The 57671-nt window shown below is 65.7% G+C and carries 47 protein-coding genes, 4 tRNA genes and 1 pseudogene (2 of these 52 cut by a window edge); 40 read left to right on the top strand and 12 right to left on the bottom strand.

Annotation, left to right across the window (positions count from 1 at the left end):
* The 5 genes from trmB to fucO form a co-directional block, all read left to right on the top strand.
* Positions 1 to 197, top strand: the final stretch of a protein-coding gene (gene trmB, locus D2E22_RS08220; protein WP_126032605.1) for a tRNA (guanosine(46)-N7)-methyltransferase TrmB. The gene continues 637 nt to the left of window position 1, outside the view; only the last 197 of its 834 coding nucleotides appear in the window; its start codon lies off the left edge, out of view; it ends in the stop codon at positions 195 to 197.
* Between the two features lie 123 nt (positions 198 to 320).
* Positions 321 to 395 (top strand) — tRNA-Glu (locus tag D2E22_RS08215).
* A 209-nt stretch (positions 396 to 604) separates the two neighbouring features.
* The gene (locus tag D2E22_RS08210) at positions 605 to 853 is read left to right on the top strand and encodes a zinc-ribbon domain-containing protein (protein WP_164518479.1); all 249 of its coding nucleotides are present in this window, start codon (positions 605 to 607) and stop codon (positions 851 to 853) included.
* Between the two features lie 117 nt (positions 854 to 970).
* Positions 971 to 1555 carry a BUD32 family EKC/KEOPS complex subunit gene (locus D2E22_RS08205; protein ID WP_126032603.1) on the top strand — a complete coding sequence of 195 codons (585 nt, stop codon included), beginning with the start codon at positions 971 to 973 and terminating at the stop codon, positions 1553 to 1555.
* Between the two features lie 255 nt (positions 1556 to 1810).
* Positions 1811 to 2962 carry a lactaldehyde reductase gene (gene fucO, locus D2E22_RS08200; protein WP_126032602.1) on the top strand — a complete coding sequence of 384 codons (1152 nt, stop codon included), beginning with the start codon at positions 1811 to 1813 and terminating at the stop codon, positions 2960 to 2962.
* Positions 2963 to 3014: 52 nt separating this feature from the next.
* Here fucO and D2E22_RS08195 read toward each other — a convergent pair whose 3' ends face one another.
* Positions 3015 to 4034, bottom strand: coding sequence for a LacI family DNA-binding transcriptional regulator (locus D2E22_RS08195; protein WP_420897252.1), 1020 nt, complete (start codon positions 4032 to 4034; stop codon positions 3015 to 3017).
* 205 nt (positions 4035 to 4239) lie between these two features.
* Between D2E22_RS08195 and D2E22_RS08190 the strand changes: the two genes are divergently transcribed.
* From D2E22_RS08190 to D2E22_RS08170, 5 genes are all read left to right on the top strand, one after another.
* Positions 4240 to 5523: an enolase C-terminal domain-like protein gene (locus D2E22_RS08190; RefSeq protein ID WP_126032601.1), complete on the top strand. Its 1284-nt coding sequence runs from the start codon at positions 4240 to 4242 to the stop codon at positions 5521 to 5523.
* A 156-nt stretch (positions 5524 to 5679) separates the two neighbouring features.
* Entirely contained in the window at positions 5680 to 6471 is a 792-nt protein-coding gene (locus tag D2E22_RS08185; RefSeq protein ID WP_126032600.1) for an SDR family oxidoreductase, read from the top strand.
* Between the two features lie 17 nt (positions 6472 to 6488).
* Positions 6489 to 7784, top strand: a complete 1296-nt coding sequence (locus tag D2E22_RS08180) for an MFS transporter (RefSeq protein WP_126032599.1) — start codon at positions 6489 to 6491, stop codon at positions 7782 to 7784.
* Positions 7781 to 8563, top strand: a complete 783-nt coding sequence (locus D2E22_RS08175) for an amidohydrolase family protein (RefSeq protein WP_126032598.1) — start codon at positions 7781 to 7783, stop codon at positions 8561 to 8563. The genes D2E22_RS08180 and D2E22_RS08175 overlap by 4 nt, the downstream gene beginning before the upstream one ends.
* Positions 8564 to 8666: 103 nt before the next feature.
* Positions 8667 to 9563 carry a dihydrodipicolinate synthase family protein gene (locus D2E22_RS08170; protein WP_126032597.1) on the top strand — a complete coding sequence of 299 codons (897 nt, stop codon included), beginning with the start codon at positions 8667 to 8669 and terminating at the stop codon, positions 9561 to 9563.
* Between the two features lie 3 nt (positions 9564 to 9566).
* Here D2E22_RS08170 and D2E22_RS08165 read toward each other — a convergent pair whose 3' ends face one another.
* Entirely contained in the window at positions 9567 to 10253 is a 687-nt protein-coding gene (locus tag D2E22_RS08165; protein ID WP_164518478.1) for a nitroreductase family protein, read from the bottom strand.
* 577 nt (positions 10254 to 10830) lie between these two features.
* On the opposite strand from D2E22_RS08165, the gene D2E22_RS08160 reads away from it, so the two are divergent.
* From D2E22_RS08160 to D2E22_RS08135, 7 genes are all read left to right on the top strand, one after another.
* Positions 10831 to 12333: an ATP-dependent nuclease gene (locus D2E22_RS08160; protein ID WP_164518477.1), complete on the top strand. Its 1503-nt coding sequence runs from the start codon at positions 10831 to 10833 to the stop codon at positions 12331 to 12333.
* A 184-nt stretch (positions 12334 to 12517) separates the two neighbouring features.
* The gene (locus D2E22_RS08155; RefSeq protein WP_164518476.1) at positions 12518 to 14140 is read left to right on the top strand and encodes an ADP-ribosylglycohydrolase family protein; all 1623 of its coding nucleotides are present in this window, start codon (positions 12518 to 12520) and stop codon (positions 14138 to 14140) included.
* Positions 14124 to 14420, top strand: coding sequence for a hypothetical protein (locus D2E22_RS10575; RefSeq protein WP_164518475.1), 297 nt, complete (start codon positions 14124 to 14126; stop codon positions 14418 to 14420). The genes D2E22_RS08155 and D2E22_RS10575 overlap by 17 nt, the downstream gene beginning before the upstream one ends.
* Complete coding sequence (locus tag D2E22_RS10570) at positions 14302 to 14763, top strand: hypothetical protein (protein ID WP_164518474.1); 462 nt, start codon at positions 14302 to 14304, stop codon at positions 14761 to 14763. Before D2E22_RS10575 ends, D2E22_RS10570 begins: the two co-directional genes overlap by 119 nt.
* Positions 14764 to 14885: 122 nt before the next feature.
* A complete protein-coding gene (locus D2E22_RS08145; protein WP_126032592.1) occupies positions 14886 to 15242 on the top strand; it encodes a hypothetical protein in 357 nt (118 codons plus the stop codon).
* Between the two features lie 239 nt (positions 15243 to 15481).
* The gene (locus tag D2E22_RS08140) at positions 15482 to 16357 is read left to right on the top strand and encodes a cutinase family protein (RefSeq protein WP_126032591.1); all 876 of its coding nucleotides are present in this window, start codon (positions 15482 to 15484) and stop codon (positions 16355 to 16357) included.
* Positions 16358 to 16541: 184 nt separating this feature from the next.
* The gene (locus tag D2E22_RS08135; protein WP_126032590.1) at positions 16542 to 18254 is read left to right on the top strand and encodes a DUF2130 domain-containing protein; all 1713 of its coding nucleotides are present in this window, start codon (positions 16542 to 16544) and stop codon (positions 18252 to 18254) included.
* A 190-nt stretch (positions 18255 to 18444) separates the two neighbouring features.
* On the opposite strand, the gene D2E22_RS10565 is transcribed toward D2E22_RS08135, so the two are convergent.
* Positions 18445 to 18849, bottom strand: coding sequence for a hypothetical protein (locus D2E22_RS10565; protein ID WP_164518473.1), 405 nt, complete (start codon positions 18847 to 18849; stop codon positions 18445 to 18447).
* A 181-nt stretch (positions 18850 to 19030) separates the two neighbouring features.
* On the opposite strand from D2E22_RS10565, the gene D2E22_RS10560 reads away from it, so the two are divergent.
* From D2E22_RS10560 to D2E22_RS08115, 4 genes are all read left to right on the top strand, one after another.
* Positions 19031 to 19720 carry a DUF4190 domain-containing protein gene (locus tag D2E22_RS10560; RefSeq protein ID WP_164518472.1) on the top strand — a complete coding sequence of 230 codons (690 nt, stop codon included), beginning with the start codon at positions 19031 to 19033 and terminating at the stop codon, positions 19718 to 19720.
* A 122-nt stretch (positions 19721 to 19842) separates the two neighbouring features.
* A tRNA-Asp gene (locus D2E22_RS08125) sits at positions 19843 to 19916 on the top strand.
* A 35-nt stretch (positions 19917 to 19951) separates the two neighbouring features.
* Positions 19952 to 20025, top strand: a tRNA-Asp gene (locus D2E22_RS08120).
* A 35-nt stretch (positions 20026 to 20060) separates the two neighbouring features.
* A tRNA-Phe gene (locus D2E22_RS08115) sits at positions 20061 to 20136 on the top strand.
* A gap of 217 nt (positions 20137 to 20353) precedes the next feature.
* Here D2E22_RS08115 and D2E22_RS08110 read toward each other — a convergent pair.
* Together D2E22_RS08110 and D2E22_RS08105 are read right to left on the bottom strand one after the other, a co-directional pair.
* Positions 20354 to 22879 carry a glycoside hydrolase family 94 protein gene (locus D2E22_RS08110; protein WP_126032588.1) on the bottom strand — a complete coding sequence of 842 codons (2526 nt, stop codon included), beginning with the start codon at positions 22877 to 22879 and terminating at the stop codon, positions 20354 to 20356.
* A gap of 481 nt (positions 22880 to 23360) precedes the next feature.
* Positions 23361 to 24281 (bottom strand): annotated as a pseudogene (locus D2E22_RS08105) (glycosyltransferase family 2 protein); the annotation flags it as partial.
* Positions 24282 to 24404: 123 nt separating this feature from the next.
* On the opposite strand from D2E22_RS08105, the gene D2E22_RS08100 reads away from it, so the two are divergent.
* The 10 genes from D2E22_RS08100 (at position 24405) to D2E22_RS08055 (ending at position 36773) form a co-directional block, all read left to right on the top strand.
* Entirely contained in the window at positions 24405 to 25982 is a 1578-nt protein-coding gene (locus D2E22_RS08100; protein WP_126032621.1) for an AI-2E family transporter, read from the top strand.
* Positions 25982 to 27280, top strand: coding sequence for a glycosyltransferase family 2 protein (locus D2E22_RS08095; protein WP_126032620.1), 1299 nt, complete (start codon positions 25982 to 25984; stop codon positions 27278 to 27280). Before D2E22_RS08100 ends, D2E22_RS08095 begins: the two co-directional genes overlap by 1 nt.
* Before the next feature lie 77 nt (positions 27281 to 27357).
* Positions 27358 to 28212, top strand: a complete 855-nt coding sequence (locus tag D2E22_RS08090) for an ABC transporter ATP-binding protein (RefSeq protein WP_126032587.1) — start codon at positions 27358 to 27360, stop codon at positions 28210 to 28212.
* Positions 28209 to 29906: an ABC transporter permease gene (locus D2E22_RS08085; RefSeq protein ID WP_126032586.1), complete on the top strand. Its 1698-nt coding sequence runs from the start codon at positions 28209 to 28211 to the stop codon at positions 29904 to 29906. Before D2E22_RS08090 ends, D2E22_RS08085 begins: the two co-directional genes overlap by 4 nt.
* Positions 29907 to 30019: 113 nt before the next feature.
* Positions 30020 to 31471 carry a D-alanyl-D-alanine carboxypeptidase/D-alanyl-D-alanine-endopeptidase gene (locus tag D2E22_RS08080; protein WP_126032619.1) on the top strand — a complete coding sequence of 484 codons (1452 nt, stop codon included), beginning with the start codon at positions 30020 to 30022 and terminating at the stop codon, positions 31469 to 31471.
* Position 31472: 1 nt separating this feature from the next.
* Positions 31473 to 32591 carry a tRNA lysidine(34) synthetase TilS gene (gene tilS / locus D2E22_RS08075; RefSeq protein ID WP_126032585.1) on the top strand — a complete coding sequence of 373 codons (1119 nt, stop codon included), beginning with the start codon at positions 31473 to 31475 and terminating at the stop codon, positions 32589 to 32591.
* The gene (gene hpt, locus D2E22_RS08070; protein ID WP_126032584.1) at positions 32566 to 33129 is read left to right on the top strand and encodes a hypoxanthine phosphoribosyltransferase; all 564 of its coding nucleotides are present in this window, start codon (positions 32566 to 32568) and stop codon (positions 33127 to 33129) included. Before tilS ends, hpt begins: the two co-directional genes overlap by 26 nt.
* Positions 33126 to 35210 carry an ATP-dependent zinc metalloprotease FtsH gene (gene ftsH, locus D2E22_RS08065; protein WP_126032583.1) on the top strand — a complete coding sequence of 695 codons (2085 nt, stop codon included), beginning with the start codon at positions 33126 to 33128 and terminating at the stop codon, positions 35208 to 35210. Before hpt ends, ftsH begins: the two co-directional genes overlap by 4 nt.
* A gap of 109 nt (positions 35211 to 35319) precedes the next feature.
* Positions 35320 to 36195 (top strand): hypothetical protein, encoded by an 876-nt coding sequence (locus D2E22_RS08060; RefSeq protein ID WP_126032582.1) that lies wholly within the window; start codon positions 35320 to 35322, stop codon positions 36193 to 36195.
* On the top strand, positions 36192 to 36773 hold the full coding sequence (locus tag D2E22_RS08055) for a DUF3180 domain-containing protein (protein ID WP_126032581.1): 582 nt from the start codon (positions 36192 to 36194) through the stop codon (positions 36771 to 36773). Before D2E22_RS08060 ends, D2E22_RS08055 begins: the two co-directional genes overlap by 4 nt.
* Before the next feature lie 35 nt (positions 36774 to 36808).
* On the opposite strand, the gene D2E22_RS08050 is transcribed toward D2E22_RS08055, so the two are convergent.
* From D2E22_RS08050 to D2E22_RS08035, 4 genes are all read right to left on the bottom strand, one after another.
* Positions 36809 to 37720, bottom strand: a complete 912-nt coding sequence (locus D2E22_RS08050; protein ID WP_126032580.1) for an acyl-CoA thioesterase — start codon at positions 37718 to 37720, stop codon at positions 36809 to 36811.
* A 305-nt stretch (positions 37721 to 38025) separates the two neighbouring features.
* Positions 38026 to 39702: an energy-dependent translational throttle protein EttA gene (gene ettA / locus D2E22_RS08045; RefSeq protein ID WP_095613277.1), complete on the bottom strand. Its 1677-nt coding sequence runs from the start codon at positions 39700 to 39702 to the stop codon at positions 38026 to 38028.
* Between the two features lie 140 nt (positions 39703 to 39842).
* Positions 39843 to 40271: a peptide deformylase gene (locus D2E22_RS08040; RefSeq protein ID WP_126032579.1), complete on the bottom strand. Its 429-nt coding sequence runs from the start codon at positions 40269 to 40271 to the stop codon at positions 39843 to 39845.
* A 134-nt stretch (positions 40272 to 40405) separates the two neighbouring features.
* On the bottom strand, positions 40406 to 41023 hold the full coding sequence (locus D2E22_RS08035) for a hypothetical protein (RefSeq protein ID WP_126032578.1): 618 nt from the start codon (positions 41021 to 41023) through the stop codon (positions 40406 to 40408).
* A gap of 1289 nt (positions 41024 to 42312) precedes the next feature.
* Here D2E22_RS08035 and D2E22_RS08025 point away from each other — a divergent pair.
* Positions 42313 to 43374, top strand: coding sequence for an IS3 family transposase (locus D2E22_RS08025; RefSeq protein ID WP_164518471.1), 1062 nt, complete (start codon positions 42313 to 42315; stop codon positions 43372 to 43374).
* A 988-nt stretch (positions 43375 to 44362) separates the two neighbouring features.
* On the top strand, positions 44363 to 45139 hold the full coding sequence (locus D2E22_RS08020; RefSeq protein ID WP_126032576.1) for a hypothetical protein: 777 nt from the start codon (positions 44363 to 44365) through the stop codon (positions 45137 to 45139).
* A 102-nt stretch (positions 45140 to 45241) separates the two neighbouring features.
* On the opposite strand, the gene D2E22_RS08015 is transcribed toward D2E22_RS08020, so the two are convergent.
* The gene (locus D2E22_RS08015) at positions 45242 to 46552 is read right to left on the bottom strand and encodes an O-acetylhomoserine aminocarboxypropyltransferase/cysteine synthase family protein (protein ID WP_126032575.1); all 1311 of its coding nucleotides are present in this window, start codon (positions 46550 to 46552) and stop codon (positions 45242 to 45244) included.
* A 141-nt stretch (positions 46553 to 46693) separates the two neighbouring features.
* Here D2E22_RS08015 and D2E22_RS08010 point away from each other — a divergent pair, with 141 nt between their 5' ends.
* The 3 genes from D2E22_RS08010 (at position 46694) to D2E22_RS08000 (ending at position 51040) form a co-directional block, all read left to right on the top strand.
* Positions 46694 to 47254, top strand: coding sequence for an NAD(P)H-dependent oxidoreductase (locus D2E22_RS08010; RefSeq protein ID WP_241218333.1), 561 nt, complete (start codon positions 46694 to 46696; stop codon positions 47252 to 47254).
* Between the two features lie 348 nt (positions 47255 to 47602).
* The gene (gene xylA, locus D2E22_RS08005) at positions 47603 to 48952 is read left to right on the top strand and encodes a xylose isomerase (protein ID WP_126032617.1); all 1350 of its coding nucleotides are present in this window, start codon (positions 47603 to 47605) and stop codon (positions 48950 to 48952) included.
* Between the two features lie 405 nt (positions 48953 to 49357).
* Positions 49358 to 51040: a glycoside hydrolase family 43 protein gene (locus D2E22_RS08000; protein WP_126032574.1), complete on the top strand. Its 1683-nt coding sequence runs from the start codon at positions 49358 to 49360 to the stop codon at positions 51038 to 51040.
* 9 nt (positions 51041 to 51049) lie between these two features.
* Here D2E22_RS08000 and D2E22_RS07995 read toward each other — a convergent pair whose 3' ends face one another.
* Entirely contained in the window at positions 51050 to 52054 is a 1005-nt protein-coding gene (locus D2E22_RS07995) for a LacI family DNA-binding transcriptional regulator (RefSeq protein ID WP_126032616.1), read from the bottom strand.
* Between the two features lie 311 nt (positions 52055 to 52365).
* On the opposite strand from D2E22_RS07995, the gene D2E22_RS07990 reads away from it, so the two are divergent.
* The 4 genes from D2E22_RS07990 (at position 52366) to D2E22_RS07975 (ending at position 57403) form a co-directional block, all read left to right on the top strand.
* On the top strand, positions 52366 to 53649 hold the full coding sequence (locus tag D2E22_RS07990; RefSeq protein WP_126032573.1) for an ABC transporter substrate-binding protein: 1284 nt from the start codon (positions 52366 to 52368) through the stop codon (positions 53647 to 53649).
* Between the two features lie 98 nt (positions 53650 to 53747).
* Positions 53748 to 54788 carry a carbohydrate ABC transporter permease gene (locus tag D2E22_RS07985; protein ID WP_420897253.1) on the top strand — a complete coding sequence of 347 codons (1041 nt, stop codon included), beginning with the start codon at positions 53748 to 53750 and terminating at the stop codon, positions 54786 to 54788.
* 2 nt (positions 54789 to 54790) lie between these two features.
* Complete coding sequence (locus tag D2E22_RS07980; RefSeq protein WP_126032615.1) at positions 54791 to 55693, top strand: carbohydrate ABC transporter permease; 903 nt, start codon at positions 54791 to 54793, stop codon at positions 55691 to 55693.
* A 78-nt stretch (positions 55694 to 55771) separates the two neighbouring features.
* Positions 55772 to 57403, top strand: coding sequence for a glycoside hydrolase family 43 protein (locus tag D2E22_RS07975; protein WP_126032571.1), 1632 nt, complete (start codon positions 55772 to 55774; stop codon positions 57401 to 57403).
* A gap of 211 nt (positions 57404 to 57614) precedes the next feature.
* On the opposite strand, the gene D2E22_RS07970 is transcribed toward D2E22_RS07975, so the two are convergent.
* On the bottom strand, positions 57615 to 57671 hold the 3' end of the coding sequence (locus D2E22_RS07970) for a xylulokinase (RefSeq protein WP_126032570.1). It continues 1473 nt past the right edge of the window; only the last 57 of its 1530 coding nucleotides appear in the window; its start codon lies off the right edge, out of view; its stop codon occupies positions 57615 to 57617.

Raw genomic sequence — 57671 nt, 5'->3', positions numbered from 1 at the left:
TCGAGAACGTCGGCGGTCTGACGGTGAGCCTGCCGACCGCGCATGTCGGCAAGGGCAATGCGGGGCAGGCGTCGTCGCTGCCGCACGCCGACTTCGTCGAGTCGCCGCGTTTCGAAGGGCGTGTGCTGACGAACTTCGAGCGCAAGGGGCTCGACGCCGGCCGCGTCATCCACGACTTCACATACCGCAGGGTCTGAGCGGGCGTGCGGCGGCCGTTTTCCCGGCCGCCGCACGACGGTGTTTCGGGACTTCCCCCGAATGCGACACGCCGATGCTTGCGTGATATGCCGATTCGTGTAATATCAATTGAGTTGTCGAAAGCCCCCTTCGTCTAACGGTTAGGACACCAGACTTTCAATCTGACAACGAGAGTTCGACTCTCTCAGGGGGTACCATTAAGAAGCCTTGGAATCGCAACGATTCCAAGGCTTCTTCGCGTTCCGGCAACAACCGGGTGAGGACCGGCCGGCAAGGAGCCGTGCGGCCGTCGTGCCGGATACGCTCCGGGCGTGCCGGAGCGGGGAGTCCCCGTGTGCCTAAGATGGGCAAAGGCCAGGGGATCTGCATACAGGTCCCGAGTCGTCGGGAACGAAAGGTGGATGCGATGCGGCGTTGTGCACGGTGCGGCAGCGAACTCAATGAACGGGCGACGGTGTGCCCGGTGTGCGGCACGCCCGTCGACGAGGAGCGTGCACATCTTCGACGCATGGTCGTCATCATGCTCGTCGCGGCCGTCGTCGTCGTGGCGTTGCTGGTGTTCAGATCGAGGCAGCTGAGCGCCGGTGCCTCCGACATCGCCGCGGCCATGCGCGCCGTCGGGGGCGTCGTCGCGATGTGGGCGCCGCTGCGCTAGACGAGGGCGTCGCCGGAGTTCGCCGGGAGCGATGGCCTCCGCGACCTTTTCGATGGAAAACCGGTGAAAAACGGCATGAAACCGGCTCCCAGCGCGGTCGCATGATACGCTTTTCCCATGGGAAAGTGCAAAATGCTGACCGTCAACGGGACCCCGTATGACGTGCTCCGGTTGCTTGGCAAAGGCAATGGCGGCTATTCGTTCCTCGTTCGTTCGCAGACGCATCCGCCGGTGCAGTATGTGCTCAAGCAGATCCATTACGGTCCGTACGACTACTACCAGTACGCCGACAAGATGCAGGCCGAGATCCGCGACTACCGCAAGCTGCGCGAACTGGGCGTCAAGCTGCCGGCGATGCTCGACGTCGACCTCGACCACGACCGCATCCTCAAGGAGTACGTCGACGGGCCCACGATCTACGAGCTCGTCCTCACCGACAAGATGCAGGATGATTACCTCGACCAGATCCGGGGGCTCGCCAAGCGCCTGGCCGCACGGCACATCAACATCAACTACTTCCCGACGAACTTCGTCGTCGAGGACGGCGTCGTGCATTACGTCGACTTCGAATGCAGACCCTACAAGGACACGCGGGACTTCGAGAACTGGGGCGTCAAGTACTGGTCGAAGACGCCGGAGTTCCTCACTTACGTCGCCGAGCATATGCCGCAGGCCGTCAATTCGGTGCAGGACCGGCAGTAGAGGAGCCGCACGGACGCGATGCGAGCCGCCGCATAGGAGTTGCGGATCGCATCGGTGTGTCGTGCCGAATGATTGACGAAATATGCACGATGACTTACGCAAAATTCTAGTCGTTGTGCCGGTTTGCGACGCCCGCGATGCCGTCGCTCGTCAGTGCGTGCGGGCTTTCGCGGTTTGCAGCGGGGCCCCGCGCCCACTAGACTGGACGCCAGTCGTTCCAGTGAAGCGACGACTCGTTTGCAAAGGAGCAAGACCATGGTCTACCGCATGATTTTCAACCAGACCGCCTACTTCGGACGTGGCGCCATCGACGAGATTCCGAAGGAGGCGAAGTCGCGTGGCTTCCATAAGGCGTTCATCGTCACCGATCCCGTCCTCGTCTCCAACGGCACCGCCAAGAAGGTGACCGATGTGCTCGACAAGGCCGATATTCCGTACGAAATTTTCGATGACGTCCAGCCTAATCCGCCGGTCGAGAACATCCAGCACGGCGTCGAGGAGTTCAGGAAGTCGGGGGCCGACTTCCTCATCGGCCTCGGCGGAGGAAGCCCGCAGGACACCTGCAAGGGCATCGGCATCGTCGCCGCCAACCCCGAGTTCTCCGACGTGCTGTCGCTCGAGGGCGTCGCCGACACGAAGCACCCGAGCGTGCCGATCTTCGGCGTGCCCACGACGGCCGGCACCGCGTCCGAGACGACGATCAACTACGTCGTCACCGACACGGCGAACAAACGCAAGTTCGTCGCCGTCGATCCGCACGACATCCCGGTCGCGGCCTTCGTCGACCCCGACCTGACCGACGGCATGCCGCGCGGCCTGAAGGTCGCCACCGGTCTGGATGCGCTCACCCATGCCATCGAGAGCGTCATCACGCCGGGTGCATGGAGCCTTTCGGACGCGCTGTCGATGCAGACAATCCGCATGATCGCGAACAATCTGGCGAAAAGCGTTGAAGGCGACCGGGACGCCGGCGAGCAGATGGCCTACGCCTCGTACATCACCGGCATGTCCTATTCGAACGTCGGCCTCGGCCTCGTGCACGGCATGGCGCACCCTCTCGGCGGCCGCCTCGGCGTCGCGCACGGCGTCGCCAACGGCATCCTGCTCGCCCCGGTCATGGCGTACAACAAGGACTATTCAGGCGAGAAGTACCGCGACATCGCCGACGCCTTCGGCGTCGAGGACGCCTACACGGGCGACCTCGACCATGTGCGCGACGAAGCCGTCGAAGCAGTCGCCGCGTTGACGCGGGAGCTGGGCAACCCGACGACGATCAGCGAGGTCGGCGCCACCGAGGAGGACGTCCCGGAGCTCGCCGCCGACGCTTTCGCCGACGTGTGCACGCCCGGCAACCCGCGCAAGGCCACCGAGGAGGACATCCTCGAGCTCTACCGCAGCCTGATGTGATCATCCGCATGTGATCGCGGCCTGTACAAGCACGGTGCCGCCGCGCCGGACCTCACGGTTCGCGCGGCGGCACCGTGCTTTCGCGCGCCACGACATGCGTCGGGAAGATGACGTGCTGCTCGCACGGCACGCTATCGCGCGCGTCGACAATCATGCGCACGGCGCACTGCGCAATCCGGTCGAAAGGTTGGTGCACGCTCGTGAGCGACGGCTTGAGATACTCGGCGGGGAAGATGTCGTCGAAGCCCATAATCGACAGCTCATCGGGCAGCTGCAGCCCGCTTTGGCGCGCCGCGCGGTATGTGTTCACGGCCGACAGATCGTTGCAGCAGAAGATCGCGGTCGGCCGGTCATCGAGGTCGATGAGTTCGCGTGCAGCCTCGTAGCTGCGTTCTGCGGGGAAGTAGTCGCCGTCGCGTACATAGCGCGCTGGCAGGTCGACGCCGGCCTGCAGCAGCGCCGATGTGAAGCCGTTGAAGCGGGCGAGCGCCGTCTGCAGGACCATCGGGCCGCGGATGACGCCGATGCGCGTATGCCCTAGCCCCAGCAGATGGCGCGCCGCCTGATAGCCGGCCGTCCAGTTGTCGATGGCGACGCTCATCACGTCGTCGTCGACGGCATCGATTGGGTCGATGACGACGACGGGGATGTCTCGTGCGCGCAGCAGCTGCTTGGCATGCGTTGTCAGGCCACCCATCTGCTGGAGAATGACGCCTTGAGGGTTGCGTTCAATGATGCCGCGAAAGCAGCTTTCGGAGGCTTCGCCGTGCTCCGTCTGCGTGACGGTGATCGCGAGTCCGGCCTGTTGCGCCCAATACGAGGCGTAGCGGATGAGCTCCATCGTGCCGTTGTGCTCGATGTATTCGACGACGAGCTCGATGGTGGGGGAGAGCTTCGTGCTGACAAGCGGCTTGGCGTAGCCGCGTTCAGTGAGCAATCGTTCGACGGTCTCGCGCGTCGCCTGCGAGACGCCTGCGCGACCGTTGATGACTTTCGAGACGGTGGATGCGGAGACGCCGGCGAGTCGTGCGATCTCGCCGACCTTGACTTTCGGCTGTGCGTTGCTCATCATGTGCTCCTTGTTGCCGTGGTGCGGTGCGGCATCGTTTCACGGTGCGCTGCGTCGTTTCCATTATCGCGTGGTGGGGCGCTCGTGCGCGTCGCGGTGACGTAACCACTATCGATTGTAGAAAATTTCCGAAGATGATTTGCAAATTTCCAATTCCGTACTACGATGGTACACGTCAGTTCATCAAGGCAAAGGAGCCCCGAGGGACATGAGTACCATTACACAAGTCAAGACCTACGATTTCCGATTCCCCACATCGCAGACGCTGTCCGGATCGGATGCAATGAACCCGGACCCCGACTACTCGTCGGCTTACGTCGAGATTCACACCGACGCCGAGGACGGTGTCAAGGGTGTCGGCTTCGTCTTCACAATTGGCCGCGGCAACGACGTCGTGTGCACGGCAATCGATTCGATGGCGCAGACGCTCATCGGCCGCGACGTCGAGGAGATGCTCGACGACATGCGCATCGCCTGGGATCTGTTCGTCCACGATTCGCAGCTGCGCTGGCTCGGCCCAGAAAAAGGCGTCGAACATATGGCAATCGGCGCGGTGCTCTCGGCGCTGTGGGACATCAAAGCCAAGAGAGCCGGCAAGCCGCTGTGGCTCATGCTCTCCGAAATGGAACCCGAAGAGCTCGTCTCGACGCTCGACTTCCGCTACCTGAGCGACGCGCTGCGCCCCGAGGAAGCCGTCGAAATCCTGCGCGAAGGGAACAAGGGCAAGCAGGAGCGCATCCAGCACCTGCTCGACACGGGATACCCGGGCTATTCGACGGCCCCCGGCTGGCTCGGCTACTCGGACGAAAAGATGGTCTCGCTCGCCAAGGAGGAGACCGAGGTCAAGGGCTTCAAGCAGATCAAGCTCAAGGTCGGCCAGAACATCGACGACGATCTGCGCCGTCTCGCGCTCGCACGCGAGGCGATCGGCCCGGACGTGCGCCTCGCCGTCGACGCCAATCAGGTGTGGGATGTGCCGCAGGCAATCGAGTGGATCAACCGTTTCCATGAATTCGATCTCGCCTGGGTCGAGGAGCCGACGAACCCCGACGACGTCATCGGACATGCGACGATTGCGCGCGCAATCAACCCAATCAAGGTCGCCACTGGCGAGCAGATGCAGAGCCGCATCCTGTACAAGCAGTATCTGCAGACGAACGCCTTCGGCATCATGCAGATCGACGCGACGCGCGTCGCAGGTCCTCAGGAAATCATTCTCGAATACCTGCTCGCGAAGAAGTTCAACAAGCCGGTATGCCCGCACGCCGGCGGTGTCGGATTGTGCGAAGCGGTCTGCCAGTTCGCGATGTTCGACTACGTCTCGGTCTCCGGCACGATGGACGGCCGCATGATCGAATACGTCGACAATCAGCATGAGCACTTCGTCAACCCGGTGCGCATCCGCGACGGCAACTATGTGGCTCCGACGGCCCCTGGCAACGGTGCCGAGATGACGTTGGAGACCGCCGAGAAATACCTGTACCGCGGCTGAGCGACGAAGCTCGCCGAGGCGCCAACCAATCAACCAACAACCAACGGACAGCCGACGTGCGAGGCCGAGCGCGGCCCCGCACCGCGGCATCGAATCAACCGATCGAATCGCATACAGCACACGGATCGAACAATCATCACGAACAAAGGAGTTCTCATGGATCTGCATCTCGAAGGCAAGGTCATCATCGTCACCGGTGGCTTCAAAGGCATCGGCAAGGGCATCGTTCTGCAGCTCGCGCAGGAAGGCGCAATCCCCGTCGTCATCAATCGCTCGGACGCGGCAATTGATGAGTTCAAGCATGACATCGAGCAGTACACGAACGACTACGACATCTATCTGCTCGACCTCAACGACGCCGACGGCATCGCGCCGATCGTCGAAGCGACGTACGCCAAGTACGGACACGTCGACGGCATCGTCAACAACGCCGGCAAGAACGACAACAAGGACCTCGAGACGACCAGCTGGCGTGAATTCGAGGAGTCAATCCACGGTAACCTGACGCACTACTACGAGCTCGTGCACGCCGCTGTGCCCTATCTCAAGGAAAGCAAGGGCGCCGTCGTCAACATTTCGTCAAAGACGGCGCTGACCGGTCAGGGCAAGACGAGCGCCTACGCGGCGGCGAAGGGCGCCATCCTCGGCCTGACACGCGAATGGGCGGCCGCACTCGTCAACGACGACGTGCGTGTCAACGCGATCGTCGTCTCCGAATGCTGGACGCCGCTGTACTCCGAATGGATCAAGACCTTCGGCGACGAGGCCGCCCAGCAGGCGCGCCTGTCGCTCATCACCGACAAGATTCCGCTCGGCCATCGCATGACCTCGGTCGAAGAGATCGGCGCCGAGGCGGCGTTCCTGCTCTCCGACCGCTCGTCGCACACGACCGGCCAGTGGGTCTTCGTCGACGGCGGCTACGTGCATCTCGACCGCGCGCTGAGCTGAGTCGGGAGGGGACGATCATGTCAACGACATCACCAAAGACGGCGCGCAAGGGGGAAACGACCGGGTCAAAGGCCATGCTCGCAATTGTGCTCGTCACGTCGCTGTTCTTCATCTGGGGCCTGACGATGAACCTGGTGAATGCGCTCAACTCGCCGTTCGCGAACTACATGCAGCTCGACAGCGCTCAGGCGGCGCTGCTGCAGGTCGCCTACTACGGCGCCTACTTCGTCATGGCGATCCCCGCCGGTCTCATCGCCAAGCGCTTCGGCTACAAGGGCGGCGTGCTTTCGGGCCTGTTCCTCTTCGCGTTCGGCGCGTTCATCGTCATCCCGGCGACGAATATGGCGAGCTACGGGCTGTTCCTGCTCGCGATGTTCGTCATCGCGCTCGGTGCCGCGTCGCTCGAAACCAACTGCAACCCGTACATCACAAAACTTGGCGACGAACGCGGCGAATCGTTCCGCCTCAACATGGCGCAGAGCTTCAACGGCGTGGGCAACATCGTCGGCCCGCTCATCCTCGGCCAGATTCTCGGCACGACGGTCGCCGCCGGCCAGCCCGGATTCGAGCAAGCCAAGACGCAGTTCCTGACGGATACGCGCACGGTTTACATCGTCATCGGTGTCGTCCTCGTCGTCGTGTTCGTCGTGTTCGCGTTCTTCCGTCTGCCTTCGCCTCCGGGCGACGCCGAGGAGGAGGCGGGCGGCAAGGGCTCGGGTGAGACCTTCCGCACACTGCTCAAGCGTCCGTACTTCACGCTCGGCGTCATCGCTGAATTCATCTTCATCGGTCTGCAGGTCGCTGGCATGGCAATCTTCTCCGCCTACGCGCTCAAGCATTGGGGTGCCGGCATCACGGCAGGCCTCGCCGCGACGATGCTGTCGGTGCTCTCGCTGCTGTTCACGATTGGCCGTTTCGTGACGACGCCGCTCATGGCGCGCTTCGACCCGGCGAAGATTCTCGGCATCTATATGAGTGCATCGGCTGTGCTGATGTTCATCGTCTTCCTCGGCTTGGGCAAGGTCTCGGTCATCGCGTTCATGGTCGCCTATCTGTTCATCTCGATCGGCTACCCGACCGTGTTCTCGCTCACGCTCAAAGGGCTCAAGGGCTCGGCGGCGAAGACCGGTTCGTCGGCGCTCGTCATGAGCATCGTCGGTGCGGCGCTCATCCCGCTGCTGCTCGGCGTCATTCAGGATGCCGCCGGCATTGAGATCGCGGCTCTCGTCATGGTGCCTGGCTTCCTGTACGTGGCGTGGTACGCGTTCTGGGGATCGCGCATCGGCGTGCCGAAGGTGGGTGAGACGCGATGACGCTCCAAGTGATCGATGCCCATCTGCACATCTGGGATCCTGCCGTACAGGACCTGCCGTGGCTCGCGGGACTGCCCGCGCTGCGCAGCCGCTACACGATCGACGACCTCGCTGCGCATTACGCGGCACGGCACGACGTCGAATTCCTCGGAGGCGTCTACGTCGAGGTCGACGCGGCCGACCCACTGCTCGAGGATCGACTGCTCTACGAGAACAAGAGTCCGCTCATCCTTAAGCGCGTGATGCGCACGCGCGTGAGCCCCTACATGCGTCTTCCCGTCATCGCCGACGGTATCCGCGAGCCGCTGCACGTGGCGAGCGAGCCGCGCGGCCGGGTCGGTGAGGAGGGATTCCTCGAAGGCCTGCGCATCCTCGCGGATCTCGGGCTGCCCTTCGACTTGTGCAACCGCGGCGACGAGCTGCCCGACATGGCGCGGGCGCTCGCCAAAGTGCCTGAGGAGACGGTCGTCATCGACCATCTGGGCAACATGCCGGGCCTCGACGAGGCGTCGAAACAGTCGATGCGCGCGCTCGGCGAACTGCCGAACGTCTACGTCAAGGTTTCGGGAGACGACCCGGTCGACCCGCACATCGTCGAGTTCATACGCGAAGCCTTCGGCCCCGGCAGGCTCATGTACGCGTCGAATTGGCCGGTCGTCGAACTCAACTCGTCGTTCGACGCGCATTTCACATTGATGCGCGCGCTATTCGGCGACGACGAGGACTTCTTCATGCGCAACGCATGCCGCGCCTACGGCATCGACATGCCGCAACGCTGAACACGGCCGGTGGCGGCAGGCCCACGGCCTGCCGCCACCGGCGCCGCATGGCTCGGCACGCCCGCTCAACGAACGAAAAGAACGAAAGAAGGAAGGAATCATCATGGCGAAGCATCCGGCATTCTCCGGCGTCGTCTGCCCATCGATTACGATCACCGATGACGATGGGGTGATCGACTACGAGGCGTGGGATCGCCACCTCGACCATCTCATCGAAGCCGGCATCGACGGCGTTCTCATCTTCGGCAGCATCGGCGAATTCTACGCTTTCGACGCGCAGACGAGGAAAGAGGCCGTCGCGCACGTCGTACGCCACGTCGCCGGGCGCATTCAAGTATTCGCCGGCGTCGGCGGCACCGACGTCGCCTGCGTCCTTGAACTCGCACGCTGTGCGCAACGCGATGGCGTCGACGCAATCGTCGTCGTTTCGCCGTATTACTTCGGTCCCTCCGATGGCGCGGCGCGCGACTTCTTCTCCGCCGTCGCCGATGCCGTCGACATTCCCGTCATCCTCTACAACTTCCCGGCGCGCACTGACAGCGACCTCGATCCCGAGCTCGTCGCCGCGCTCGCGCGCGAGCATGCAAATATCGTCGGCATGAAGGACACGGTCGATACGATCAGTCACACGCGCAAGGTGATCCGCGCTGTACAGGAGGTCAATCCTGACTTCGCGGTCTTCTCCGGATTCGACGAGTATTACCTCGTCAACCGTGTCTCGGGCGGTGTCGGCGTCATCAGCGGACTGACGAACGTGGAACCCGAAACTTTCGTGCAGCTGCGCGACGCTTACAACGCTGGCGACTTCGACGGTGCGGTCGCAGCCGCCGAGAGAATCAGCCATCTGATGGCGATCTACGACCAAGCCGACCTGTTCATCTCGGCGATCAAGGGTGCGGTGCGCGCCAAAGGCCTCAACATCTCAACGCGCATTCGCCGGCCGGCCGTGCAGCTGAACCGCGCACAGTATGCGCATATCGTGGAGCTGCTGCGTAAGTAGCGCTTACCGCCAGACGAGAGGCGCATGCGCCCCGGCGCCGACCTCGAAGAAGTACTGCGCGATGCCCAGATCGGTCCGCGTGTACGGGCCGATGCCCGGATCGGCGGCGACGGTGCGTCCGTCGGACTCGAGCCGGAACGTGAACCGCTGCTGGTTGAGCGCGCTCGGCGCAAGCAGCGCCGCCTCGACGCCATGTTCGAACCACGCCGGCACCGCGATGCCTCCCTTGGCCGACGCGACCTGCCCATAGGTCTTCGAACGCGAAGGCTTGCCATGCGTCACGCCATGGCCGACGACGATCGCGAATCGCACCTTGTCCTTGGCACCGAATCCTGCGTGCCGCGCCGCCTGATGCTTGCTGAACGACAGGGCGACCCAGCAGGTGTCGAGCCCCAGCTGCGCGGCGCGCAGCAGCACCTGCGCGCCGTAGTAGCCGCAGCGCCACTCCCAGTCCTTCGTCTGGTCGGCGGCGATCGCCACATAGTTGCGCACGTTCCTGAACATGCCGTAATGCAGCAGCACGTTGCCGAAGGCGTCCGGCTCGTCGGTGACGAGCCGCATCTCAGGTGCGCCTGCGGCGTCGAGCCGGCCGATCAGCGCGCGCAGTTCATTGCATATGTGCGCGTCGATCGCCTCGTCGGTGTATGCGCGCACCGCATGCCGCCTGTCCATCGCCTCGAGAAGATCCACCGGTCGTCCTTTCCGTCGAGCGTCGCCCGTGCGTCGCCGCCGAAGCATGCACGGTTCCCCTCCACATGTCCCGCCGTGCGGCCGGCACGGTCTATCCTCCGTACTCATTATCTGCTGCGCCCGTCTCGCGCCCGTTGACGTTCCACCTACGGTGAACGCGCGGCCGTCCCTCCGCCTCCGGATTCGACGGCATCGTTGCCGCGCAACGCAGGCGTTCCAACGATTGCATGCATCTTTGAATGAAGGGTCGACCAGAAGGAAACGTGCCGGTAATACGACGTTTCACGGCGCGAAACGCAGCGGCTGCGATGCTGGAGGAACCCAGGGACGCGGCGCACGCCGACGTCCACGACGATCCGCGGCGCGCCACGGCGCGCGGCGCATGACCCGGCAGGGCGGAAAAGGAGGCGGACAGACAGACGAAGGCTTTCCCTCTTTTGTGAAGAACATACTCGAGGCGCCGCGGCCCGATGATGATCGGGCCGCGGCGCCTCGCTTTTCATCCGCTTGCCGGCCGCCACCGGTTGCCCTCGCCGGCTACAGTGGAGACGTCCGCGCCGCCGACGAAGGAGTGCAGATGATGCGCCTGTCCGCACTGAAGATCCTCAACCACAGCCGCGTGGCCGACCTCGACGTCGAGGTGCGCGACCACCTCGTCCTCGTCGGCACGAACGAATCCGGCAAATCCTCGATCCTGCGCTGCCTCGACCTGTTGCTAGGCGCGCCGCGCGCACGGCTCTACGCGACGCTGGGCGCGGCCGACGTGCGCGACCCGGCGCATCCCTTCGTCGTCGAAGCGTCGCTCACCGGCGCCGACCGGGCCCTTTTCGCCGCCGCGGACGCGCCGGGAGCCGTGCGGCTGCGTCTCGACGTGCATGTCGCGGACGACGGCGAGACGGTCGACATCAATCGGCGCGTCGTGACGGGCGACGGCGGCGCCGAACTCACGGCCGCGCAGCTCGCCGCAATCAGCTGGACGATGCTGCCCGACGACGCCGACGCGCATATCGGGGACACGCCGATGCTGCGTCGCCTGTTCGCGACGCTCGCCCTCGACGACGAACGCCGCGCGCTCGTCCGGGCCGAACATCAGGCCGATGGCGCGCTGCGGCGCTCGCCGGCGCTGCGGGCGCTGCGCGAACGCATCGCCGGGCAGCTCACGGCCGCCCTGCCGGGACGCTACCGCGGTGACGACCTCGTGTTCGTCGCCGACGCGCGCGGCGACGACCCCTTCGACCGTGTGCGCCTGCGGCTGCGCGGCCCCCACGGCCAGCGAGACCTCGGCGCGCAGTCGGGAGGCATGCGCGCCGTCTTCGTCGTCGCCCTCTTCGATCTGCTCGACTCCGGCGGCGGCATCATCGCCTTCGACGAACCCGAGACGCATCTGCATCCGACGAGCCAACGTAACCTCGCGCGGCTGCTCGCGCGCGGACCGAGCCAGAAGATCATCGCGACGCATGCGCCCGACGTCATCGGCGAGTTCGAACCCGACGAGATCGTCGTCGTGCGCGCCGGCGACGTCGTGCAGCCGCGGCGCGACTTCCTCGACGACGACGACAAGCTGCTGCTGCACATGTGGGTGCGCGACCGCCTCGAACCGCTCACGGCCGAACACGTCGTCGTCGTCGAAGGCATCACCGACCGCGTGCTGCTCGAGCGCTGCGCCGACGTGACCGGGCGCAACCTCGACACCTACGGCGTCGTCGTGCTCGAGGCCGGCGGCTGCCGCGAGATGCCTGCATGGCGGCGCGTCTTCGCGAGCACGGGTTCCAGGTGCCGCTCACGCAGCTCATCGACGCCGACGCGGCCGCCGCGATCGCGCGTGAATACGGCGTGCGCGTCGCCGACCTGCCGATGCGGCACGTCTGGGTGTCCCATCCCGACCTCGAAGGCGAGTACGTGCGCGCGCTCGGCGTGGACGCCGCCTTCGACGCGCTCGCGAAGGGAGGATTCAGCCGCGGCGAGCTTGAGCCGATGCGTCGCAAGCGCCTCAACGGTGCGCTCGACGAGGACGAGGTGGCGCGATTCTGCAGGGTCCGGGCGAACAAGACGCGCGCCGTGCTCGCCGTCATGCCCGTGATCGACGCGGCCGCCGCGCGCGAAGGACCGCGGGGACGCCCCGCGCGGGTAGGCTGGGACGATGTGATGCGCCACGCCATGCGACGATCATGACGTGCGGGGACGCGGCGCATGCGGCGGCATGCGCGCGCCGCCGACCATCACGGACGACGCGCCATCGCGAACGACACGGACAGGGAAGGGGCATGACGATGAACGACGAACGGAAGCTGCGGCTGCTGCAGGGCGCCGTCTACGGCGAGGCGATCGGCGACGCGCTCGGCTCGCCCTGCCAAGGCGAGCTGCGCGACACCTTCCGATGCGCCGACCCCGTCTGCGCGGCCGACGGCGGATTCCGCGACGATACGTCGATGACGCTCGCGACGCTTGACTCGCTGCTGCAGCGAGACGGCCGCGTCGATCCGGACGACATGCGCATGCGGTTGCGCAGTTGGCTGTTCGACGGCAAATACACGCCGGACGGCCACGCCGTCGACGTCGACCCGACGACGTACCGCGCGCTGGGCGGCGAGGCGGGGCCCGGCGGCGGCCTCGACAACGGCGACGGCTCGCTGATGCGCTGCGCGCCGCTCGCGTTCTTCGACGCGGACGACGACGAGGTCGCCGCGGTGAGCGCGATCAACCACCGCCATCCGACGGTCATCGGCGCATGCGTGCGCCTCGTGCGCGGGCTGCGTGCGCTCGTCGACGGGCGTACGCCGCGCGAGGCGGCGGCCGCCGCCGGCCTCGAGGATATCTGGGAGCGTCCGCGCGACGAGATCCATGCGGACGGATACGTGTCCCATACGCTGTCGGCGGCGTTCTGGTGCCTGACGACGACCGATTCCTACACCGACTGCGTGTTCACGGCCGTCGGCCTCGGCGCCGGCTGCGACACGGCGGCCGCGCTCGCCGGCATGCTCGCCGGCGTCGTCTACGGCTTCGAGGACGAGCGCGACGGCGACGGGCGCGGCATCCCGGGCCCGTGGGACGACGCGTTGCGCGGGTGGCACGTCATCGCCGAAGTGCTGTGCGGGGGACCGCTCGGCCTGTCCGACGGTCGCCGGACGGAGGGGGAGCCGGTCGTCGGAAGCGCCGATGCATGCGCGGCGGGACTGCCGGAGGTGACCGAGGCGTTGGCCGACGCCGTGCGGGCGGCGCATCTGCGCGGTGACGAGTTCAGCAGGCGCGCACTGCTCGCCGGCGACCCCGACGAGCGCGAGCGGCTGTTCGCCGAGGCGGCGCGCTGGTTCGCGAGCGCCGCCCGGCTCGGCGACGCGGGCGCCGCGACCGATCTGGGCATGTTGTACCTGTATCGGCATGTGCAGGCGTCGGATGCGGACGGTGCGGCCTATGGCTGCTTCGCGCATGCGGCCTCGCTCGGCGACGCGGAGGGCGCATGCCATCTGGGGGACATGCGCCGCGACGGCTGCGGCTGCGCGCAGGACCTCGACGAGGCGTTCAGCTGCTACGAGCGGGCGTCGCATCTGGCGTCGCGTACGCTCGACGCCGACGACCCGCACGAGGGCGCGACCGTCGCGCTGATCGAGCTGCGGATGGCGGAGGCCTACGAGTGGCGTCTCGCCGACGGCGGTGCGCACACGCCCGACGTGCGCGCACGGATCGCAGCGCAGGCGCTCGCCTGCTACCGGCGTGCCTATGCGGCGGCGATGACGGCCGTCGACGGCGGCCTGCGCATGTATCTCAAGGAGGCGAGGCTCGCGCAGGCCGGCATCGAGGGGATGGAATCGCAGGGCGGCGCGACGCGGGCCGACGCTGCCGAGGAGTCATGTGAAACAGGCGGTGAAACATATGGCGGTTGTGAGTGAGCCGCGGCCGCGCGCCGTCGTCTACACCGACTTCGACGGCGTGCTCAACGCCTTCGCCGGCGCCGACGGCGTGCGCGCGAGCGGCGGCGGGGGCACGTTCCGCCTCGACGGCGAGGCCGTCGTGCCGGCGGGGAGCGCGGCCTACACGGTGCGTTGGTCGCATGCGCTCGCCGCGGACATGGCCGCGCTCGCGCGACGGCGTCATCGAGCTCGTCTGGCTGTCCACATGGCAGCCGTATACGGCCGCGCTCAACGCGACGCTCGGATGGGACGGTCGTGACGTGCGCACCGCGCAGTGGTACGATCCGGTCACCTACACCGGTCTGCGCGGCGGCAAGCTGCGCACCGTCGTGCGCAGGATCGCGATCGAGGGCGCGTCGACGACGCCGCTGCCGATCGTATGGATCGACGACGAGGAGTGCACGGAGCGCGCCGGACGGGTCATCGAATCGGCGGATCCGCCGGCGCCGGTGTGCATCGTGCGCCCCGACTCGCGTATCGGCGTCTCCAGGCGCCAATGGCGGCTCGTCCGCGCGTTCATCGACGATCCGACGGCGTTCGCGCCGGTCACGCTCGACGTCGAACCCGGCGTTGCCGAACGCGAGGGGCATCTGGGGCTGTGAGCCGTCGGTGAACGTCGTGCGCGCGCCGGCGGGACATGGTTGACCGCCCGCGTCGCGTTCCTATAATTGATGGCTACATACCGGCGCGCCGTGCCGGCTGCATGATGAAGGTGGTGATTGCCATGGCGCGACTGTACCGTTCAAGTTACAGCAGGCGATGCGGCAAGCGGCGGTATCCCACCCGCGACGACGCGCTGCCCGCGCTCGACGGCAGCGGGCTGCCGGTGCGCGCGTGGGGAAAGGCGTGGCTGTGGCGGGCGCTGCGCAACCGCGTCGAACGGATGGAACGCTTCGTCTACGAAGGCGTCTTCGGGCATGTGCGGCCGCTGACGCAGACGATGGCGCGAGCACGGCGGCTCGACGCCGACGATTGGGCGACGCTGCGGCAGACGCTGCCGCTCGCGCGCGGCTTCGGCGAGGAATGCAACGCGTGGGATTCGCCGGCGCGGCTGTGGATCGTCGCCGCCGCAAGCGTGTGAACGACGGAGATTCGCGATCATCTCCGGGGCGATTCATGTCCGGGCCGTTCGCGGACGGGGTGGTTTGCGAGCATCGCCGCGCATATGCCGGGACGGGATGATCGTGGACGCGCTCGTCCGCGATCACGGCATGCGCGAGGCGCGATGACGGCGATCGCGGAGGGGGGGCGACGGGGCCGCGCCACGACCGCGGCGACGACACGACGAACAGAGGAGCACATATGCGGCATGGACACCGGATGCGCGGGCGACGCGCGGCGCGGATCGGACGCACGGCGACCGCGGCGGCGCTCAGCTGCATGCTGACGCTTGCGGGCGCCGGCTGCGGCTCGTCGGACGATGCGTCGCGGGCGGCCTCCGCGGCGCCGGCGCCGACGACGTCCGCATCGGCGCCGACGACGGACCCCGCCGGCAGCGACGCCGGACATGTCGGGTCGGACATGCTGTTCAACGGCCCCGACCACTGGGACGGCGCCGTGGACGCCTCCTGCCCGGCCGGCAAGGACGTGCGGATCGTCATCGTGCGCGGCACGCTCGAGAAAGCCGGGGACGGCTCGCTCAACGAACTCGCGCGGATGATCGACGAAGGCGTCGGCGGACGCGCGGCCATCGACGATCTCGACTATCCGGCGTCATGGAAGGCGGGCAGCGAGGCGCGCGGCGTCAACATGCTCGTCAAGACGCTCAACGCGCAGGCGGACGCCTGCCCCGGCGTCAAGACCGCGCTGCTCGGCTACTCGCAGGGTGCGATGGTCGTCGGCGACGCGCTGAGCGCACCCGGGGCGCGCTTCAACGAGGACGACGGGCAGCGGCTGAGCGAGCGCGCGCTCGCGGACATCGTCGCCGTCGAGCTGTTCGGCGACCCGCGGTTCGACGGCTCCGCGGACTACGGCGCCGGCAGCTACGACGTCGCGGTCGACGGCATCCTCGGCGCGCGCGGCGACGACGATCTGCGCGCGCTGCAGGGAAGGCTCGTCAGCTACTGCAACGCCGACGACTTCGCCTGCCAGCTCGGCGGCCGTGGCGACGCGCACGGCCTGTACCGGTCGAACGGCACCTTCGACGAGGCCTCGCGATACGCCGTGACGAGGATCCGGACGGCCCTGGGCGGATGACGGCGCCCTGCCGCTACGATGGACCGTGCATCCGGATCGGGGAACACGAGGAGGGGGACGATGAAGCGACGCCGCACGCGATGCGGCCGGCCGCATCGTTCCGCGGCCGCGCGACGAAGCAGGATGTGCGCCAGGCCGCTCTGAGCGCGGCCGGCCGCACGACGAACATATCAGGGAGGAAGCAATGGACCATACGATCATCTGCCCGCACTGCCACACGCAGTTCGCGATCGACGAGGACGACTACGCCGACATCCTGCAGCAGGTGCGCGGCGCCGCGATCGAGGAGGAGGTCGACAAACGCAGCACGCTCATCAAGCAGCAGGCCGACGCCGAACTCAGGCAGGCGCACAGCGAGGCGCAGGCTGAACTTGACCAGACGCGCACGAGGCATCAGGCCGAGGTGGACGCGCTCAAGGCGCAGCTCGAGGCCCGGATCGAGCACACGGAACTCGAGAAGGACGGGCAGATCAAGGAACTCAAGGCGCAGCTCGAATCGGCGCGCCGCGAATCGGCGGCCGAACGCGACGCCGCGCTCGAACAGCTGCGCGGCGAGCACACACGTCAGGAGGCGGACGACAAGGCGACGATCGCCGCGCTCAAGGAACGCATCGAACGCGACGCGCAGCAGGCCGCGGACGACAAGGAAGCGGCGCTCGAACGGTCGCGCATCAGGCATCAGGCCGAAACGGACGCGCTCAAGGCGCAGCTCGAATCGGCGCGCAGCCAGGAGGAGGCGCGCCGCGACGCCGAGATGCTCAAGACGACGTCGGACTACGAGAAGCGCATCGCCGAGCTCAACGCGAGGATCGAGCAGGCCGACGTGCACAAGCGGCTCGAAGTGCGCGAAGCCGTCGCCGCGGCCGAGAAGGAGCGCGACGAGCTCAGGCATTCGCTCGACAAAAGCGAATACGAGCGCGAACACGACAGGCGGTCGATCACCGACAACTACGAATCGCAACTGCGGATGAAGGACGAGCAGCACCGCAAGGAGCTCGAGCTGCGCGACGAGGAGATCGAACGGCTCAAGGAGTTCAAGACGAGGCTGTCGACGAAGATGGTCGGGGAATCACTCGAACAGCACTGCCTGAACGAATTCAACAGGGCGCGCATGGGCGCGTTCCCGACCGCCTACTTCGACAAGGACAACGACGCGCGCACCGGCAGCAAGGGGGACTTCATCTTCCGCGACTACGACGAGGACGGCGACGAATACATCTCGATCATGTTCGAGATGAAGAACGAAATGGAATCGACCGAGAAGAAGCACAGGAACGCCGACTTCTTCAAGGAGCTCGACAAGGACAGGAAGGAGAAGGGCTGCGAATACGCGGTGCTCGTCAGCATGCTCGAGACGGACAGCGAACTCTACAACGCCGGCATCGTCGACGTCTCGTACGAGTACGAGAAGATGTACGTCATCCGTCCGCAGTTCTTCATCCCGCTGATCACGCTGCTGCGCAACGCGGCGCGCAAATCGGTGGACCTGCGCCGCGAGGTAGAGCAGATGCGCCGGCAGAACGCCGACGTGACCGGCTTCGAGGACAAGCTCAACGACTTCCGCGAGCGCTTCGGCAAGAACTTCGACCTGGCGGCGAGGCACTACCGGGAGGCGATCAAACGCATCGACAACGCGATCAGGGAACTGCAGAAGACGCGCGACGAGCTCGCCGGCTCCGAACGCCAGCTCGAACTGGCCAACAACAAGGCGCAGGATCTGACGATCCGCAAGCTCACCTGGGGCAACCCGACGATGCGCGACAAGTTCGCGCAGGCACGCGACGCGAAGACGGCGGTCGATGGATGCGGACGGCATGCGCGCGGCGCGGATGCGGACGAGGTCGAGGCGCGGGTCGTCGACGACGACGGAGCCGATGCCGACGGCGCCGCCGAGTGACGTCCCGCGGCATCGTCGGCGTGCGGTGTGCGGAGCCGCGCGCCGCACGTCCATGCATGCGGGCGATGTAACCGAATCGTTACCGCGCGCGTCATCGTTTCCGACGGGCGTCTCGAACGCGGTCTGAACACCTTGGAATCGCTTGCGCATATGGTCGGCGGCAGGGGCCGTCCGCCGGTGTTCGCTGCGTTCAGCGGCGCAGAGCGTCGTGGGCGCGGTCGAAGGCGTCCTGCGCGTCGTCGCGCATGTCGCGCATATGCGTCGAGATCGTCTTGACGGCCTTGCGCACGTCGTCGTTCTCGGAGACGAGTTCCGGTACCCGCCTCACATTGCGCTTGAGCGCCTCGAAATCGCGGCGCATCTCATGGTCCTCGCAATGCTCGCGGCCGCGGGCGACGAGCCAGCAGATCGCGCCGATGAGCAGCACGCCGCATACGACGCCGCAGATGACGGCGGCGATGTTCACGTTGTGCGCCGAGGCGTCGACGTCCGCCTTGTCGGGATTGTCGTCGGGGTCGCGCAGTTCCTCGAGCTCGGCGTCGGTCAGCTCGTCCGGATCCTTCTCCGGGTCGATGGTCGTGGTCTTGTTCGCCATGATTGCCTCTTTCTGTTGTTCGATGGTATGTGCTTCATGTCCGCTTCCTCTACGGTACGGTGTCCGCGGCGCGCGCGGGGGCGAGTATTCTCACGGCTGCACCGAAAGCCGGATCCGTGACGGCGCCCATACAGCGAGGCGGCCGTCGCGTTCGGCGCTCGGGTCCGCTAGAGTGAGTCGCATGAACGAAGACTATCCTCAGAACAACGACGCTCAGCAGCCGATGAACTACACGCAGGGCGGTTACGACAACGGCGCGGAGGCGTACAACGGCGCCGCCGGACAGGATGCGTACGGCGCGCCTTCCCAGCCGGCCTACGGTGAGCAGTCGTATCAGGCGTCGCAGCCGGCCTACGGCGAGCAGCCGTATCCGGCGCCGCAGCCGTTGCCGCAGGGCGTCTACGGCGCGGGCCCGACCACGCCGTATCCGGGCGCGCCGCAGTACTACGGGGCAGGTGCGGATGCGGGCGCACGCTGGAGCGCGCTGTGCATCATCGGATTCATCCTCTCGTTCGTGATCCCGATCGCGGGCCTCATCATCTCGATCATCGCGCTCGTGCGCATCAGGCGCACCGGCGAGAAGAGCCGCGGCATGGCGATCGCCGGCACGATCATCGGCGCCATCCTCAGCGTGCTGACGGTCGTGGTCATCGCCATGGTGGTGTGGTTCGTCAATTCGATGGACGTCAAGGTCATCGAGAACGGCGAGCAGGTGCAGGTGTGCATCAACGACGAATGCACGACGACGAACGGCTACTACGACGGCCACAAGGATTTCTCGAGAGGCGATGAGATCGCGTTCCTCGACGACATGGCCTCGCGCCTGCCGGATGCCGCGGCCTCGACGGTCGTCTACGAGCTCGCGATGTGAGTGCCGCGAATCGACGGTGTGAAGCCCGCATCAGAAGGCGACACGCCGTGATTTGCGCTTTGGGATCATTTCGGTAGTATATACATCTGTTGTCGCGATGAGCTTCTCACCGCGAAGAACACGGCCCCGTAGCTCAGTTGGTTAGAGCGCCGCCCTGTCACGGCGGAGGTCACCGGTTCAAGTCCGGCCGGGGTCGCTTGGTCAGGGAGAGGATTCCTCTTCATGGTCCAAGGCCGCGTAGCTCAGTTGGTTAGAGCGCCGCCCTGTCACGGCGGAGGTCGCCGGTTCAAGTCCGGTCGTGGTCGCGAAAACCGCGGGACTTTGGTTCTGTGGGATTCATGGCTCTGTAGCTCAGTTGGTAGAGCGAACGACTGAAAATCGTTAGGTCAGCGGATCGACGCCGCTCGGAGCCACCATAGGAGAACCCCTCCGCATCATCGATGCGGAGGGGTTCTCCGTTTGCGTGACCAGACCGATGCGAACCCCGGTGATCATACCGGGGGAGGTTGGCGTTGGAGATGTTCTCGTCATGGCTGTGCGTGATCCCGCGGATGTGCGGCCGTGCATGCCGGACGGTCCGCGGCCCGGGATGCACGGCCGCGCATCCGGCATGCGGTGCGTGGGGGCGGGGCGTCAGATCGTCAGCACGACGTGGACCTCCTTCGTGCCCGCGTCGGCGATCGGCACGACGTTGCCGCCGATGGCGTCGCCGTCGACGGTGAGCGACGGCTTGCCGGTGCGCGTCACGTCGATGATGTAGCGGGTGCCGCGCCACGTGCGTTCGATGTGCAGATCGGTGAAGTCGGCCGGCATGTGCGGGTCGAGCAGCAGGCCGTCGAAGGTGGGCCGCACGCCGAGCAGGTACTGGGAGACGTCGACGAAGGTCCATGCGGCGGTTCCGGTCAGCCACGAGTTCTTGCCCTCGCCGGGGGCGTGCGACTCGGGACCGGCGACCATCTGGCAGTAGACGTATGGCTCGGTGCGGTGGATCTGCGAATACTCCTCGGTGTAGGCCGGGCAGGTGCGCGTGTAGACGGCGAAGGCCTCGTCGTCGTTGCCGACGATCGCGTTCGCGATTGAGATCCACGGGTTGTTGTGGCAGAAGATGCCGCCGTTCTCCTTGTATCCGCGCGGATACGAGGAGATCTCGCCGAGCTCGATGCGGTAGGTCGAGTACGCGGGCGCGAGGATCGACGTGCCCCAGCGGCAGGTGAGCAGCTCCTTCGTCGAGGCGAGCGCCTGCGCGGCGCGTCCGTCGTCGACGCCGATGCCGGCCATGACGCACATGCCCTGCGGCTCGATGTAGATGCGCCCCTCGCTGTCCCCGGCGGTGCCCACCGCGTCGCCGGTCGCGTCGAAGGCGCGGCGGAACCATGCGCCGTCCCAACCGGCGTCGAGCGTCGCGGCTCGCATCTGCGCGATCGCTTCGCGCACGTCGGAGACCTCGGCTCGCACCGCGTCGCCGTCCATGCCGCAGGCGGCGCCGAAGCGTTCGAGGATCTGCGCGTACTGCTCGCCGTAGAGGACGAACATGCCGGCGATGAACACCGACTCGGCGATGCCGGTGTCGTTGTTCTCGACGGTCTGGAAGCTCTCGCCGGGCGTCGACGAGAAGCAGTTGAGGTTGAGGCAGTCGTTCCAGTCGGCGCGTCCGATGAGCGGCAGCCCGTGCGGGCCGCGGTGCGTCATCGTGAAGCGCACGGAGCGGCGCAGGTGCTCGAGCAGCGGCTGCTCGGAGCCGGCCGTGTTGTCGAACTGCGTCGGTGTGCGCAGGATCGCGTCGTCGCCGGTCTCGTTGAGGTAGGCGAAGGCGGAGGCGACGAGCCACAACGGGTCGTCGTTGAAGCCTCCGCCGATGTCGGCGTTGCCCTGCTTGGTCAGCGGCTGGTACTGGTGCCATGCCGAGCCGTCGGGCAGCTGCGTCGAGGCGATGTCGATGATGCGGTCGCGTGCGCGTTCGGGGATCATGTGCACGAAGCCGAGCAGGTCCTGGTTCGAGTCGCGGAAGCCCATGCCGCGTCCCATGCCGGACTCGTAGTACGAGGCGGAGCGCGACAGATTGAAGGTGACCATGCACTGGTACTGGTTCCAGATGTTGACCATGCGGTCGAGCTTGTCGTCGCCGGTCCTCACCTGGAAGCCGTCGAGCAGCGACGTCCAGTAGCGCTTGAGCTCGTCGAAGGCGGCGTCCACCTTGTCCACGGTGTCGAAGCGCGCGAAGAGCTCGTGTGCCGGGCGCTTGTTGATGACGCCGACCTTCGCCGGGTCGTCCGGGTCCTCCCATTTCGCGTCGTCGGCGACCTCGACGTAGCCGAGCATGAACACGAGCGACGCGCTCTGGCCGGGCATGAGCCGCACGCGCACGCGCGGCGCCGCGATCGGCGACCATCCGTAGGCGACCGAGTCGCGGGCGCGTCCTTCGGCGATGACCTGCGGCGAGTCCCATCCGTTGAACTTGCCGAGGAACTCGTCGCGCACCGTGTCGTAGCCGACCGTCGGCTCGTTCACCGAGTAGAACGCGTAGTGGTTGCGGCGTTCCTTGAACTCGGTCTTGTGGTAGATCAGCGTGGCCTCGTCGCCCTGCTCGACCTCGACCTCGCCTGTCGACAGGTTGCGCTGGAAGTTGCTCGCGTCGTCGACGGCGTTCCACAGGCACCATTCGACGCATGCGGTCGCGTCGACGATTCGTTCGGCGTCCGTCGTGTTCGTCAGCGTGAGCTTGTTGATCTCGGCGGGCGTGTGCAGCGGGACGAAGGCGGTCAGTTCCGAGTCGATGCCGGCGTAGGAGGCGCGGAAGACGCTGTAGCCCATGCCGTGGCGGCATTCGTAGGAGTCGAGCGGCGTCTTGAGCGGCAGGAAGGTCGGCGACCAGCTGGCGACCGGCCTGAGCGCGGCGTCGTCCATCGGGTCGGCGCCATCGGCCGGCTCCATCAGCGTCAGATAGAAGCTGCGCGCCCCCTCGTCGGCGGGGACGCCGTTGTAGCGGTAGCGCGTGATGCGGCGCAGTTTCGCGTCCTTGTAGAACGAGTATCCGCCCGCCGTGTTCGAGATGAGCGAGAAGAAGTCCTCGTTGCCGAGGTAGTTGATCCATGGGAGCGGCGTCGCCGGGGTCTCGATCACATATTCCCTGCGCGCGTCGTCGAAGTGGCCGTATCGCACCGTGTCCGGTCCTTTCTGGCATGCGCCGCGTCATGGTGTCGACGGCGACGCTGCCGGCGTTGTCAACTCGGTCATCGAGTTAGTTTATTGATAAAACTATATATAGTACGATGACAGAACAAAACCGGCGGCGTGTGGATCCGGTGTGTCGTGCGGCGCCGGACGCCCGCAGCCCCGCCGGCGGATGCGGCGGGGCTGCGCGAATGGGAGTGGAGTGGAGCGCCTATTCCTTCGCGGCGGATGCGGATTCGGCGGAGGCGTCGACGCCCTGGTCGCTCGTCGCCGGGGGGATCGCCGGTCCGTTGGACGCCACGGCCTCCTCGGCCGCGACGATCGCGTCGTGCTCGGCGTCGGCGGCGCCGTCTCGCGCGTCCTCGGCGGCCGCCGCCGGCGTCTCCGCCGTCAACCCGTCGGCCACATGCGCGTCGTCGTCATCGTCGAACATGCCGCTGCTGCTGATCTCGTCGATGCCGTCGACGCCGGTCGGCGTCTCCGTGACGAGCACGTCGATGCCGGGGAGGTCGTCGAGCGGGTCGCCCTGCGCGCGCGCGAGCTTGGCCTGCTCGCGGAACCAGATGCGCAGCGCCGGGTTGATCTCCCTCGATTCGAGGTACTGCTGGTAGACCGGGAAGAGCGCGTGCAGCCACGGATACATCAGATACAGCGTGCGTTCGGACTTGCGCGTGCGCCAATGCTGCGGATGCGCCTCGAAGGTGTTCTTGAAGCGCTTCATGTAGTTGCGGAACGATTTGAACGACGTGTCCATGCGCCGCGCCGAGATGCCGCAGATCATGCGCTCCGAATAGACGGTCTTGAAGCCGCGGCCGAGCAGATGCAGCGAGACGTCGATGTCCTCGTGCATGACGTCCTCGCGGTCCCGGCACACCTCGCCGGCGACCTCGTGCCACGCGCTCGCGCGCAGCGCCATGTTCGAGCCGAACAGCAGCACTTTGCCGCCGTCGGCGCGGAAGGTGTGGCGCCGCACGCTGTCGTCGCCGCGCAGCGCGATCCTGCGCGCCGGCATGTCGTAGTAGGTGACCGGGCCGGTCGCGCCCATCGCGTCCCTGTCCTCGGTGAAGATGCCGGCGACGACCTCGACCCAGTCCGGCTTGAGCATGCAGTCGGCGTCGACGCGGCCGAGCACGTCGCCGGTCGCCGCGTTGAGCCCGAAGTTGCGCGTCGGGATGAGCCCCTGCTCCTCGTCCTGATGCAGCAGCTTGACCGGCGCCTGGGGATGCTCGCGCATGTAGCGCTCGACGACGGCCACCGTGTCGTCGGTGGATCGGTTGTCGACGACGATGACCTCGTGCGGCGTCACCGTCTGGCGAAGCGCGTTGTCCAGACAGTCGGTGATGCGGTCCTGTTCGTTCCACGCCGGGATGATGATCGATACTTTCAGCATGGTCTCAAGAATATGTGCGCGCCCGTACAGTGCCTACGTGCATGGCGGCCTGGTGCCCCCATCACGCGCGTGCGCCTCGGGTGTGCTTTAATGAGGGGCATGAGCGAGCCACAGACCGAAGACATGGCCGGCGAGGCCGGCGTGAAGCGTACGAACGGGGCCGACGGGGCCGACGCCAAGAGGAAACTCGACGTCGCATCGCTGTTCCCCGCCAAGGGCGACCCACGCCGGCCGCCCGAATGGTACGGGCGAGCGCTGCTGTACACGGCGATCGCCGTCTTCCTCGCCTGGTTCGCGTATTCGTCGTGGTTCAAGATCACCTACATCGTCTTCGACGTCGTCATCGCGCTGTTCCTTGCGCTCGCAGTCGAACCTCTCATCATCCGGCTCATCAAACACGGTTGGAAGCGCGGCGTGGCCGCCGTCACATGCCTCATCGGACTCATCGTCATCGTCATCACGCTGCTCGCGCTGTTCGGCAACATGTTCGTCCAGCAGATGATCTCGATGGTCAAGGGGTTCCCGGACCTGTACAACCAGCTCGCCTCCTTCGTCAGCGAGAAGACCGACTTCAAGATCCCCGAGATGAACGACCTCGGCGGCGAGATCATCAAGAACATCCGCGGCAACTGGGTGACCGACTTCGCCGGACAGGCCTTCAGCACGACGCTCGGCGTCTTCTCGAACCTGCTCAACTTCATCACCGCGCTCATGGTCGCCTTCTACATCGCGATCGCGGGCCCCCGACTGCGCCGCAGCCTGTGCAAATGGATCGCGCCGAGTTCGCAGCGCCGCTTCCTGATGACATGGACCGTCGTGCAGGAGCAGATCTCCGGCTTCCTGTTCTCGCGCTCGATCCTCGCCGCGATCAACGCCGCGTGCATGTCGGTGTTCCTCGTGATCATCAAGGTGCCGTACTGGCTGCCGCTCGCGCTGTTCTGCGGCATCGTCTCCCAGTTCATCCCGACGATCGGCACCTATCTGGGCGGCGCGCTGCCGGTCATGTTCGCCTGGGGCGAGCGCGGCATCGGATATGCGATCGGCGTCATCGTGTTCATCACGATCTACCAGCAGATCGAGAACCTGCTGCTGTCGCCGAAGATCTCGGAGCGCACGATGGACCTCAACCCCTGCATCGCGTTCCTGTCGGTGCTGTTCTTCGGCTCGATCTTCGGCGCGCTCGGCGCGTTCCTCGCGCTGCCGATCACGGCGAGCATCCAGGTGCTGCTCAAGGTCTCGATGAAGCAGTACCCGCTCGTCGACGTGCCGCTGATGAACGATCCGACGACGAAGAAGAAGTCGAAGATGGTCGAGGCGGCCGACGCGATCAACGAGCACGTGCTCAAGCCGGTCGGGGAGCACATCCCCGGCGCGCGCCAGGCGAAGGGATCGTCCGCGCACGTCTCCTTCGACGACGACGCGATCGCGCAGCTGCGCGAGGCCGCCTACGGCGGCGCGAGCGCGCCCGTCACCGCTGACTCGCCGACCGTCGCGATCCCCAAGCGCATCCTCGACTCCGACCATCGCCAAGGGCTCAAGGGGGGCGGCGACGCGCACGCCGGAGCAGCCGACGCCGGCGCTTCGCCCGCAGCCGACGCCCCCGCGTCCGCACCCCGGCAGGTAGAATCGGAAGACGGCAAGCAAGACAAGAGACGTTCCGGGTCCAAGGGGCCGGACAACCCAAGGAGTCATTGGCGCTGATGGTGCTGCTCAACGTTCTGGACATCCTGCTCGTCGCCGTGGGCGGCGTCGGCATGGTCTATCAGGGTGTGTGCATCCTGATCTCGCTGTTCGCCAAGCCGATCACCTTCCCGGACGCGCCGATGGACAAGCGCTACGCCGTCCTCGTCTCCGCGCGCAACGAACGCGCCGTCATCGGTAACCTCATCCGCGACATCCAGACGCAGACGTACCCATCCCCGCTCATCGACATCTGGCTCGTCGCCGACAACTGCACCGACGACACGGCGAGGATCGCGCGCGACCTCGGCTGCAACGTCGTCGAACGCTTCGACCGGACGAAGATCGGCAAGGGCTACGCGCTGACCTACCTGCTTGACACGATGATCGGCGACGGCACCGCCGACCGCTACGACGCGTTCTTCGTCTTCGACGCCGACAACCGCCTCGACGAGCACTACTTCGAGGAGATGAACAAGGGGTTCCAGTCCGGCTTCCGCATCCTGACGAGCTACCGTAACTCGGTCAACCTCTCCGACAACTGGGTCTCGTCGGGCTCGGCGCTGTGGTTCATCCGCGAGTCCAGATTCGTCAGCGCCTCGCGCATGTGGCTCGGCAACAGCTGCCACGTCGGCGGCACCGGCTTCATGTTCTCGCAGGGCGTCATGCGCCGCAACAAGGGCTGGAAGTTCCATCTGCTCACCGAGGACCTCGAGTTCACGATGGACTCGGTGCTGCACGGCGACCGCATCGGCTATGTGGGCTCGGCGATCCTCTACGACGAGCAGCCGGTCACCTTCGCGCAGAGCTGGAGGCAGCGCCTGCGCTGGAGCAAGGGCTTCCTGCAGGTCTTCCGCTACTACGGGCCCTCGCTCATCCGCCGCGCCGTGCGCGAACGCGACTTCTCGTGCATCGACTTCACGCTGCTGCTGTGCCCGTTCATGCTGCTCGCGATGATCCGCATCGCGCTCGGCGCGATCTACGCCGCCTTCGGCTTCGTCTCGTGGGCGAGCCAGCTCGGCTCGCTGTTCAACTGGATGAACGGCATCGTCTGGTCGGTGCTGTTCATGATGGCGCTCGCCGCACTGACGATCGTCGTCGAACGCCGCCGGATCGGCGCGACGAACAAGGAGCTGTTCGCCTATGTGCTCAGCTTCCCGATCTACATGCTCAGCTATGTGCCGATCTCGTTCCAGGCCGTCTTCTCGAAGGCGCAGTGGAAGCCGATCGAGCACAAGGGCGGCGCGCCGGACGACGAACGGCTCGAGGACGAACGCGCCGGGCGCGACGAGGCGGCCGCCGCCAGACAGGCGTCGTGACGGACCCGTCTTGCGGCGCGGTCCACGAGCTGAGACGTTTTTTCCATTCCCCCGGACGCTGCAATAGCGTGGCAGGCATGAGTGCAGTTCCCCCGATGCCGGCGCCGGGCGCCCCCGATCCGCATATGGCTGTTTCGATGCGTGGCCTGTTCAAACGCTTCGACGACAAGGTGGCCGTGGACGGCCTGTCTCTCGACATCCCCGTCGGCTCGTTCTATGGCCTCGTCGGTCCCAACGGCGCCGGCAAGACGACGACGATCAACATGTTCACCGGTATGCTCGTACCGGACGCCGGCGCGGCGGCGATCCTCGGCCATGACGTGTGGGCCGACACGGCGCGGGCCAAGCGCCTCATCGGCCTGATGCCGCAGCCCGACCAGATCTTCACGACGCTCACCGGCATGCAGCTGCTCGTCTACGCCGGCATGCTGCGCGGCATGGGCCGCGCCGAGGCGTCGCGCCGCGGCGCCGATCTGCTCGCCGCCTTCGACCTGACCGATTCGGCGCACGTCATGGTGCGCGACTATTCGGCCGGCATGACGAAGAAGATCTGCCTGGCGACGGCGATGATCCACAGCCCGCGCATCCTCGTGCTCGACGAGCCCTTCGAAGCGGTCGACCCGATCTCGAGCGCGAACATCAAGGACATCCTCGCCGAATACGTCGCGACCGGCGGCACCGTCATCATCTCGTCGCACGTCATGGCGCTCGTCGAACGCATGTGCACGCACGTCGCCGTCATCGACCACGGCCGCGTCGTCGCGGCCGGCACCGTCGATGCCGTCGCGGGCGGCGAGGACCTCGAGGAGCGCTTCCTGCAGCTCGTCGGCGGCCGCCACGGCGCCGCGCGCATCTCATGGCTCGACGGCGGCGAGGACGGCGACGCGACCGGTGGCGCCCGGACGGCGGCGCACGAAGGCGGCGCACGATGAGCGCGGCGACGGCCATGGCGGGCGACGTCCCCGGAGCCGCGCCGCAGACCGGCCCGTTGGCGCAGCCGTCCATCGGCACCTTCGTGCGGCTGCGCTGGGCGATCACCATCGCGACGCTCAGACGCTCCGTCTGGCAGCTCGTCGGCTTCATCATCACGGCGATCGTCGGCACCGGCTGCATCGTCGGCGCGCTGATCGGCGGCATCGCGCTCGGCGTGCAGTCAGACCCGCTCGTCGGCGTCGTGCTGCGCATCGCGATGCCGATCGCCGGCGCCTTCGCGATCCTGCTCGCCGTCCTCATCCAGCTGATGATCGTCGGCGAGAACTCGACGATGACGCCCGACAATTTCGCGATCTACGGCATCGGGGACCGCAGGCTGACGACCGGCCTCGTCGCCGCCGGCCTCGCCGGTCCCGCCGCCCTGACCTTCCTGCTGTGCTTGCTCGCGTTCACGCCCGCCTACGCCCGCTTCGGCGCGGCGGCGGTCATCGCCTCCGTGGCGTCCACCTTCGCCGTCATCGTCACGGCGATGTTGTGCTCGAAGGCGATGTTGTCGCTTTTCGGCGTCATCGTGCGTTCGCAGGCCGGCAAGAACCTGTTCTACGTCGTCATGATGGTCGTCATCATCCTGCTCGCCGAGGCGCCGGGCATGACGATGGCGACCCTCGACACGGCCGGCGCGGCGATCGACGTGCGCCACATGGTGCGCGCCGCGGACGTCGTCGGCTGGACGCCGCTCGGCGCGCCGTTCATGCTGCCCTTCGACGTCGCCGACGGCGCATGGGGAGCCTTCACCGCCCATCTGCTCATCGTCGTCGCCGCCTGCGCCGTGTGCTGGTGGCTGACGATGTGGAGCCTGCGCTATGCGCGCACCCACAACGCCGCCGTCTCCGGCGGCAAGGCGGAGAAGGGCCTCGGCATGTTCGCGCGCACCTCCGACTCGCCGTCCGGCGCCGTGGCCGCGCGCCTGCTGTGCATGCTGCGCCGCGACCCGCGCCAGTCGGTCATGTTCGTCATGCCGCTGCTCGTCGTTCTCATCTTCGCGTTCATGGGACGCCGGGTCGGCGACTGGTACGTCTGGGTCGGCATGATCGTCAGTTGCACGATGTTCGCGCTTAACGCGGCGAATGGCCTGGGCTACGACGGCCGCGGCTTCGCGATGGATGTCATCTGCGGCACGCCGGCGATCGACGACCGCCGCGGCCGCGCACGCGCCTACATGCTCGTCGCGACGGTGAGCATCGTCGTGCTGTTCGCGATCTCGATGGCCTGCTCGGGTTTCTGGCGTACGCCCTCCGGCTGGCTGCTCGGACTGACGCTCGGCGTATGCGGATGGTCGTGGACGCTCGCGACGATCGGCGTGGCCGAGGCGATGAACCCGGTCTTCCTGTATCCGACGCCGTCGCTCGAGAAGCCGTTCAGCACGCCGCAGGGCCGAGGCGCGGCGCAGATGTTCATTCCGCTGCTGCAGATGCTGCTCTTCGTGGCCGTCATGATTCCGACGATCGGCATTGTCATCGGCCTCGCCTTCGGCGGTGCACTCGACCGGTGGTATCCGGTCCTCATCCCGGTCGCCCTCGCCAACGGCGCCGGGGTCCTGTGGCTTGGTACATGGCTGGGGGCTAAGCTGTTGGAACGCCGCAAGCTCAAGGTCCTCGCCACGTTGGACGGCTTCGCGGCGCTGCAGCAGTAAGCTCCGCGGCCCCGCACCGGCCGCGGCCGGCGACGGGAGGAACGCGCGTGCAGGACGGGACGACGAATCCGCAGGCCGACGGCACCGGGACGCAGGACGGACGGGACGGTGCGCTGACGGCGGCGCAGCTGCACCGTTGGCGCCGTCGCCGCGCACGCCGCGTCGTCCTCGTCGTCGTCTCCGCGCTCGCATCGCTCGCGCTCGCCGGCGGCTACGTGTTCGCCGATGGCCTCGGCCTCGTCGACGGCGCGCTCACGTTCTCCTCGGTCGTCGACGGGGCGCCGACGGCCGCGACGACGCCCCGTGCCGGCGCGACGCTCGTCGCCGACGCCGACCTCGGGCGCGCGATCGACGCCGGCAAGGCCTCCGCTGCGGTCTCTGCACTCGTCCGTGCGAAAGGCGTCGGCGACGAGGTCTCGGTCCTCGTGCTGCAGCCGGACGGCACGACGGCCGCCGCGAGCGGCCAGGGCACGGCGCGCGAGCCGGCGTCGACGATGAAGACGCTGACGGCGCTCGCGGCGGCGTCGACGCTCGACATGGGCTCGACGTTCACGACGTCCACCCACCTCGTGCACGAACAGGACGGCGCGGACACGTTGATCCTCCAGGGCGACGGCGACATGCTGCTCGGCGCGGGGCAGAGCGACCCCCATCACGTCAACGGCCGCGCTGGCCTCGGCACGCTCGCCGAACGCACGGCGGCAGCATTGGCTAAACGCGGCGTCACGAAGGTGCGCCTCGCCTACGACGACACGATGTTCGGCGACGACCGCTATCCGGATCGCATCGCGGAGAACAACGGCAACCATCTGTACTACACGCCCGTCTCGTCGATGGCCGTCGACGGCGGCCGCCAGCGCGGCGGCGCGGCGGCCGACCCGGACCGCTTCTCCGACTATCCGCCGCTGTCGCAGACGACGGCGGCCGACGCGGCCGACATCTTCGCCGCGCGCCTGGCCGAAGCCGGCGTCGAAGTCACGAACGCGGACCGGCCGCTGCAGATGCGCACCCCCGAAGGACGCACACCGCTCGCCTCGGTCGAATCGGCGACGCTGAGCGCCGTCATGCGCTTCATGCTCCAGCATTCCGACAACACGCTCGCCGAGCAGTTCGGACGCCTGCTCGCGCTGCACATGAAGACCGGCAACTCGCCCGAGGCGGCCGTCAGCGCCGTGCGCACGCGGCTTGAGGCGCTCGGCGTGCCGCTCGACGGCCTCGTCATGGCCGACTGTTCGGGGCTGTCGCCGGGATCGCGCGCGACGGTGATGACGCTCGCCGACGTGCAGCTGCGCAACACCGAGGTCGGCGTCGCGCCGGCCGCCGCCGAAGGGCTTTCGGTGCCCGGCCTCGTCGGCACCGCCGCGACGCGTCTCGCCGACGACGGCGCGGCCGGCCTGATGCGCGTCAAGACAGGCAGCCTTGGCGCCGTCACGTCGATGACCGGCAACGTCTCGCGCAAGGAGGGCGGCGTCGCCGTGTTCGCGGTCATCGTCAACGATCCGCCCGACATGGGCGCTGCGCGTGACGCGATCGACGACTTCGTCGCCACGCTCACGGAGCTGTGAGATGGCGTATTCGGCCACGATGAAGCAGGCGATCGGCGCCGTGCGCGCCTCGCTCGCCGCCCAGGGTATCACGATCCAGGACACGCGCTTCGCCCGGCACGGCGAGCACGAGCCGGACGCCGACGCGCCGCTCGTCCTCGTCGCCTGCTCGGGCGGGCGCGATTCGCTCGCGCTCGCCGCGCTCGCCTCGATTGTGTGCGCCGCGTGGGGCGTACGATGCGGCGCCGTCGTCGTCGACCACCGGATGCAGCCGGGGTCCGCCGGCGTCGCCGCACATGCCGCCGGGCAATGCGCCGCGCTCGGGCTCGACCCGGTCGTCGTGCGCGACGTGCGCGTCGTCGACGCCCACGGCGAGGGCGCCGAGGCCGCGGCGCGCGCCGCGCGCTACGCGGCGCTCGTCGGCGAGGCGCGCCGTCTCGGCGCCGCCGTCGTGCTGCTCGCGCACACGAAGGACGACCAGGCCGAGACCGTGCTCATCGACCTGATCCGTTCGGGGGGCCTCGACGCCGTCGCCGGCATGCCGCCCGAGCAGCGGATCGACGGCGTGCGCTTCGCGCGCCCGCTGCTTGGCGTCGCGCGCGCCGACACGACGCGCATCTGCGAGGACCTCGACCTGACATGGTGGGACGACCCGACGAACGGCGACGACGTCGCCGACGACGAGCCGCTGCCGGCGCGCTACCCGCTGCGATCGCGCGTGCGGCACACGCTGCTGCCGCAGCTGAGCGCCTTCGCCGGCCGGGACATGGCGACGATGCTCGCCGACGGCGCCGCGCTCGCGCGCCGCGACATGGATCTGCTCGAACGGCTGGCCGACGGCGTCTTCGCGCGCAGCGTGCGTATCGAGGACGACGGAGCCGGGGGCATGCGCGCGTTCATCGACACGCGTTCGCTCGCCGCCGAGGACGCGGCGCTGCGCTTCCGTGTCGTCGCGCGCACGCTCGCGATGTGCGCGCCGGGCAGCGGCCGGCGCCACGTCGAGGCCGTCGAGGCCCTCGTCTCCGATTGGCACGGGCAACGGGGTGTGCGACTTCCCAGAAAACGCACAGCGAATCGTCAGAAACACGTCATTGAGGTGTGCCAAGATGTAACCCATGCAAATCGTCGACATAGAGCATGAAATCGATCATGAGCTGCTGAGCCATGAACAGATCGTGGGGAAGATCACCGAAGTCGCCGCACAGGCAAGCGAGGATTATCGCGGACGCACGCCGCTGCTCGTCTGCGTGCTCAAGGGAGCGGCCACGACGATGGTCGCGTTCTCCCAGGCGATGTCGATCCCGCTCGAGACGGACTACATGAGCCTGTCGAGCTACGGGTCGGGCACGGTGAGCAGCGGCGTCGTCACGGTGCGTCAGGACCTGTCGACCGACGTGCGCGGGCGCGACGTGCTCATCGTCGAGGACATCATCGATTCGGGGGTCACGCTCAAATGGCTCGTCGACGAACTCAAGCGCAGGGGAGCCGCATCGGTCGAGATCTTCGCGCTGTTGGAGAAACCAGCGCGGCATCAGGTGCAGTTGGACGTGAAATACAAGGGATTCGTGATCCCGGACGAGTTCGTCGTCGGCTTCGGACTCGATTATGACGAACGCTACAGGAACCTCGATTCGATCGCGGTGTTGAAGCCGGAAGTATACGAAGGAGAGCAGGCATGAGCATCCCGCAGGGGCCGCAGCAGCCACGCGGCAACCGCAACGGGTCGCCGGGCAACCGCCCGAACCCGTTCAACCCGTCCGACCCGAACAGCCCGGGCGGCGATCCGAACGGCAAGAGGAGCACTTGGCGCTCGCCGTGGTTCTGGGGCACGATCGTCGCGCTCGTCGCGCTCGTCATCCTCTTCCTGTCGATGAACGGCGGCGCGAAGACGATCACGACTGAGCAGGGCCTGTCGATCCTCAAGAACAACGCGTCGAACATCACGAGCGCGACGATCGTCGACAACCAGAACCTCGTCGAGCTCAAGCTCAAGGACGCCTATTCGGGCAAGGACCCGGAGTCGGGCAACGACCGCAACTACGGCACCGACGTGCAGTTCTACTTCGCGAGCGCGCAGGACGCCGACATCGTCAAGGCCGTCGAGGACGCCAAGCCGGCGAACGGCTGGACGGCGACGATCAAGACGCAGGGCGCGCTGACCTACATGCTCACGTCGCTGCTGCCGATCCTGATCATCCTCGGCTTCGGCTGGTTCCTGATGAGCCGCATGAGCAGCACGGGCGGCATGCTCGGCATGGGAGGCAAGAAGAACGCCGGCAAGCTCGCCGACGGCCAGATCCCGAAGACGAAGTTCTCGGACGTGGCCGGCGAGGAGGCCGCCGTGCAGGAGGTCGAGGAGATCAAGGACTTCCTCAAGGACCCGGCGAAATACAAGGCGCTCGGCGCGCGCATCCCGCGCGGCGTGCTGCTCTACGGCCCTCCGGGCACCGGCAAGACGCTGCTCGCGCGTGCGATCGCAGGCGAGGCGGGCGTCCCGTTCTATTCGATGGCCGGCTCCGACTTCGTCGAGATGTTCGTCGGCCTCGGCGCCTCGCGTGTGCGCGACCTGTTCGACGAGGCGAAGAAGAACGCCCCGGCGATCATCTTCATCGACGAGATCGACGCCGTCGGCCGCAAGCGCGGCTCCGGCATGGGCGGCGGCCATGACGAGCGCGAGCAGACGCTCAACCAGCTGCTCGTCGAGATGGACGGTTTCGACAACGACACGAACCTGATCATCATCGCCGCGACGAACCGTCCGGACGTGCTCGACCCGGCGCTGCTGCGCCCCGGCCGCTTCGACCGTCAGGTGGCCGTCGAGGCGCCGGACCTCGAAGGCCGTGAGGAGATCCTCAAGGTGCATGCGAAGGGCAAGCCCTTCGTGCCGGACATCGACCTGCACGCGATCGCCGTGCGCACGCCGGGCTTCACCGGCGCCGATCTGGCGAACGTGCTCAACGAGGCCGCGCTGCTGTGCGCGCGCGTCGGCGCCCAGCTCATCGACAACCGCGCGATTGACGAGGCGATCGACCGCGTGATGAGCGGCCCGCGCCGCCGCACGCGCGGCATGGCGCTCGACGAGCTGCGCAACACCGCCTACCATGAGGGCGGCCATGCGCTCGTCGCCGCCGCGCTGCACAACACCGACCCGGTCACCAAGGTCACGATCCTGCCGCGAGGCCGCGCGCTCGGCTACACGGCCGTCATGCCGACCGAGGACCGCTATTCGCAGTCGCGCAACGAGCTGCTCGACCAGATGGCCTATGCGATGGGCGGCCGCACCGCGGAGGAGATCGTCTTCCACGATCCGACGACCGGCGCGTCGAACGACATCGAGAAGGCGACGAGCATCGCCCGCCACATGGTCGGCGAATACGGCCTGTCCTCGCAGCTCGGCGCCGTCAAGTGGATCGACTCCGACGACGACCAGGGGCTCGACGGCCTGCGCCCGCGCAGCTATTCGAACGCGACGGCGGAGATGATCGACGAGCAGGTGCTCGACCTCATCGAGACCGCGCATCAGGAGGCGTGGCAGATCCTCACCGACAACCGCGAGATCCTCGACGAGCTCGTGCGCCGTCTGCTCGTCAAGCAGACGCTCAACGAGAAGGAGCTCAAGGAGGTCTTCGCGGGCATCAAGATGGCCCCGAAGCGTCCGGTGTGGCTGAGCAACCCGAACCGTCCCGATTCGGACGTGCCGCCGGTGCCGATCCCCGAATCGCTCAAGGAGTCGGCGGGAATCCCGCAGCAGCAGTTCTGACCGGACCGCGCGAGTCGGTCATCCAACAGGCCCGGCGCCGCAAAGCCCGGGCCTGTCGCATTGGTCGGCACGACGCGTCGGCGAATCGGCAAGCAGGAAGGACACGAACATGGGAACGCATACGCTCATCTGCCGGGAAGTGGCGGCCGGCAAGATCGACGTCGTCGACGACCCCTTCGACGGCGGGGCGCATCTGCACGCCGACGTCGAACTCGACGGCGGACTCGTCGCGCGCGCCTCGGCGACGACGCTCATCGAGACCGTGCGGCGCACCGTGGCGGCGCACGACGGCGAGACCGGCGCGATGGTCGCCGACGCCGTCGCCGAGGCGGTGCGCCGCGAGACGGCGGCCGCGACGGCACGGGTGACGCTCACGCTGACGCCGTCGACGCCCGCCCCGGTCTGCTGGCAGGTGCGCTGGACCGCGACCTCCGGCGAGACGCCGGAGGACTGCGCGCCGCAGGTCGCGGACGCGGCGCAGGACGCACATGCGCCGGGCGGGGAACACGAAGCCGACACGGCATCGCGCCGCGCCGTCGTGTCGATGGAAAGCGCGTCGCCGCAGGCGCCGTCGCTGTTCCGCGACGTCATCGTCGCGATCGACGCCGAGCCGGGCACGCAGATCGAAGGCATCTCTCCGCTTTACCATGCGATGACGGCCGACGGCGGCGAGACGCGCACCGCTGTCGCCGCGCTCGACACGGCGATGGACGCGGCCGCGTTGACGGCCTTCCTCAATGCGGCCTCGCGCGCCCATGACGGCGACGTCACGCTGCATATCGTCGACATCGACGACGCCGACGGCCGCGCGCGCATCGACGACGGGGGAGCGGGCAACCGCGCCGCGATCCTCGCGCCGTGGATGGACATGGACCCGATGGCGACCCTCCACGGCGATCCGCTCTCGTATCTGCTCGTCAGCGCGCCGGACGCGCCGTTCGCCGGACTCGAATCGGACCATTGGATCATCGGAGGCGTGCAATGAGGGCGGCGCATCGCACACGCTGGTGGATGTATCCGCTGGCCGCCGCGCTCGGCGTCGGCGGCGGCGCCGCGACGGGCGCGCTCGAGGAACGCCACCATGTCTTGCTGCTCGGGCTGCCGTGGTTCGTCTCGGCGATGCTCGCCGTCTTCGGCGTCGGCGTGCTCGTCGCCGCATGGCAGGTGCGCCGCTACACGACGACCGAGCCGCGTAAACGCGTGCAGCTCAAGACGATCACGCCCGAACGCGCCGTCGACACGCTGATTCTGTCGAAGGCGCTCGCGCTCGCCGGCGCCGTGCTGCTCGGCTGGTACGCGGGCGAACTGCTCATGATCGTCGGGCATCTGCAGGCGCCGTACTACCGCCGGATCGCCGTCGAATGCGTCATCGCGTGCGCGGCGAGCCTGATCGACATGGTCTGCGGCATCATCGGCGAAGGATTCTGCCAGCTGCCGCCGTCCGAGGGCCCCGAACATCCGAAGATCGAGCAGCGGCGCAACGGGATGCGCGGCGAACGGCGCGACCGCGGCGTCGCATGGAAGGACGACGGCGACGACGAGACCGCCGCACACGGCAGGTGACGGCGGCCTGAAGGGGAAAAGTGACGGGCAGCGCGTCAGCGCGCGTCCGCCGGCTGCGGGACGCGCACCATCGCCTCCTGCACGATCGCGGCGACGAGCGTGCCATCGCGGCGGTAGACCTTCGCCGTCGACAGGCCGCGGCCGTGGGCGGCGGTGGGCGTGTCCTGCACGTACAGATGCCAGTCGGTGACGTCGACGTCGCGGTACCACCACATCGAATGGTCGATCGAGGCGAAGGAGATGCCCGGTGTCATCACCGTCAGTCCAGTGCGGCGCAGGATCGGCTCGAGCATAATCTGGTCGCAGCCGAGCGCGAGGATCGCGCGGTGCATCGTCTGGGACACGTCGCAGTCGCCGTCGGCGCGCATCCACACGAGCTGACGGCCGCAATCGGCGGCCGCGCTCTTTTTGTCCGGACCGAGCAGGATCGGCTGGGACACGTAGCGGATGTCGAAGGGGGACTTGCACGCATAGTACTTCGCGAAGTTCGACTGGTCGGCGTACGGCGCCATCAGCTCCTTCGAGCTTTTGAGCGTCTCCGGTTCGGGGACGTCGGCGGGCATCGGGTCGGCGTATTCGACGCCCGGCTGTCCGGGCTTCTGGAAGCTCGCGATCGCCGTGAGGATCGATCCCTGCGACTGCGTGACGTTGACGCGGCGCGCCGAGAACGAATGGCCGTCGCGCAGGTTCTCGACGTCGAAGAGCAGATCCTCGTGGATGTCGCCGGGGGCGATGAAATAGCCGTGGATCGAATGCGGCTCGCGTCCTTCCGGCACCGTCTTCGAGGCGGCGACGAGCGATTGGGCGATGACCTGGCCGCCGTAGACGCGGCCGGTCGGGAAGTACATGCTCTCGCCGCTGATGTAGGTGTGGTCGCGGTAGACGGAAGGTTCGCCGAGGTTCAGCACATCGATCAGATGCTTCAGGGGAGTGGTGTCCGACGTCATGCGGCGTCCTTTCTTGTTCGGGGGCGGGATCTCGCTGCGCCCGGATGGCGCCCGTTGCGCGGGCGGTTGCGCTGACTGTCTGCAATCTATCAGCGGCGTGTTAAGAAACGGGCAAATCCCGTCCGATTGCCGCCGACAGCGTAGCCGGCGGGGACGATGTTCATGGGGGTCGGTGTTCATGCGAACATCCCGGGTGCGCCCTGCCGCGTTCATGATCGCGAAAGGGCCCGGTTGCGAACACCGCCGTCAGGTTATACGACGGTCGTGTTCGCAACCGGGCCCTTCGGGGCCGCCGGCGCGGAAGGTCAGCGGGTGAGCTTGCGGTGCAGACGGTGCGGCCGCGCCGCCTCTTCGCCCAGACGCGCGATCTTGTTCTCCTGGTACGACTGGAAGTTGCCTTCGAACCAGTACCAGCGCGCCGGGTTCTCGTCGTCGCCCTCCCACGCGAGGATGTGCGTGGCGATGCGGTCAAGGAACCAGCGGTCGTGCGAGATCACGACGGCGCAGCCCGGGAACTCGATGAGCGCGTTCTCGAGGCTTTCGAGCGTCTCGACGTCCAGATCGTTCGTCGGCTCGTCGAGCAGCAGCAGGTTGCCGCCCTGCTTGAGCGTGAGCGCCAGGTTGAGTCGGTTGCGTTCGCCGCCGGAGAGCACGCCGGTGAGCTTCTGCTGGTCGGATCCCTTGAAGCCGAAGCTCGCGACGTAGGCGCGCGTCGGCACCTCGACGCCGCCGACCTCGATGAAGTCGTTGCCGTCCGAGACGGCCTCCCACAGGTTCTTGTTCGGGTCGAGACCGGCGCGGTTCTGGTCGACGTAGCTGATCTTGACGGTGTCGCCGATCTTGAGGTCGCCGCCCGACAGCGGCTCGAGGCCGACGATCGTCTTGAACAGCGTCGACTTGCCGACGCCGTTGGGGCCGATGACGCCGACGATGCCGTTGCGCGGCAGCGTGAAGCTCAGGTCGTCGATGAGCACGCGGTCGCCGAAGGCCTTGTGGATGTGCTCGGCCTCGAGCACCGTCGAGCCCAGGCGCGGTCCCGGCGGGATCTGGATCTCGGAGAAGTCGAGCTTCTTCGAGTTGCGCGCCTCCTGCTCCATCTGGTCGTAGCGCTCGAGACGCGCCTTGTTCTTCGCCTGGCGGGCCTTCGGCGAGGAACGCACCCATTCGAGCTCGTTCTTCAGGCGCTTGGCGAGCTTGGCGTCCTTGGCGCCCTGGATCTCCATGCGCTTCGCCTTCGTCTCCAGATAGGTGGAGTAGTTGCCCTTGTACGGGTAGAGCTGGCCGCGGTCGACCTCGCAGATCCATTCGGCGACGTTGTCCATGAAGTAGCGGTCGTGGGTGACGGCGATGACGGCGCCCTGATACTGGTGCAGGAACTTCTCGAGCCACAGGATCGACTCGGCGTCCAGATGGTTCGTCGGCTCGTCGAGCAGCAGCAGGTCCGGCGCCTCGAGCAGCAGCTTGCACAGCGCGACACGGCGGCGCTCACCGCCCGAGCACACCGACACCGGCGTGTCCGGGTCCGGGCACTGCAGCGCGTCCATCGCCTGCTCGAGCTGCGAGTCGAGATCCCAGCCGTTCGCCGCGTCGATCTCGGTCTGCAGCTTGCCCATCTCCTCCATCAGCGCATCGAAGTCGGCGTCCGGGTTCGCCATCTCCTCGCCGATCTCGTTGAAGCGCGCGACCTTGTCGGCGATGCCGCCGAAGGCCATCTTGATGTTCTCGCCGACGGTCTTGTCCTCGTCGAGCGGCGGCTCCTGCTGCAGGATGCCGACCGTGTAGCCCGGCGTGAGCGACGCCTCGCCGTTGCTGACGGTGTCGAGTCCCGCCATGATTTTGAGCAGCGTGGACTTGCCCATGCCATTGGGGCCGACCACGCCGATCTTCGCGCCCGGCAGGAAGCTCAGCGTGACGTTGTCGAGGATCACGCGGTCGCCGTACGCCTTGCGGGCGTTGATCATCTGATAGATAAACTCAGCCAAAGTTGGTTCCGTTCCGTTGTCCGTCTTGCTTCGTGGAATCGAAGCGGTCGCAAATGCACAACCATTATTCCAAAAGCGGTCTACACTTCGTCCTACCGCGGCGGCGGCGCGTATATTCCATCGTCGCCGCGGGCACACGCTCAGATGACCACGCCGCCGCAGTGGTCGATCTCGTGCTGGATGATCTGCGCGGTGAAGCCGTCGAAGGAGGCGCGCCGTTCGCGCCCGCGCCGCGTCAGATATTCGACGTCGATATGCTCCCACCGGCGCGCCGGCCGCTCGCCCTCGAGCGACAGGCAGCCCTCCCGCGTCTCGTACGGATCGTCGGCGTGCGTGACGACCGGGTTGAACATGACGGTGACCAGGCCGTCGAGATCCTCGTCGACGAAGGCGATGATGCGTTTGCGTTCGCCGATCATGTTCGCGGCCATGCCGACGCAGCGCCCGCGGTTCGCCTTGAGCGTGTCGACGAGGTCGGCCGCGGTCGCGGCGTCGGCCGAGTCGTTCGGATCGGCGTCTTCGGACGGCTTGGACAGGAACGGGATGGAGGTGACGATCGTTCGTTGCATGGGCAGCAAGTATAGCGGTGCCCCGCGCATGGGAGCATGCGCGGGGCCGCAGTCGGCGGCCGCGGCGGCTCACAGCGTCGCGTCGGGTGCCGGTGATGATTCTTGGATCATGCGGCCATTATGCGTGAGCGATGTCAGCTGAGCGGCTTCCACGTTTCGAGTTCATCGATGAGCAGACTGGAGTCATTGGTGTCCACACAGGTACGGGCCTGCAGGGTGTTGAAGTCAAAGCTGAACGCTTCGCGTCGTTTAGTATAGGCCTCGCGTTCAGTCTTTGTATCAGAGACATCAGTGTCGAAGAAGCGCTCACTTTCGGCACGGTACTGGTTCACTGAATAGTCTTTGGGAACCAGCGCGTGGCGGCGAAGGCAATCTACCAATGCGACATCGGGATTGCTGTATAGACCGGGATTTGCCACATTCAGACGGTAGATATCATCCACTGAAAGCACGTATCGGGCTTGACAACCATCGACGTCGCGGTTGAGCTTATCCTGCTGTGCCTCGCTCATGCCGCTGGTGTCAATCTTGGTCTGGTGGATGTACACCCCGTTAATCAGGCGCATCGTCGGCGGATTGTACCCCTTGGCGATCAGACATTGACGGTAGTTGCCCCATGCCGTCAGATAGTCGGCATGGGAGATCTCACCTTCGTTGGCGAGTGCACGTTCAAGCATCTGACGCTGCGACTGGTCCATATCTGCGTGATACTCCAGCAGATTCTTGATACGTTCACTAACGCTACCGGCCATTTGGAATGTGTCGCCGCTCTCGCTCCATCCACCGGAAGAGGAGACGGACGATCCGCAGGATGTCAATCCCAAAGTCAGCGCGGTGCACAATAGCACACTACAGCCTCTGCGAATGAAAGACATTATGACCCACCTTAGAGGTATTTGCGGATTGCCGGCCTCAATTGGCGATGCGGCCGGCAAACCGATGTGTCACGGGTCACCGGGTAGCGTAGTAGGCGTAGTCGCCAGCCGATTTGATGGACTGAGAGGCCAGAACCGTTGCGCCGCATGTCTTGCCCATATCGGAGATATCCCGTATTTTTGGTTGGTGTCTTGCGATGCTTCGCAGTATGAGCCGCGGGACCTGGATGAAGCCACCATCTTGGACGCATCGTCTCGAGCAAGCACATCCATGTGCACATCGCCGACCCACACGTCGCTGTTTCTGAAGTATGGCGTGAATCTGTTCTGCTGCGCATGGGCCGGCGTGGCAAAACCGAATACCAAGCCCAATGTCATCAAGCATGCGGCCGACCCTCCAACGGCCTTCTTCGTCTGTTTTGTATGTGGAATCCGAACCATATCAGCTCCTTCCCTGGTCTTTCGCCTTTGGGCCATCTTGTACATCGGCGTGCGAGAATCGATGATGAAATATGCTCATCATGATCACCAGTATTATGACGGACACGGAATTTCTCAACCGAATGTTCCCGTTTTGAGGTGGTGCCGATTTCTTGGACTCTTTGGTGGGAAAGGAGTCCGCTGGTGGTGAAGTACTCGAGGGAGCAGAGGCTTCGTGCGGTGCGGTTGTACGAGCGGTACGATCGCAGCGCGGCGTCGGTGATCAACGAGCTGGGGTATCCGTCCCGGCAGATGCTGGCGCGCTGGCATCGGGCATGGGTCGAGGCCGGCCGCGATGACGGTGGCTCGCTTGGCGACGGGCGCGGGGAACGTTACACGTTCGAGCAGAAACGCGCCGCGGTCGATCACTATCTGCGGCATGGGCGGTGTCTGCGGCGCACGCTGCGCGCGCTGGGGTATCCGAGCCACGAGGTGTTGGCGCGTTGGGTCGACGAGTTGGAGCCGGGCCGGCGCCGGTTGCGGCGTGCGCCGGTGGACGAGCCGACGAGGCGGCGGGCGGCGGCGAGGTTGTATTTTGTCAAGTCGGTGTTTTGGTTTTGGTCATGTAGTTTTTTCGGGTTTGGTCATTGGGGCATGCTGGTTGTGGTTGATTGGTTGTTGGTGTGGTCGAACATGAGGGCTTCGCTCATGCGTCGGCTTGGTCCGTGGAATTCGATGAGGCGTCCGTGGTGGACGATCCAGCGCCGGCGTCCTGCGCGGGACGGCCGATCGGGGACATGCGTCGGGAACGCGACGAGCTCGTCGCGCAGCTGGCGGCCCTGCGGGCCGAACGCCTCGAACTCGAGATCGAGGTGGAGGCCGTCCGATACACCAGGCAGCTGTTGGGAAAAGAGCGGGGCGCAGACCCTGACAACCCGGCCAACGCCGGGAAGACCCGTCTGGTGCTGCATCTGGCCGGCATGTTCGCCATGCGGCTGAGGGACCTGTGGGGCCGGTTCGGGCTTTCGCGCAGCACGTTCTACCACAACCGCCGACGATTCGACCGGCCCGGAAGGGACGAATGGCTGGTCGAGCCGGTCATGGACGCGTTCAGGCAAAGCCGGGAACGCTACGGCTACCGGCGCATATGGCAGATGCTGCGCGAGCGGGGCATCCGCGTGTGCGCCAGACGTGTCATGCGGGTCATGAGCGCGCATGGCATCACGCCCAGGCTCAAGAGCCGCAGGCGCTACAACTCCTATTCGGGCGAGCACGGCCCGGCGCCCGCCAACATCGTCAAACGCCGCTTCCACGCCAAAGCGCCCAACCGGCTGTGGGTCATCACCGAATTCCGCATCGGCGAATGCAAGATATACCTCAGCCCGGTCATCGACTGCTACGACGGGATGCCCGTGGCATGGAGCATCGGCACCAGCCCGACGGCCGAACTGGCCGACACCATGCTCGAACAGGCATGCGCCACCCTCAAGGACGGCGAGCGGCCGGTCATCCACTCGGAGCGGGGATGCCACTGCCGCTGGCCCGGATGGATCCGCATCTGCGAACGCCACGGGCTGACGCGTTCCATGAGCGCCAGGGGCTGCTCGCCGGACAACGCCGCCGCCGAGGGCTTCTTCGGCCGATTGAAGCAGGAGTTCTACCACAACCAGAACCATCGGGACCAGGGCATCGACGAGTTCATCGACGCCCTTGACGACTACATGGTCTGGTACAGGGACGAACGCATCAAGACCCAATACGGCACCAGCATCACCAAACGACGACGCAGACTGGGCCTCATGGCATAATCAAGAACAGCGACAACGCAGTCGAAGATTTATGCACCACCCCACCTGCCTAAGAAACATTGAACATAAACACGCGTACCTCGCCACCGCCCGGCGCCTCGTCGCCTCGTCCACCGGCGCGCGACGCAGCAGGCGCCATCCCGGCTCCGACTCGTCGCCCCAGCGCGCCAGCATCATTCTGGACGGATACCCCAGCTCGTTGATCAACGACGCCGCGCTGCGATCATACTGCTCATACAACCGCACCGCACGAAGCCTCTGCTCCCTTGTGTACTTCACCACCAACGGACTCCCATCCCACTCAAGAGTCCAACTTTCCTGCAACACCTCACGCCGTCCACAACTAAGTGAATACAAACAATTGGTCTTGTGCTGAATGATGCAGATTCGCCCGACCGAGCTTCTCTTAGCAGATTGATTGGGCCCGCATACACAATATGGGTAGAATGCTTGACTATCGTTTTCCCTGATTTTTATAGTGTTCGTAGATGTCTCAGAGTGGAGACGTCTACAAGTATCATGGGGGTGGCTCATGAAGATTAGAAAACAACGCGCGCAATCGTGCCAATGTTATGTGCACTGGCTCTTGCTTTCTCGACGGCCGCACCTGCTTTGGCGGCGCAGGTGGATACCGGGAAGTGGTACAGCGGTTCCGGGACCTTCCATGGAAAGGTTTCTGGCGGGAACTACAGTGTCGGCTGGGATGCCTCGTCCATCGAATTAGTAACCAGTGGTTATGCTTTTGGTTACTGCGAAGCTGCTCAGGAAGGGCGAATAGACTCCCGCAGTGTCGGTGTGCTGTCAGTCTGCAAGGCATCCATGAAAGGCAATAACGAGCGTGGACGAGATTGGGCCTACTATCGAGCAGGTTGATTGCGTCTCTTCTGATTCGGCTCGATGATGAACGATGTGTGGTGTGGTGTGAGACTGCATCGAATGCGGTCTCACACCACACCATATTTTGAGTTGGAATGTGAGGACTCGAAAGATGATGCGTGAGGTTTTCGCCCGATTCGGCGGAATTGTCATGGTGATGTGTTTTGCCTGCGGTCTGCTGGCGGGGTGTGGCTCCAACGAAGCGGATCCGGATACTGGTGTGGAGGGTCAGCGCATTGCCTCGTCCATGCAGGACTATGTGCAGATGGTGCTCGATCTCGATCAGAAAGCTCGTAATGGACAGATGCACGGGGCGCCCATGGGGGATCGTCAAGTGACTATTCTGGAGAGGGCGTTGGAGAATGGAGGGCGGGTTAGCCGGGCCGACTACGAGCAGGCATGGGCGAGCTATCGTCAATGTATTGTCAACAAAGGGTATGCCGCGCCGCCGATTATGAAGGTCGGTGAGTTTTATCAAGCACGGTGGTCGATGGCATCTGTTGAAGGGCAGGAGGCGCGGGAGGAAAAACTGCGTGAAGATGATATGGCATGCGGCATGGCGGAGATGCTGAACGTGAATGAGGTGTACCAACGTCAGCATTCGAACCCGAACCTATATCGGAATCCATCGGAGGGGGTGGTGGATTGCCTGCATCGCAACAATCTGGTGAAGACGTCGTATACGGCGAAGGACTACGATGCGGAGGATCGCAGATTCGACGAATACTGGAATGATCGTCGCATGGGACGTGCTCCCACCATCGCCGAGACGCACGGGCATTTCAGTTTCGATTACGGCGATGTCGATGCGGCCATGTGTCTGGCGAACAATCATGAGGCCATGGATGTTCAGGAATACAAGCCGCCTGAATGGAAGCCGTTCGGATAGGGGGATGCCACAGTGGGCAAGCGCAGGGGGTCGGCCTCGGGATGGCAGTCAAAACGGCTGTTCGCCTGCCATCCCGAGGCCGACCCCTACGCTGCGTTTCGCTCAGTCGCCGAGCGCCGCGTCGAGCGCCTGACGGATGTCGGCGATGATGTCGTCGGCGTTCTCGATGCCGCAGCTCAGGCGCACGAGGTCGATGCCGACGCCGGCCTCGTCGAGCTGTTCCTCGGTGAGCTGGCGGTGCGTCGTTCCGGCCGGGTAGAGCACGCAGCTGCGCGCGTCGGCGACGTGGGTTGCGATTGCGATCATCTGGAGATGGTCGAGGAAGGCGGACACCTTCTCGCGGCCGCCGGGCACGCCGAAGGAGATGACGCCGCAGGTGCCGTCCGGCATGTACTTCTCGGCGAGCGCATGGTATTTGTCGCCGGGCAGCTCCGGGCAGCTCACCCACGAGATGCGCGGGTCGTCCTTGAGGAACGTGGCGACCTTGAGCGCGTTCGCGCAGTGGCGTTCCATGCGCACGCCGAGCGATTCGAGATGCATGCCCATGATCCACGAGTTGATCGGCGCCGGCGTCGAGCCGAAGTCGCGCATGAGCTGCGCCGTCGCCTTCGTGATGAACGCCGCCTTGCCGAAGTCCTTCGCGTAGACGACGCCGTGGTAGGAGTCGTCGGGCGTGCACAGCCCCGGGAACTTCTCGGCGTGCGCGAGCCAATCGAAGTTGCCCGAGTCGACGATCGCGCCGCCGACGCACGAGCCGTGGCCGTCCATGTACTTCGTCGTCGCATGCGTGACGATGTCGACGCCGTAGCGGATCGGCTGGCAGTTGATCGGCGTCGGGAACGTGTTGTCGACGATGAACGGGACGCCGTGCGCGTGCGCGGCGCTCGCGAACTTCTCGAAGTCGAGGACGATGAGCGCCGGGTTCGCGATCGACTCGCCGAAGACGGCCTTCGTGTTCGGGCGGAACGCGGCCTCGAGCTCCTCGGCGGAGCAGTCGGGGCTCACGAACGTGCATTCGATGCCCATCTTGCGCATCGTCACGTTGATCAGGTTGAAGGTGCCGCCGTAGATCGCGCTCGACGCGACGATGTGGTCGCCCTGGTTGCAGATGTTGAACAGCGCGAAGAAGTTCGCGGCCTGGCCGGAGGAGGTGAGCATCGCCGCGGCGCCGCCCTCCATCGCGCAGATCTTCGCGGCGACCGTGTCGTTCGTCGGGTTCTGCAGACGCGTGTAGAAGTATCCGGATTCGGACAGGTCGAACAGGCGGCTCATCTGCTCGCTCGACGTGTACTTGAAGGTCGTCGCCTGGATGATCGGCGGCGTGCGCGACTCGCCGTTGCCCGGCTGGTAGCCGCCCTGCACGCAGATCGTGTCCTCGTGCTCGGTGCTGATCGGTGTGGCTGTGTCTGCCATGTACGCTCCTCGTCTGCGGTTGGCTTCCCGTCACGCGTGCGCCGTGCGGCGGGTAGACGTGGCGGAGTAGGTTGGATACCGGTATTAAACCATGACGGCGGCGTGCGCCGCCGGCGCGTCCCACACTGTGTGCGCCGGCGCATGGCGCCCGTCGCGCATATGAAGGAGGAGGCGACGATGACGACGGCGCTGATGGTGTTCCACGACCGGTTGCGGCTTTCGAGGGTGAACCGCGCGCTCGCGCGGCGGGCTGCATGCGAGGACCCCGGCGACGTGATCGTGCGCGACATGTACGCGCTGTATCCCGACTTCCGCATCGACGTCGACGAGGAGCATCGCGTGTGCGGCCGCGCCGACCGCCTCGCGTTCCTCTTCCCGTTCTACTGGTACAGCGCGCCGGCGTTGATGAAGCTGTGGGAGGACGCCGTGTTCACGCCCGGATGGGCGTACGGCGACGGCGCGTCGATCGCCGGCAAGCGCATGCTGCTCGCCGTGACGACCGGCGGCGCCGAGGGGATGTACACGGCCGGCGGCAAGCACGGCGCGACGATGGAGGAGCTGCTGCTGCCGTACCGCACGACCGCGCGATACCTCGGCCTCGACTACGAGGAGCCCTTCGTCGTGCACGGCTCGTCGAAGACGATCGATGACGACGAGCTCGCGCGGACCGCCGAACGATTCGTGCGGCGGCTGCGCGGCTGATTCACCGGGCGATCGGCCGGCGGTGCGACTGCGTGCCGCATGACGGCGCAAAGGGAGCGGCGCCGCCCGTGCATGCGCCGGATGCGTACGCGGTGCCGCAGACGCATGGCGGCGCGGAGGGGCGGATGACATGAAAACGGCGGCATCGCGCGGGACTCGCCGATAAAAGTTAGATGATTTGACAAATAGTGGCCGTCGTTGTAGTTTACTTAATAAGACGAATGAACATAGTCGTTCAGAAGCGACCGCCGCCATGGCGGGGGCGGTCGGTGCGGCGACGTTCGCCCGTCGCGCGACGCGCCGAAGACGGCACCGCGACACAGCGCAACACAGAACAAAGGAGTCATGATGGGACTGTGGGACATCGACAAGATCGAGTACGTCGGCCGTGGCAACGGCCCGGTGGAGGGACTCGGCTTCCAGTACTACGACGCAGACAAGGTCGTCGCCGGCAAGAAGATGAAGGACTGGCTGCGCTTCGGCGTCGCCTGGTGGCACACCTTCGACGCGCCGCTGACCGACCCGTTCGGCGACGGCACCGCGCAGCGCCCGTGGGACGGCAAGTACTCCGATCCGATGGACAACGCGCTCGCGAAGGTCGACTACGCCTTCGAATTCTTCACGAAGCTCGGCGCCGAGTATTTCTGCTTCCACGACCGTGACATCGCGCCGGAGGGCGATACGCTGCGCGAGACGAACGCCAACCTCGACCGCGTCGTCGACAAGATCGAGGAGAACATGAAGTCCACCGGCGTCAAGCTGCTGTGGAACACCTCGTCGCTGTTCACGAACCCGCGCTTCGTCGCCGGCGCCTCGACGTCGCCGTTCGCCGACGTCTACGCCTACGCCGCGGCGCAGCTCAAGCACTCGCTCGAGATCGGCAAGCGTCTGGGCGCCGAGAACTATGTGTTCTGGGGCGGCCGCGAAGGCTACGAGAACCTGTGGGTCACCGACATGAAGCGCGAGCAGGAGCATATGGCGAAGTTCTTCCACATGTGCGCCGACTACGCGAAGCAGATCGGCATGGACGCGCAGTTCCTCATCGAGCCGAAGGCGAAGGAGCCGATGACGCACCAGTACGACTTCGACGCGGCGACGGCCTGCAACTTCCTGCGCGCCTACGACCTCATCGACGTCTTCAAGCTCAACCTCGAAGGCAACCACGCGAACCTCGCCGGCCACACCTACCAGCACGAGATCCGCGTCGCGCGCGACAACGGCGTGCTCGGCTCGCTTGACGCGAACCAGGGAGACATGCTGCTCGGCTGGGACCTCGACGAGTTCCCGACGAACCTGTACGAGACGGCGTCGGTGATGTGGGAGGTGCTCGACGAGGGGCAGATCGGCCCTCACGGCGGCCTCAACTTCGACGCGAAGCCGCGCCGCACGTCGTTCAGCGCCGAGGACCTGTTCCGCGCGCACATCGCAGGCATGGACTCCTTCGCCGCCGGCCTGCTCGTCGCGGACAGGATGCATCAGGACGGCTACATCGAGAACCTCGTGGCCAACCGCTACGGCTCCTATGATTCGGGCATCGGCAAGTCGATCGACGACGGCACCGCGACGCTCGAATCGCTCAACGACTACGCCATCGACATGCCGCAGGAGCAGATCATCGCATCCACGCACCCCGATCATCTCGAGGACGTGAAGGCGACCATCAACAACTACATCATCGACGCCCTGGCCAACGCCTGACGTCACGCGGTCCGACCGCCTGCCGCATGGGCGGCCGGACCGTCCATCCAACCTCTGCGGCGTGCGGCATATGCAGTGCGCGACGTATGGCATATGCCGCCAATGCTACTCTTCCTTTCCTCCCTTCCAATGAATCGCCGCCTGTCCTTTCCTTTCCTCTGCAGGCGCGATGCAGGCCCATGGCCGCCGGGCCACACCGTGCACCCATACGCTCCGCGCGCATCCTGCCCCCACAGGCACGCCGCGCGGGGGAGTGCGGTGGTTCCCGCAGGCCCATGGGCTTTTTCCATACGAGCGGCACGACGGTGCGTCCGCCCTTTTGATTGCGCAAGACGCGGGACGCATGGCGCACCGCCGAACCGAATGCACTGATATGACCGACCACTACCGATATGGAGGACCGCGATGACCGCAACGACTGCGACCATGGATATCACCAATCCCGTACTGCGGGGCATGTACCCCGATCCAAGCTGGATGTGGGACGAGCGCGGCGGGCGCGTGGCCCTGGTGAATTCCTCGTTCGAACTGGTGCCGGGGCTGCCGATCCACGTCTCGGACGATATCGCGAACTGGGAGCCTGCGGGGCACGCCGTCGACGAGGCGATGGCGCAACGGCTGCTGATCCCCTTCGTGCTTGATTCCGGAGGATTGTATGCGCCGACATTGCGCATGATCCACGGGAAGTACGTGATCGCATGCACTGTCGCCCGCATCGATCTGGACGCGGCAGCCGCAGCCGGGGCCGCACCGGAGTCGATCGAGGGGACCCGCGCAAGCCAAGGCAACTTCATCATCGAGGCCGATGCGCTTGAGGGGCCATGGCGCGGCCCGTACTGGATCGAGGGCGCCGAGGGCATCGATCCGGACATCTTCGAGGACCTTGACGGCTCCGTGTATTGGACGCAGACGAGGCAGGCCGTGCGTCCGCGTTGGGAAGGGCAGACCGAGGTGTGGACCCAGCGGATCGACCCGGAGACGTGGCGGCTGTGCGCGTCATGCGACACGGACGGCGACTACGGCAAAACGGTCCTTTGGACGGGATACGGCGTGGAGGCGGTGTGGGCCGAAGGGCCGCACCTGTACCGCATCGGCGATTGGGCGTATCTGATGACCGCGGAAGGCGGCACGAGCTTCGACCACAGCGAGATGACCATGCGCGCATGGGCCCCCGACGGGCTCGGGCCGGCGATCGAAGCCCTGCAGTCCCAAGCGCGCGAGGACGGGGGCGAGCCGCGCGCGCCGCGTGCCGACGAGCGGTCGGTTGTGGGGCGGTATGCGCGCCTGTTCCATCCGTGCAAGAAGAATCCGTTTCTGACGCACCGGCATCTGGGTTTGGAGGAGCGTGTGCAGTGTGTGGGCCACGCCGATCTGCTGCATCATCCACGGCTCGGCTGGTGGGTCGCATGCCTGGGGTCGCGCGAGACTCCCACCGCGGGCCATGGGGCGCTCAGTTTCCTGGGCAGGGAGACCTTTGTGGCGCCTGTCGTATGGCAGCGCGATCCGGCACAATGGTCGCTGGAATCCAATGGGCCCGCGCAAAAGGAGGCCGATGACCCGGGCTGGCCTGTGCTTGCCGGGGGAGCGGGGCGTCTGGCGCAGGCATTGCGCATCGATGCGGCGGACGGGACTTTGCTCGACATGTGCATCGGACCGTGTGAATCGCAGGCGGTCGTCGATGCGCGCGTGCCCTTTATCATCGGCGATGGCGAAGTCGCGGCCGTGCGCGCGGATGGCGTGGCGTACCGGCGTATGCCTGAAGACAGATGCGTCGTGTTGTGTCCGCCGTGCGGCACCGTGAGCATTCGGCAGGACGGGCGCCATGCGCTGCGTGTGGCGACGGGTGGGGCGTCGGTGCAGTGGGCGCTTGGTGATGGGCCGGAGCGCAGGGAGGGCGTGGTGCCGATCCCCGAGGGGGAGCCGGGATCGGTCATGCTCGTCTTCGACAAAGGCATGGTGCGTGTGGTCGTGGCGCGGTCCGCGGAACGGGCATGGGCGGCACCGGCCATCGAGGTGATCGACGTGGCGCCGTTGAGCACCGAATGGTCCGGCGGCTTTGTGGGTTGCCTCATCGGTTGTGAGGTATAGGTGGAGTGCTCAGCGCAGGCTGCGTGTACTGCCCCGCACCACAAGCGTGGTGGGCAGGATCACGTGGTGCTGCGTTGGGCGCCCTTCCGCTGTGTCCAGAAGCATGCGCGTCGAGACCGCCGCCATGTCGTGCAACGGCTGGCGCACCGTGGTGAGCGCCGGACCCAGGAAGGCGGATGTCTGCACGTCGTCGAATCCGACGACCGAAAGGTCTTCGGGGATGCGCAGCCGGTTCTGCCGGGCGGCCTCATAGACGCCCATCGCCTGCAGGTCGCTGCCGGCGAAGATCGCGGTGGGGCGGTTCGGTTGCGCCAACAGCTCCATCGCCTGCGCATAGCCGCCTTCGGTTGTGAAATCGCCTTCGGTCACGAGCGCCGGATCGACGGCGATGCCTTGCTCGGCGAGCGCCGACGTATATCCGTCGAGCCGCGCGCGCGAGCACATCATCTCTTCGGGGCCTGTGATGATGCCGATGCGTATGTGCCCGAGCGCGAGCAGGTGGCGCGTGGCGAGCACGCCGCCGGCCCAATTGTCCGCCTGCACCGAGAAGTCGTCGTTCGACGGCTCGCCTGAGGGGTCGAAGATGACGTAGGGGATGTTGTTGACGCGCAGTTTTGCTTTTTCGTCATCCGTCAGATTCGCGAAAATGAAGATGACGCCAAAGGGTTTGCGGCGCAGCATGCCGTCGATCCAATCATCGTCGGGGTGCTGGCGTGTGCCGCTTTCCGTGGTGATCACGCTGATGTCGGGATATTGCCGGGTCTCGCGCAGCACGCCGCGCAGCACTTCGAGCGCCCATATGGTGTCAAGGTCCTGGAACACCACTTCCACATACCGTTGGCTTGGGTTTTTCTGGCCGCGGCGTTGGTAGCCCGAGGCTTTGAGTGCCTCGTCGATGGCGGCGCGGGCTTCGTCCGAGATGTCCGAGCGCCCATTGAGCGCCTTCGAAACGGTGGCCAGCGAGTAGCCGGTGGTCTTGGCGATGTCGGCCAATCTGATTTTCCGCCCTGTCATGGTGGCTCCTTTGCCTGTGCGCATGGGTGTTGCCGGTTGTCCGCGTGCGTTGTTCGTCCTATGCTGCCGCATTGGACTACAGAGTAACGAAAGTTTCGGAAAAGTGCAAATCGAGCGACATGTCGATGTGGTGTTCATGTGAACATGAGCGTACAATAACGAACGAAACGCCGATAATCTATTTAATTTGACTGTTTAACTAAGTAGGCTTACGATAGTTTCTAACGAAAACAACGTAAGTTTTCGAAAACCTATCATCGGCCGCATGGCACCCGCTCTAACGATGGAACGGGCGATCTAGGAGGAAAATCATGAAGGTCAAGTCAGTATTCGCCGCAATGGTCGCGGCTGCAACCATCGTTGGGGTGTCCGCATGTGGAGGCGGCTCCGGCGCCAATGCAGACGGCAAGACCAAGGTTGTGGTGTGGATGAATTCCACGACGGGTGACGGCAAGAAGTTCTGGGACGATGCCGCTGCGGCGTTCGAAGCGAAGAACCCGAACGTCGACATCAAGATCGAGGCCATCCAGAACGAAGACATGGACGGCAAGCTCCAGACCGCGCTGCAGGACCCGTCGTCGGCGCCTGACATGTTCCTGGCGCGTGGCGGCCAGAAACTGCGCGACGTGGTCGAGGCCGGGCAGGTCATGGATCTGACCGACAAGATCTCCGATCAGGTCAAGACGCAGATGAAGACGGCGCTCGACACCACCACGATCGACGGCAAGGTGTACGGCGTGCCGCAGTCGGTGCTGCCCGGCGGCATCTGGTACTCGAAGGACCTGTTCAAGAAGGCCGGCATCACCGAGACGCCGAAGACTTGGGACGAATTCTCCACAGCGGTCAAGAAGCTCAAGGACGCCGGCATCACGCCGATCGCCCTCGGTGGCAAGGATGCATGGCCCGCGGCGCACTGGTACTACTGGTTCGCGCTGCGCGAATGCTCGCAGTCGGCGTTCGACGAGGCCTCGAGCGACCTCAAGTTCACCAATGAATGCTGGGTCAAGGCCGGCGACGACGTCAAGGACCTGCTTGACCTGGACGGCTTCAACGAAGGCTTCCTGACAACCTCCGCACAGCAGGGCGCAAGCTCGTCCGCTGGCCTGCTCGCCAACCACATGGCCGCGATGGAGCTCATGGGCGGCTGGGAGCCCGGTGTGGTGCGTGACCTGACGCCTGACCAGAAGGACATGGCCGACCTCGGCTACTTCACGTTCCCCGAGATGGAAGGCGGCGAAGGCGACCCGACCGCCATGCTCGCCGGCGCGGACGGCATGTCGATCGGCGCATGGGCCCCACAGGAGGCCGTGGACTTCCTCAACTTCATCTCCGAAAAGGAATGGCAGGAGAAATACGCTGAGGCGTTCGTCACGATCCCGGCCGCGAAGAACGCGCAGTCCGCGGTCAAGAACGAAGCGCTCCAGCAGGTGCTCAAGGTCTATGACCAGGCGTCCTCCGTCTCGCTGTGGCTCGACACGGTCTTCGGGCAGAACGTCGGCAACGCGCTCAACGAAGGCGTGGTCAACATGATGGCCGGCAAGGGCAACGCCGAAGACATCGTCAAGGGCATCGAGGCGGCCGCCAGCAAGGGCTGACACCGCTCCCGGGGCCGGGCCGCCGCCGCGGGGCCCGGCCCCTGTTTCACCAACGCAGTCATCATCCAGAGGAGTAAGCCATGTCAGTCGCAACCAGCATGCGGGCCAAGCGCGCCGGCCGCTCGCACAGCGACAAATTCCGCCAGCGCTTTGAAATGGGCGTCCTGTCCGTGCCCGCGCTCATCATGTTCGTCGGGTTCGTGATCCTGCCCGTGTTCATGGCGGCCTATTACGGGTTCTACAAGTGGAAGGGCTTCGGCAAGCCCAACGTCAACGGCCAGTTCGTGGGGCTCGACAACTACCGCATCATTCTCTCCGACCCCAATTTCCAGCAGGCGCTTGGCCATACGCTGTTCATCGCGGTCATGTCGCTCATCATCCAAGGACCGCTCGCCATCCTGTTCGCCCTGTTGCTCAACCAGAAGTTCAAGGGGCGCGGCCTCATCCGCACGCTCATCTTCGTGCCGTACGTGGTCTCCGAAGTCATCATCGGCACCGGCTGGAGCCTCATGCTGCAGCCGAACGGCGCGCTCAACGCGGTCATGAAGAACCTCGGGTTGCAGGGCGTGGACTGGATCGCCAACCCCAAGATCGCCATCTGGACCCTCATGTTCATCATCTCGTGGAAGTACATCGGCTTCGCCGTCATCCTCATGATCGCCGGCATGCAGGCGATCCCCGAAGAGCTCTATGAGGCAGCGCGCGTGGACGGCGCCGGCTTCTGGCGCCAGCAGTGGAGCATCACGATCCCGTTGCTCGCCCCGACCATCCGCATGTGGGCGTTCATGTCGATCATCGGCTCGCTCCAGTTGTTCGACCTTGTCTACATCATCTGGGGCCAGTACGTCTCGTCCACGGCCGGCACGTCCACCATGGCCACCTACATGGTCAGGGAGGGCCGCCTGGCCAACAACTACGGCTATGGCTCGGCGGTCGCCGTCGTCATCTTCATCATCTCGCTTGTCATAGCCCTCACGTACCAGCGCTTCGTGCTCAACCGCGATCTCGCCGGCGCCGTGGAGAAGCGCGAACGCAAGCAGCTTGAACGGCGTTTGAAGAAGCGCGAACGCGAACATATGGAACGTGACGAGATCGAAAACGCAATCGCCCCGAAGAACGCTTCCATGGAGGTGGCATGATCATGACATATGCAGGCGAACAGGTCGAACGCACACTGGTGTTCGGCAAGAAGCAACGCGATCCGTACGCATACCACAAGTCGGCCAAGACGCCGTGGGGCCACCCGATCGTCTACATCCTCTCACTGATCCTCGTGCTGATCTGTGTGGTGCCGGTCCTGTACATCATCCTCGGCGGCTTCCGCACGAACTCGCAGATCACGCGCGACCCCGCGGGCCTGCCCAATCCATGGAACTTCGCGAACTACGCGACCGTCGTCGGCTCGAGCACCTTCTGGGTCGAACTCGTCAACTCGCTGATCGTCTCCGTGGGCACCATGGTGGGCGTCGTCGTGCTGGCACTGATGGTCAGCTTCGTCATCGCGCGCTACCGCTTCCGCTTCAGCCGCATGCTGTACACGCTGTTCTCGGCGGGCATGATGTTCCCGATCACCGTGGCGATCACACCGTTGTACCTGCTGTTGCGCAACCTGCACCTGATCAACAGCCAGTTGGGCATCATCCTGCCGCAGATCGCATTCGGCCTGCCGCAGGCGATCATCATCCTCGTGCCGTTCCTGCAGTCGATCCCGATGGAGCTTGAGGAGGCGGCGCAGCTCGACGGCTGCTCGAGGCTCGGCTTCTTCGCCCGCATGGTGCTGCCGCTGAGCGGCCCCGGCGTGGCCACCATCGCGATCCTGTCGTTCGTGGCCAGCTGGAACGCCTACATGCTCCCGCTGTTCCTGCTCAACGATTCAACGAAGTACACACTGCCGCTGGGCGTGCAGATGTTCAGCTCGCAGCATTCGGTCGACACCGCGCAGGTGCTCGCCTTCACATCGCTTTCGATGATCCCGGCGCTCATCTGCTTCACGATCTTCCAGAAGAAGATCGTGGGCGGCCTCGCCGGCGCAGTCAAGGGCTGAGTCCGGGCGCCGCGCGTACAACACGAAGCACGGCGGCCCAGGTGAAATCCGGTCCGCCGTTCCCCCAAGGAGACCGAAATGAAGATCGAAAACCCGGTGCTCACCGGATTCCACGCCGATCCGTCGATGATCCGCGTGGGTGGCACCTACTACATCGCCAATTCTACATTCGAATGGTTCCCCGGCGTGCGCCTGCACGAATCGCAGGACATGGTGCATTGGAGCCCTCTGCCAAGCCCGTTGGGGTGCAGTTCGCAGCTCGACATGCGCGGCAACCCGTCGTCCGGCGGCGTGTGGGCCCCCGACCTTTCCTATGCCGACGGCAGGTTCTGGCTTGTCTATGCGGATGTCAAGGTGGTCAACGGCGCGTTCAAGGACTGTGTGAACTACCTCGTGACCGCTGAAGACATCCATGGTCCGTGGAGCGAACCGGTGCGGCTCAACGGCGTGGGGTTCGACGCGAGCCTGTTCCATGACGACGACGGCCGCAAATACCTGGTGCAGCAGACATGGGACTTCCGTGAATACCACAACCCGTTCAATGGCATCACGCTCACCGAATTCGATGTGGACACGATGCGCCTCAAGCCCGAAACCGTCCGCACCATCTGGGGTGGCACCGACGTCAAGCTCGTGGAGGGGCCGCATCTGTACAAGATCGATGGCCTGTACTACCTGTTCTGTGCGGAGGGCGGAACCGTCTGGACGCATCAGGAGGTCGTGGCGCGTTCGGCCACCCTTGATGCCCTCTCATTCGAAGGCAGCCCGCTCAACCCGTTCCTCACGAATTTCGACACCCCGCGCAACTACCTGCAGAAGCAGGGGCATGGTGCACTCGTGAGCACGCCCGGCGGCGAATGGTACTACGCGTCGCTGTGCGCGCGGCCCTGGCACCACGCGACCGAATCGTTCACCGACCCGCGCGGCTGGTGCACACTGGGGCGTGAGACCTCGATCCAGAAGGTCGGGTGGACCGAAGACGGCTGGCCTTACATCGTGGGCGGCCATGGCGGAGAACGCTTCGTGGACGCCCCCACCGATGCCGTGGAGGCCGGTGGCGCGCCAGTTTCGCGCGACCAGCACGACGATTTCAGCGCATCCACCCTTGGTGTGGACTGGAACACATTGCGTGTGCCGTTCGACGAGCGCATGGGGTCGGTTGGCGGCGGTGCGCTCACACTGCGTGGGCAGGGCTCGTTGTGCAACCTGTTCGACCTCTCGCTTGTGGCGCGGCGCTGGCAGGCCTTTGACTTCGATGCATCGGTGGGTGTGCGGTTCGACCCATGCACCTACAACCAGATGGCCGGTCTGACGAACTACTACAACGACCTGTGCTGGTCGTGGGCCTTCGTGACGTGGGACGAGCGGCGCGCATGTCGGGTGATCGAAGTGGCGCAGAACGACTTCAACGCCTACACCTCGTTCCTGCGCGACAATGCCGTGCCGGTGCCGGATGACGCGGAAACTGTGTGGCTGCGCACGCGCGTGCGCACGCAGACCTACACCTATGACTATTCGTTCGACGGCGAACACTGGCAGAACCTTGGCGTGGAGCTCGACGCCAGGATCCTTTCGGACGATTACGTGAACCAGCGCTATGGAGGCTTCTTCACCGGCGCGTTCGTGGGGCTGGCCGCGGTGGATCTTTCCGGATACGACGCCCAGGCCGATTTCGTGGACTTCGAGTACCGCGAGCTGCCGGCTGCATAGGGCCGGCAGACCCATACGCCGCAAGGGGTCGCCACCTGCAAACAAGCAGGTGGCGACCCCTTGTTCGGTATTTCGGCTGGGAAGGGGCATTTTCTTGGTGACTGGCAGGTATCGGTGGCTTAGTGATGCAAGTGGTATCCGCACGTCATAAAGAAAAGGCTCCTCCCCAGCCGAAATACCTGCTGGAAAGGAGCCTTGTGGTGTTTGCGGATCAGCCGCGTGCCTGCACGTAAGCCTCGTAGACCTGCGGGGTGGGGGTGCCGGTCTG

Origin of the sequence: Bifidobacterium castoris, from assembly GCF_003952025.1 — a bacterium.
Classification (GTDB): Bacteria; Actinomycetota; Actinomycetes; order Actinomycetales; family Bifidobacteriaceae; genus Bifidobacterium; species Bifidobacterium castoris.
The sequence above is the reverse complement of the archived record's forward strand: the minus strand, read 5'-3'. Positions and strand labels throughout refer to the sequence as shown.

Excerpts from the sequence above, each read along its gene's own strand:
- D2E22_RS08190 (WP_126032601.1), top strand. The coding sequence starts at position 4,240 with ATGAGTACCATTACACAAGTCAAGACCTACGATTTCCGATTCCCCACA.
- D2E22_RS10560 (WP_164518472.1), top strand. The coding sequence starts at position 19,031 with ATGAACGAAGACTATCCTCAGAACAACGACGCTCAGCAGCCGATGAAC.
- D2E22_RS08035 (WP_126032578.1), bottom strand. The coding sequence starts at position 41,023 with ATGGCCGGTAGCGTTAGTGAACGTATCAAGAATCTGCTGGAGTATCAC.
- D2E22_RS07990 (WP_126032573.1), top strand. The coding sequence starts at position 52,366 with ATGAAGGTCAAGTCAGTATTCGCCGCAATGGTCGCGGCTGCAACCATC.
- D2E22_RS08145 (WP_126032592.1), top strand. The coding sequence starts at position 14,886 with ATGGCGCGACTGTACCGTTCAAGTTACAGCAGGCGATGCGGCAAGCGG.
- D2E22_RS08010 (WP_241218333.1), top strand. The coding sequence starts at position 46,694 with ATGGCGCCCGTCGCGCATATGAAGGAGGAGGCGACGATGACGACGGCG.
- D2E22_RS08140 (WP_126032591.1), top strand. The coding sequence starts at position 15,482 with ATGCGCGGGCGACGCGCGGCGCGGATCGGACGCACGGCGACCGCGGCG.
- D2E22_RS07985 (WP_420897253.1), top strand. The coding sequence starts at position 53,748 with ATGCGGGCCAAGCGCGCCGGCCGCTCGCACAGCGACAAATTCCGCCAG.
- D2E22_RS08040 (WP_126032579.1), bottom strand. The coding sequence starts at position 40,271 with ATGCAACGAACGATCGTCACCTCCATCCCGTTCCTGTCCAAGCCGTCC.
- D2E22_RS08000 (WP_126032574.1), top strand. The coding sequence starts at position 49,358 with ATGACCGCAACGACTGCGACCATGGATATCACCAATCCCGTACTGCGG.
- ftsH (WP_126032583.1), top strand. The coding sequence starts at position 33,126 with ATGAGCATCCCGCAGGGGCCGCAGCAGCCACGCGGCAACCGCAACGGG.
- D2E22_RS08050 (WP_126032580.1), bottom strand. The coding sequence starts at position 37,720 with ATGACGTCGGACACCACTCCCCTGAAGCATCTGATCGATGTGCTGAAC.
- D2E22_RS08180 (WP_126032599.1), top strand. The coding sequence starts at position 6,489 with ATGTCAACGACATCACCAAAGACGGCGCGCAAGGGGGAAACGACCGGG.
- D2E22_RS08055 (WP_126032581.1), top strand. The coding sequence starts at position 36,192 with ATGAGGGCGGCGCATCGCACACGCTGGTGGATGTATCCGCTGGCCGCC.
- D2E22_RS10570 (WP_164518474.1), top strand. The coding sequence starts at position 14,302 with ATGCGCTCGCCGCGGACATGGCCGCGCTCGCGCGACGGCGTCATCGAG.
- fucO (WP_126032602.1), top strand. The coding sequence starts at position 1,811 with ATGGTCTACCGCATGATTTTCAACCAGACCGCCTACTTCGGACGTGGC.
- D2E22_RS08195 (WP_420897252.1), bottom strand. The coding sequence starts at position 4,034 with ATGATGAGCAACGCACAGCCGAAAGTCAAGGTCGGCGAGATCGCACGA.
- D2E22_RS08020 (WP_126032576.1), top strand. The coding sequence starts at position 44,363 with ATGATGCGTGAGGTTTTCGCCCGATTCGGCGGAATTGTCATGGTGATG.
- D2E22_RS08170 (WP_126032597.1), top strand. The coding sequence starts at position 8,667 with ATGGCGAAGCATCCGGCATTCTCCGGCGTCGTCTGCCCATCGATTACG.
- D2E22_RS08095 (WP_126032620.1), top strand. The coding sequence starts at position 25,982 with ATGGTGCTGCTCAACGTTCTGGACATCCTGCTCGTCGCCGTGGGCGGC.
- D2E22_RS07980 (WP_126032615.1), top strand. The coding sequence starts at position 54,791 with ATGACATATGCAGGCGAACAGGTCGAACGCACACTGGTGTTCGGCAAG.
- D2E22_RS08205 (WP_126032603.1), top strand. The coding sequence starts at position 971 with ATGGGAAAGTGCAAAATGCTGACCGTCAACGGGACCCCGTATGACGTG.
- D2E22_RS08085 (WP_126032586.1), top strand. The coding sequence starts at position 28,209 with ATGAGCGCGGCGACGGCCATGGCGGGCGACGTCCCCGGAGCCGCGCCG.
- tilS (WP_126032585.1), top strand. The coding sequence starts at position 31,473 with ATGGCGTATTCGGCCACGATGAAGCAGGCGATCGGCGCCGTGCGCGCC.
- D2E22_RS08160 (WP_164518477.1), top strand. The coding sequence starts at position 10,831 with ATGATGCGCCTGTCCGCACTGAAGATCCTCAACCACAGCCGCGTGGCC.
- D2E22_RS07995 (WP_126032616.1), bottom strand. The coding sequence starts at position 52,054 with ATGACAGGGCGGAAAATCAGATTGGCCGACATCGCCAAGACCACCGGC.
- D2E22_RS08060 (WP_126032582.1), top strand. The coding sequence starts at position 35,320 with ATGGGAACGCATACGCTCATCTGCCGGGAAGTGGCGGCCGGCAAGATC.
- hpt (WP_126032584.1), top strand. The coding sequence starts at position 32,566 with ATGCAAATCGTCGACATAGAGCATGAAATCGATCATGAGCTGCTGAGC.
- D2E22_RS08100 (WP_126032621.1), top strand. The coding sequence starts at position 24,405 with ATGGCCGGCGAGGCCGGCGTGAAGCGTACGAACGGGGCCGACGGGGCC.
- D2E22_RS07975 (WP_126032571.1), top strand. The coding sequence starts at position 55,772 with ATGAAGATCGAAAACCCGGTGCTCACCGGATTCCACGCCGATCCGTCG.
- D2E22_RS10565 (WP_164518473.1), bottom strand. The coding sequence starts at position 18,849 with ATGGCGAACAAGACCACGACCATCGACCCGGAGAAGGATCCGGACGAG.
- D2E22_RS08135 (WP_126032590.1), top strand. The coding sequence starts at position 16,542 with ATGGACCATACGATCATCTGCCCGCACTGCCACACGCAGTTCGCGATC.
- D2E22_RS08015 (WP_126032575.1), bottom strand. The coding sequence starts at position 46,552 with ATGGCAGACACAGCCACACCGATCAGCACCGAGCACGAGGACACGATC.
- D2E22_RS08210 (WP_164518479.1), top strand. The coding sequence starts at position 605 with ATGCGGCGTTGTGCACGGTGCGGCAGCGAACTCAATGAACGGGCGACG.
- xylA (WP_126032617.1), top strand. The coding sequence starts at position 47,603 with ATGGGACTGTGGGACATCGACAAGATCGAGTACGTCGGCCGTGGCAAC.
- D2E22_RS08175 (WP_126032598.1), top strand. The coding sequence starts at position 7,781 with ATGACGCTCCAAGTGATCGATGCCCATCTGCACATCTGGGATCCTGCC.
- D2E22_RS08090 (WP_126032587.1), top strand. The coding sequence starts at position 27,358 with ATGAGTGCAGTTCCCCCGATGCCGGCGCCGGGCGCCCCCGATCCGCAT.
- D2E22_RS08185 (WP_126032600.1), top strand. The coding sequence starts at position 5,680 with ATGGATCTGCATCTCGAAGGCAAGGTCATCATCGTCACCGGTGGCTTC.
- D2E22_RS08155 (WP_164518476.1), top strand. The coding sequence starts at position 12,518 with ATGACGATGAACGACGAACGGAAGCTGCGGCTGCTGCAGGGCGCCGTC.
- D2E22_RS10575 (WP_164518475.1), top strand. The coding sequence starts at position 14,124 with ATGGCGGTTGTGAGTGAGCCGCGGCCGCGCGCCGTCGTCTACACCGAC.